This window comes from Crenobacter oryzisoli (genome assembly GCF_030385785.1).
GTDB lineage: Bacteria > Pseudomonadota > Gammaproteobacteria > Burkholderiales > Chromobacteriaceae > Crenobacter_A > Crenobacter_A oryzisoli.
The window spans coordinates 169776-215054 of the sequence record NZ_JAUEDK010000001.1 but is presented as its reverse complement, the minus strand read 5'-3'; the positions used below and the strand labels follow the sequence as shown (position 1 = coordinate 215054).

Annotated in this window: 44 protein-coding genes, 1 rRNA gene, 1 pseudogene and 2 riboswitches (1 of these 48 cut by a window edge); of the genes and pseudogenes, 19 read left to right on the top strand and 27 right to left on the bottom strand. The window is 63.9% G+C overall.

Going from position 1 to position 45279, the window contains the following annotated elements:
* The 3 genes from QU481_RS01035 to QU481_RS01025 all read right to left on the bottom strand — a co-directional run.
* Nucleotides 1-84: ribosomal RNA gene (locus QU481_RS01035) — 16S ribosomal RNA — on the bottom strand; the annotation flags it as partial.
* Between the two features lie 670 nt (nucleotides 85-754).
* On the bottom strand, nucleotides 755-1234 hold the full coding sequence (locus tag QU481_RS01030; RefSeq protein ID WP_289828005.1) for a transposase: 480 nt from the start codon (nucleotides 1232-1234) through the stop codon (nucleotides 755-757).
* The gene (locus QU481_RS01025) at nucleotides 1212-1517 is read right to left on the bottom strand and encodes a transposase (RefSeq protein WP_289828004.1); all 306 of its coding nucleotides are present in this window, start codon (nucleotides 1515-1517) and stop codon (nucleotides 1212-1214) included. Before QU481_RS01025 ends, QU481_RS01030 begins: the two co-directional genes overlap by 23 nt.
* A 182-nt stretch (nucleotides 1518-1699) precedes the next feature.
* Here QU481_RS01025 and QU481_RS01020 point away from each other — a divergent pair, with 182 nt between their 5' ends.
* Nucleotides 1700-2026 (top strand): cupin domain-containing protein, encoded by a 327-nt coding sequence (locus QU481_RS01020; RefSeq protein ID WP_289828003.1) that lies wholly within the window; start codon nucleotides 1700-1702, stop codon nucleotides 2024-2026.
* A 144-nt stretch (nucleotides 2027-2170) separates the two neighbouring features.
* Nucleotides 2171-2368: a ribbon-helix-helix protein, CopG family gene (locus QU481_RS01015; RefSeq protein WP_289828002.1), complete on the top strand. Its 198-nt coding sequence runs from the start codon at nucleotides 2171-2173 to the stop codon at nucleotides 2366-2368.
* 4 nt (nucleotides 2369-2372) lie between these two features.
* Here QU481_RS01015 and QU481_RS01010 read toward each other — a convergent pair whose 3' ends face one another.
* Nucleotides 2373-4106 carry a SulP family inorganic anion transporter gene (locus QU481_RS01010; RefSeq protein WP_289828001.1) on the bottom strand — a complete coding sequence of 578 codons (1734 nt, stop codon included), beginning with the start codon at nucleotides 4104-4106 and terminating at the stop codon, nucleotides 2373-2375.
* Between the two features lie 349 nt (nucleotides 4107-4455).
* Here QU481_RS01010 and QU481_RS01005 point away from each other — a divergent pair, with 349 nt between their 5' ends.
* Complete coding sequence (locus QU481_RS01005; protein WP_289828000.1) at nucleotides 4456-4797, top strand: zinc ribbon domain-containing protein YjdM; 342 nt, start codon at nucleotides 4456-4458, stop codon at nucleotides 4795-4797.
* A 354-nt stretch (nucleotides 4798-5151) separates the two neighbouring features.
* Here the strand turns inward: QU481_RS01005 and QU481_RS01000 are convergent, their stop codons facing one another.
* Together QU481_RS01000 and QU481_RS00995 are read right to left on the bottom strand one after the other, a co-directional pair.
* The gene (locus tag QU481_RS01000; protein ID WP_289827999.1) at nucleotides 5152-6084 is read right to left on the bottom strand and encodes an IS5 family transposase; all 933 of its coding nucleotides are present in this window, start codon (nucleotides 6082-6084) and stop codon (nucleotides 5152-5154) included.
* A 4-nt stretch (nucleotides 6085-6088) separates the two neighbouring features.
* On the bottom strand, nucleotides 6089-7081 hold the full coding sequence (locus tag QU481_RS00995) for a patatin-like phospholipase family protein (protein ID WP_289827998.1): 993 nt from the start codon (nucleotides 7079-7081) through the stop codon (nucleotides 6089-6091).
* Nucleotides 7082-7360: 279 nt separating this feature from the next.
* Nucleotides 7361-7470, top strand: a riboswitch (yybP-ykoY riboswitch).
* Nucleotides 7471-7566: 96 nt separating this feature from the next.
* On the opposite strand from QU481_RS00995, the gene QU481_RS00990 reads away from it, so the two are divergent.
* Together QU481_RS00990 and QU481_RS00985 are read left to right on the top strand one after the other, a co-directional pair.
* Entirely contained in the window at nucleotides 7567-8574 is a 1008-nt protein-coding gene (locus QU481_RS00990; protein ID WP_289827997.1) for a sodium:calcium antiporter, read from the top strand.
* A gap of 115 nt (nucleotides 8575-8689) precedes the next feature.
* Nucleotides 8690-9349 carry a methyltransferase family protein gene (locus QU481_RS00985; protein ID WP_289827996.1) on the top strand — a complete coding sequence of 220 codons (660 nt, stop codon included), beginning with the start codon at nucleotides 8690-8692 and terminating at the stop codon, nucleotides 9347-9349.
* A 287-nt stretch (nucleotides 9350-9636) separates the two neighbouring features.
* Here the strand turns inward: QU481_RS00985 and ppk2 are convergent, their stop codons facing one another.
* Nucleotides 9637-10551 (bottom strand): polyphosphate kinase 2, encoded by a 915-nt coding sequence (gene ppk2 / locus QU481_RS00980; RefSeq protein WP_289827995.1) that lies wholly within the window; start codon nucleotides 10549-10551, stop codon nucleotides 9637-9639.
* A gap of 297 nt (nucleotides 10552-10848) precedes the next feature.
* Here ppk2 and QU481_RS00975 point away from each other — a divergent pair, with 297 nt between their 5' ends.
* From QU481_RS00975 to QU481_RS00945, 7 genes are all read left to right on the top strand, one after another.
* On the top strand, nucleotides 10849-11799 hold the full coding sequence (locus QU481_RS00975; protein WP_289827994.1) for a Ppx/GppA family phosphatase: 951 nt from the start codon (nucleotides 10849-10851) through the stop codon (nucleotides 11797-11799).
* Between the two features lie 130 nt (nucleotides 11800-11929).
* Complete coding sequence (locus tag QU481_RS00970; protein WP_289827993.1) at nucleotides 11930-13441, top strand: CYTH and CHAD domain-containing protein; 1512 nt, start codon at nucleotides 11930-11932, stop codon at nucleotides 13439-13441.
* A gap of 203 nt (nucleotides 13442-13644) precedes the next feature.
* Nucleotides 13645-13872 (top strand): DUF3562 domain-containing protein, encoded by a 228-nt coding sequence (locus tag QU481_RS00965; RefSeq protein WP_289827992.1) that lies wholly within the window; start codon nucleotides 13645-13647, stop codon nucleotides 13870-13872.
* A gap of 397 nt (nucleotides 13873-14269) precedes the next feature.
* On the top strand, nucleotides 14270-14872 hold the full coding sequence (locus tag QU481_RS00960; protein ID WP_289827991.1) for a DUF1326 domain-containing protein: 603 nt from the start codon (nucleotides 14270-14272) through the stop codon (nucleotides 14870-14872).
* Nucleotides 14873-14910: 38 nt separating this feature from the next.
* The gene (locus QU481_RS00955) at nucleotides 14911-15702 is read left to right on the top strand and encodes a DUF2182 domain-containing protein (RefSeq protein ID WP_289827990.1); all 792 of its coding nucleotides are present in this window, start codon (nucleotides 14911-14913) and stop codon (nucleotides 15700-15702) included.
* A 228-nt stretch (nucleotides 15703-15930) separates the two neighbouring features.
* Nucleotides 15931-16632: a DMT family transporter gene (locus tag QU481_RS00950; protein WP_289827989.1), complete on the top strand. Its 702-nt coding sequence runs from the start codon at nucleotides 15931-15933 to the stop codon at nucleotides 16630-16632.
* Between the two features lie 61 nt (nucleotides 16633-16693).
* Nucleotides 16694-16807: riboswitch (Fluoride riboswitch) on the top strand.
* Nucleotides 16808-16886: 79 nt separating this feature from the next.
* Nucleotides 16887-18188 carry a voltage-gated chloride channel family protein gene (locus tag QU481_RS00945; RefSeq protein ID WP_289827988.1) on the top strand — a complete coding sequence of 434 codons (1302 nt, stop codon included), beginning with the start codon at nucleotides 16887-16889 and terminating at the stop codon, nucleotides 18186-18188.
* 44 nt (nucleotides 18189-18232) lie between these two features.
* On the opposite strand, the gene QU481_RS00940 is transcribed toward QU481_RS00945, so the two are convergent.
* From QU481_RS00940 to QU481_RS00905, 8 genes are all read right to left on the bottom strand, one after another.
* The gene (locus tag QU481_RS00940) at nucleotides 18233-18553 is read right to left on the bottom strand and encodes a non-heme iron oxygenase ferredoxin subunit (protein ID WP_289827987.1); all 321 of its coding nucleotides are present in this window, start codon (nucleotides 18551-18553) and stop codon (nucleotides 18233-18235) included.
* Entirely contained in the window at nucleotides 18553-18915 is a 363-nt protein-coding gene (locus tag QU481_RS00935) for an SUF system Fe-S cluster assembly protein (RefSeq protein ID WP_289827986.1), read from the bottom strand. Before QU481_RS00935 ends, QU481_RS00940 begins: the two co-directional genes overlap by 1 nt.
* A 5-nt stretch (nucleotides 18916-18920) precedes the next feature.
* Nucleotides 18921-19370, bottom strand: a complete 450-nt coding sequence (gene sufU / locus QU481_RS00930; RefSeq protein ID WP_289827985.1) for a Fe-S cluster assembly sulfur transfer protein SufU — start codon at nucleotides 19368-19370, stop codon at nucleotides 18921-18923.
* Nucleotides 19370-20626, bottom strand: coding sequence for a cysteine desulfurase (locus QU481_RS00925; protein ID WP_289827984.1), 1257 nt, complete (start codon nucleotides 20624-20626; stop codon nucleotides 19370-19372). The genes sufU and QU481_RS00925 overlap by 1 nt, the downstream gene beginning before the upstream one ends.
* Nucleotides 20623-21942 carry a Fe-S cluster assembly protein SufD gene (gene sufD / locus QU481_RS00920; protein WP_289827983.1) on the bottom strand — a complete coding sequence of 440 codons (1320 nt, stop codon included), beginning with the start codon at nucleotides 21940-21942 and terminating at the stop codon, nucleotides 20623-20625. Before sufD ends, QU481_RS00925 begins: the two co-directional genes overlap by 4 nt.
* Entirely contained in the window at nucleotides 21939-22709 is a 771-nt protein-coding gene (gene sufC, locus QU481_RS00915) for a Fe-S cluster assembly ATPase SufC (RefSeq protein ID WP_289827982.1), read from the bottom strand. Before sufC ends, sufD begins: the two co-directional genes overlap by 4 nt.
* 83 nt (nucleotides 22710-22792) lie before the next feature.
* On the bottom strand, nucleotides 22793-24238 hold the full coding sequence (gene sufB / locus QU481_RS00910; protein WP_289827981.1) for a Fe-S cluster assembly protein SufB: 1446 nt from the start codon (nucleotides 24236-24238) through the stop codon (nucleotides 22793-22795).
* A gap of 18 nt (nucleotides 24239-24256) precedes the next feature.
* Nucleotides 24257-24715 carry an SUF system Fe-S cluster assembly regulator gene (locus tag QU481_RS00905; RefSeq protein ID WP_289827980.1) on the bottom strand — a complete coding sequence of 153 codons (459 nt, stop codon included), beginning with the start codon at nucleotides 24713-24715 and terminating at the stop codon, nucleotides 24257-24259.
* Between the two features lie 250 nt (nucleotides 24716-24965).
* Here QU481_RS00905 and QU481_RS00900 point away from each other — a divergent pair, with 250 nt between their 5' ends.
* On the top strand, nucleotides 24966-25286 hold the full coding sequence (locus QU481_RS00900; RefSeq protein ID WP_289827979.1) for an antibiotic biosynthesis monooxygenase family protein: 321 nt from the start codon (nucleotides 24966-24968) through the stop codon (nucleotides 25284-25286).
* Nucleotides 25287-25465: 179 nt separating this feature from the next.
* A pseudogene (gene alkB / locus QU481_RS00895) lies at nucleotides 25466-26063 on the top strand (DNA oxidative demethylase AlkB).
* Nucleotides 26064-26070: 7 nt separating this feature from the next.
* On the opposite strand, the gene QU481_RS00890 reads toward alkB, so the two are convergent.
* Together QU481_RS00890 and QU481_RS00885 are read right to left on the bottom strand one after the other, a co-directional pair.
* Nucleotides 26071-28116 (bottom strand): 2Fe-2S iron-sulfur cluster-binding protein, encoded by a 2046-nt coding sequence (locus QU481_RS00890; protein ID WP_289827978.1) that lies wholly within the window; start codon nucleotides 28114-28116, stop codon nucleotides 26071-26073.
* A 74-nt stretch (nucleotides 28117-28190) separates the two neighbouring features.
* Entirely contained in the window at nucleotides 28191-28835 is a 645-nt protein-coding gene (locus QU481_RS00885; RefSeq protein ID WP_289827977.1) for a glutathione S-transferase family protein, read from the bottom strand.
* Nucleotides 28836-28948: 113 nt separating this feature from the next.
* On the opposite strand from QU481_RS00885, the gene QU481_RS00880 reads away from it, so the two are divergent.
* Nucleotides 28949-29842: a LysR family transcriptional regulator gene (locus QU481_RS00880; protein ID WP_289827976.1), complete on the top strand. Its 894-nt coding sequence runs from the start codon at nucleotides 28949-28951 to the stop codon at nucleotides 29840-29842.
* A gap of 84 nt (nucleotides 29843-29926) precedes the next feature.
* On the opposite strand, the gene QU481_RS00875 is transcribed toward QU481_RS00880, so the two are convergent.
* Nucleotides 29927-30106, bottom strand: coding sequence for a DUF1289 domain-containing protein (locus QU481_RS00875; RefSeq protein WP_289827975.1), 180 nt, complete (start codon nucleotides 30104-30106; stop codon nucleotides 29927-29929).
* Nucleotides 30097-30279 (bottom strand): hypothetical protein, encoded by a 183-nt coding sequence (locus QU481_RS00870; protein ID WP_289827974.1) that lies wholly within the window; start codon nucleotides 30277-30279, stop codon nucleotides 30097-30099. Before QU481_RS00870 ends, QU481_RS00875 begins: the two co-directional genes overlap by 10 nt.
* 173 nt (nucleotides 30280-30452) lie before the next feature.
* Here QU481_RS00870 and QU481_RS00865 point away from each other — a divergent pair, with 173 nt between their 5' ends.
* Nucleotides 30453-30728 carry a metal/formaldehyde-sensitive transcriptional repressor gene (locus QU481_RS00865; protein WP_289827973.1) on the top strand — a complete coding sequence of 92 codons (276 nt, stop codon included), beginning with the start codon at nucleotides 30453-30455 and terminating at the stop codon, nucleotides 30726-30728.
* Between the two features lie 131 nt (nucleotides 30729-30859).
* Here QU481_RS00865 and QU481_RS00860 read toward each other — a convergent pair whose 3' ends face one another.
* The gene (locus QU481_RS00860) at nucleotides 30860-31948 is read right to left on the bottom strand and encodes a L,D-transpeptidase (protein ID WP_289827972.1); all 1089 of its coding nucleotides are present in this window, start codon (nucleotides 31946-31948) and stop codon (nucleotides 30860-30862) included.
* A 15-nt stretch (nucleotides 31949-31963) separates the two neighbouring features.
* On the opposite strand from QU481_RS00860, the gene QU481_RS00855 reads away from it, so the two are divergent.
* A complete protein-coding gene (locus tag QU481_RS00855; protein WP_289827971.1) occupies nucleotides 31964-32518 on the top strand; it encodes a L,D-transpeptidase family protein in 555 nt (184 codons plus the stop codon).
* A gap of 49 nt (nucleotides 32519-32567) precedes the next feature.
* On the opposite strand, the gene QU481_RS00850 is transcribed toward QU481_RS00855, so the two are convergent.
* The gene (locus QU481_RS00850; RefSeq protein WP_289827970.1) at nucleotides 32568-32843 is read right to left on the bottom strand and encodes an Lpp/OprI family alanine-zipper lipoprotein; all 276 of its coding nucleotides are present in this window, start codon (nucleotides 32841-32843) and stop codon (nucleotides 32568-32570) included.
* Nucleotides 32844-33365: 522 nt separating this feature from the next.
* Here QU481_RS00850 and QU481_RS00845 point away from each other — a divergent pair.
* Entirely contained in the window at nucleotides 33366-33983 is a 618-nt protein-coding gene (locus tag QU481_RS00845; RefSeq protein ID WP_289827969.1) for a DUF938 domain-containing protein, read from the top strand.
* Nucleotides 33984-34021: 38 nt separating this feature from the next.
* Here QU481_RS00845 and QU481_RS00840 read toward each other — a convergent pair whose 3' ends face one another.
* The 4 genes from QU481_RS00840 to QU481_RS00825 all read right to left on the bottom strand — a co-directional run bounded on the left by QU481_RS00840 (nucleotide 34022) and on the right by QU481_RS00825 (nucleotide 39342).
* Nucleotides 34022-34810 (bottom strand): cysteine hydrolase family protein, encoded by a 789-nt coding sequence (locus QU481_RS00840; RefSeq protein WP_289827967.1) that lies wholly within the window; start codon nucleotides 34808-34810, stop codon nucleotides 34022-34024.
* A 154-nt stretch (nucleotides 34811-34964) separates the two neighbouring features.
* Nucleotides 34965-37214 carry a xanthine dehydrogenase family protein molybdopterin-binding subunit gene (locus tag QU481_RS00835; RefSeq protein ID WP_289827966.1) on the bottom strand — a complete coding sequence of 750 codons (2250 nt, stop codon included), beginning with the start codon at nucleotides 37212-37214 and terminating at the stop codon, nucleotides 34965-34967.
* 10 nt (nucleotides 37215-37224) lie between these two features.
* Nucleotides 37225-37683 (bottom strand): (2Fe-2S)-binding protein, encoded by a 459-nt coding sequence (locus QU481_RS00830; protein WP_289827965.1) that lies wholly within the window; start codon nucleotides 37681-37683, stop codon nucleotides 37225-37227.
* Nucleotides 37684-38241: 558 nt separating this feature from the next.
* On the bottom strand, nucleotides 38242-39342 hold the full coding sequence (locus QU481_RS00825) for an MBL fold metallo-hydrolase (protein WP_289827964.1): 1101 nt from the start codon (nucleotides 39340-39342) through the stop codon (nucleotides 38242-38244).
* Between the two features lie 297 nt (nucleotides 39343-39639).
* On the opposite strand from QU481_RS00825, the gene QU481_RS00820 reads away from it, so the two are divergent.
* Nucleotides 39640-41718, top strand: coding sequence for a methyl-accepting chemotaxis protein (locus QU481_RS00820; RefSeq protein WP_289827963.1), 2079 nt, complete (start codon nucleotides 39640-39642; stop codon nucleotides 41716-41718).
* Nucleotides 41719-41784: 66 nt separating this feature from the next.
* Here QU481_RS00820 and ydiJ read toward each other — a convergent pair whose 3' ends face one another.
* Complete coding sequence (ydiJ, locus tag QU481_RS00815) at nucleotides 41785-44826, bottom strand: D-2-hydroxyglutarate dehydrogenase YdiJ (protein ID WP_289827962.1); 3042 nt, start codon at nucleotides 44824-44826, stop codon at nucleotides 41785-41787.
* Between the two features lie 342 nt (nucleotides 44827-45168).
* Nucleotides 45169-45279: the 3' end of a DUF1338 domain-containing protein gene (locus QU481_RS00810; protein ID WP_289827961.1), read on the bottom strand. The gene runs 936 nt beyond the window's last position; only the last 111 of its 1047 coding nucleotides appear in the window; the start codon falls outside the window, past its right edge; the stop codon is at nucleotides 45169-45171.

Genomic DNA, 45279 nt, shown 5'->3' with positions numbered 1-45279 from the left:
CCGAAGTCCGTGCTGCCGTTCGACTTGCATGTGTAAAGCATTCCGCCAGCGTTCAATCTGAGCCAGGATCAAACTCTTCAGTTCAATCTTTCGCTAATTTCGTACTTGGCTGCAAGCTCAAAGAAACGAGTTCTTCAATCTTGCGGCATGAGCTCCTGATCAATCCAGGCTCTCACACCTATCGGTTGTTCGTGCTGTTAAAGAGCGGTTGTTGCTGACGGCGTCGCTTCGTGGCGTTGCTGGGTCAGCAGCAGAGGAGGCGAACTATACCCCCCGACCCCGGCGGCGTCAACACTTGCTTGCGGAAAAAAGGAGGAAACTGGACAAAGGCGATCAGGAAAGCAGGCAAATCATTGATAAATAATTAATTATGAATTTGAGCTATTTTACAAAACTGACCTGACTGCCGCCAATGGCGGCCTTTCCAGCCATGGTTCCATTCCCAATTCCGGTCGTTAACCCCGCTGCATCACCCCAAAAAACACCAAAGCCAGGCCGAACTGACGTTCGGCCTGGCTTAACCTTCCTCCATCCAGTGAGTGCCCGACCGGTGAACTCTGAGCTGTTATCTAGTTCGTTGTACTGTACTTGGCGGGCTCAGCCTACTGGATACCAGCCCCCCATTGGTTAGGCGGCGAAGTTCCTTAACAGCGCCCGGGCCAACCCCCATTACCCCTGCGGAATGCGAGCAAGCAAGTTTCCAAGTGCTTCCTTAAGCTCTGCTTCCAGCAGTGAGAAGCTGTCTGGTTAATGCCTACCGCAGTTTGGCAAGCGTTATTTTTAGCATGGCGACGCGCACGAAATTTTCGGCCGTCGCCGTCAGCACCTCGACATCTTTTGCCAGCCGGCGAAAGTGGCCCAGCCAGGCCAAGGTTCGTTCCACAATCCATCGTTTCGGCAGCACGGCAAAGCCATCCTTGATCCTGGTCGAGATGTGGCACTGGCGGTGCAGGACCTTTTGCACAAATTGCACCGTCGTGCCGCGATAGCCGGCATCGGCTGAGAATGCCCGTAGCGCCGGCCATTTTTCAACCGCTCGCGCCAACAGTGACGGGGTGGCCTTGGTGTCATGCTCGTTGGCGGCATGCACCTGAACGTGGAGCAGATTCCCCAGGACATCTACGACGATATGGCGCTTGCGCCCCTTGGTTTTCTTGCCACCGTCGATGCCTATCCTTTCGCTGGCAAGCACGGTCTTCACGCTTTGCGAATCAACGATGCCATAGCTTGGCATCGACTTTTTTTCTCTGGCGACGATGGGCGCGCGTCAGTTCGTCCAGTGCACGTTCCCAGACTCCTTGCTTGTTCCAGCGGCTGAAGTGGTCGTATACCGTCTGCCAAGGCGGGAAGTCTGTAGGCAACATCCGCCACTGGCAGCCACTTTTCGTCAGATAAAGCATCGCGTTCACCATCAGCCGCTTGTCGTGCTTGGGTGGCCGGCCGCGCCCATGTGCAGCCTCGAAATGATGTGCAATCAGGTGCCACTGTTGTTCAGTCAGATCGGTTGGATAAGCCAAGGGTTGTTACATGTCATGCAAAATGGCTTGATTTTCTCGCAATTTGGTTTTCAAGACAGCTTCTGATTTGAAGTGCTCCCTACTCCGTCCAATCGGGACTTTGCATCGGTGACGGTTATGGTGAGGAAAAGCGGTGCGCCTGCGGGTGGCAGTCGGGAAGATCAGACAGGGAGCCAGACATCATGCCCCATTCTAGTGAGCCTAAGTTCGTTTTTACCGATAGCCAGGCGATTCCCTGGCTGGACTCCAAGGTCGCCAGCGGGGTGCAGGTGAAGAACCTGGGCAAAGCAAATGGCCGGGCCATACAATTGGTGCGCTTTGCTCCGGGTGCCGTGTTTCCTTTCCACGAACATACAGGCCCCGAGTTCATCTTCTTGCTGGAAGGGGAAGCCTTTCAGCATGGGCAGCGGCTCACGGCCGGCTGGGCAGGCGTTGCGGAGCAAGGCACTGTCGATGACCAGTTTCACAGCGTTGCAGGCTGCCTTTTCCTGCTCTGCTATTCCGTTTGAAACTCGCCAACGCGGCCCTTGCTCGGCGAGCCCATCACGAAGTGCCAGCATGGCGACTGCATCCTGTGCAGCCAAAATGAGTGCTCCGCCCCCTCAATGCACATATAATGTGCATTGGATTAACACGCATCAGCCTCATTCGCCATGGAAAGCAAAACTGCCCGCCTTACCCTGCTGATCGATCCGGAGAAAAAGAAGGCCTTTGAGGCCTTGTGCGCGGCTCAGGACCTGACGCCATCCCAAGTGGTGCGCCAATTGATCCGGGAGTACCTGAAGCAGCATGGGGTGGAATACGCGACCAAGAGCAAACTCGGCACTTCGAAAGCAGGCCACACTAAGTAACCGCCTAATCATCATGGCCGTGGAAAAAGCGCTGGCTGGTCTTGAGCACGCTGTGTGCGTAGTCGCTTAAACGGTGTGGGTTGCTGCCTTGTTCATGGCTAGCCTGATCGGCCCGCTCGAGTACCGTCGGGAATTCATCCGCGTAGTCACCTTCCATTAGCAACGCCAGAACCCCTGCTTTGGCGAGCTTGCCACGAACCCGGTGGTTGGCCTCGCAAAGCATGACCCGCACCCCGCGCTTCCTCAGCTTGCCGATCACTTCCTCCAAGGTCTGCAGGCCGGTGATATCCATGAACGGCACCCGCCGCAACCGGAGAATCAGAATGTACGGATCGGTATGGGTTTGCAGCAAGGCGCGCTCAAAGTTTTCGACCGCGCCGAAAAAGAATGGTCCGGCGATTTCATAAACCAGCACTCCTTTAGGCAGAGCGGACAGCCCTTGATTAAAGAGCTCCAGTTTCAGCTCCTGCTCACTTAGCTGTTGCACTTCGACGGCCGTCGACATGCGACGCAGGAACTGCAGGATGGCGAGCGTCACGCCGATGTTAACGGCTAGCACCAAGTCGGTGAAAACGGTCAGCAAAAAGGTGATCAGCAGGATGGCCACATCGGCAAGAGGAGCACGACGGAGCATATGAGCGAAGTGCTTCAACTCGCTCATGTTGTAGGCGACCACAAACAGAATGGCCGACAGCGCGGACAGCGGAATGTTCGCCGCCAGCGGCGCTAGAAACAACACGATGACCACCAGCGTCAGCGTGTGGGTAATGCCTGCCAAAGGGCTGTTGCCACCGTTGCGGATGTTGGTGGCGGTGCGGGCGATCGCGCCCGTTGCGGCGAAGCCGCCGAACAGCGGCGTCGCCATATTGGCCAGGCCTTGCCCGATGAGCTCCTGGTTGGAATCGTGCTTGGTGCCGGTCATGCCGTCCGCGACGACGGCCGACAATAGCGACTCGATCGCACCTAGCATCGCAATCGCAAACGCCGGCCCGATCAGCTCGATCACTTGCGCCACGGTCACCGAGGGCAGCGCAAAACCGGGTAGGCCATGCGGAATGCCGCCAAAAGCGCTACCTATCGTGGCAACGCCCCGAAACTGAAAGAGGGCTTGCAGCACAGTAGCGACCACCATCGCCACCAATGGTCCGGGCACGCGCCGCAAGCCTCGGATGCGGGGCGTAAATACGACCAATAGCAGGCTGACTACCGCGAGGATGGTGGTGGCTGGATGCAGATGCGGAAGTGCCTGAATCAGGTGCCACAGCTTCTCATGGAAATGCGTGCCGGACACGGAGGGCAAACCGAAGAAGTCCTTCCATTGGCCGACGAAGATGATGACGCCGATGCCGGCGGTGAACCCGACGATGACCGGCGCGGGAATGAACTTGATCACGCCCCCCATCCTCGCCATTCCCATCAGGACGAGCATGAAACCGGCCATGAGCGTGGCCACCTGCAAGCCACCGATGCCGTACTTTGCCGTAATCCCCGACAAGATCGCGATGAAGGCTCCGGTAGGTCCAGCAATCTGTACTCTGCTGCCGCCCAGGGTGGATACCATGAAACCGCCTAGAATGGCGGTGTACAGGCCCTGTTCCGGTCGTGCCCCGGAAGCGATGGCAAAGGCCATCGAGAGTGGCAGGGCGACCACCCCGACGATAACCCCCGCCACGATGTTGGGTAGCAACGCCTGCTTCCCCAATAAGCCGGCACGCTTCGCTTCCAGAATCGTGATCACCGCCTTCCCCCTTCCATTCGGCCTCACCCCGCATTCTATGTGTATGTTATGATTTATCAATGCACACATGATTAACATGTAATGTTAACACATGGCAAAAGCGGCAGAACGACCGATGATGAAGAGGCGCGAACCAAGGTCCATCACTGGGTACGCACTAGCATCGAACGAAAATCGTCTCTCGTGTGGAAGGAGCGATCCGGGCTGGTCGCTACGAAGCGTTGGCCTCAGACTGCAGGCTGAGGAAGCTGCACGGCGATTCTCGCAACGAGTACGTTAGCACTGTTGAAAGTGCCTCCGGTAGTGCTGTCGCAGCACATAGAAATGTAATCATCAGGAGGAAGTAAACATGGGCGAATTGCCTAATTGCCCCCAATGTGGATCTGAATACACTTACGAAGACGGGGATCTTTATATTTGCCCGGAATGCTCTCACGAATGGGGAAAGCATGCTGCTGGTGAGGAAAGTGAGCAAAAGCGTGTCGTGCGAGATGCCTATGGCAATGTGCTTCAGGATGGCGATGCGGTCACCGTGATCAAAGACTTGAAGGTGAAGGGCTCTTCGCTAGTCGTGAAAGTGGGCACCAAAGTCAAGAACATCCGCATCGTCGAAGGCGATCATGATATCGACTGCAAAATCGACGGCATTGGTGCGATGCAGTTGAAGTCCGAGTTTGTAAAGAAAGCATAGAAATGCACTCCAATGGGGGTTTCCGCTGATTGGGCGGACAACTCCCGGCGGACGAACCGCCACCACGAAGCTTGCCCCGCAATCAGGTCCGACCTTATGCCGGGCCCCGGCTTGCCCCAGATGGCAGGCCCCTGCTCCGGACGTCGATCGCCCCCTCCGCCCGTTCGGTCATGCCGTGGCAAGGACTGTCACTGCCCTTCTCGGCCCGCCATTGATGTCTTCGTCATTAAAATAGCAAAACCGACGCGCCAGAGCCGGGATAAATCTGGTATGCCTCCCACGCATCATCTCCATCCCGACGGCTTTGTTGCACAAATCAGTGAAAGGCCGAGCTACCCCAATCCCCAGACGGATTTATCCCATGCGTACCGTTTGTGGCGTGCCCAGGGCTGTAAAGCGATTCAGAATCGCTGCACAGATTTGAAGCTCCGCTACCTGCCGGTCAAAGTCCCGCGACTTGACGCGGTCCGCCAGCAACTTGAAGCAGTGCATCTTCGTTTCGACCAAGCTGCGCCGATGGTAGCCACTCCACTTTTTCCAGAGCGTTCGCCCCAGATACTTCACCGAGCGTAGCGACTCATTGCGAGCCTGATTGCCCTGTGAATTCCCTTTCCAGAATTGGCCGTTTCGACGCGGGGGAATGATGGCAGCAGCCCCGCGCTCCGCAATCGCTGCGTGACATAGGCGTGTGTCGTACGCCCCATCCGTGGTAACCGTCACCAGCCCCTCTGCCTCTGGAATTTGTGATAGCAGCTCCGGCAACATCGTGGCATCGCCGGTGCGATTGTCGGTCACTTCCATTGCCCGGATTTCCAGCGTTTGCGCATCAATCCCCAGATGCAGCTTGCGCCATTGACGGCGGTAGTCAGCACCATGTTTTTTCACCTTCCACTCTCCTTCGCCCATCATCTTGATGCCGGTGCTGTCCACTAGGAGATGCAGGCAACCCTGCTTCTTCTGTACCGGGATGCGCACCTGCAGGTCTTTCTGGCGGCGGGAAAGCGTGCTGAAGTCGGGAACGGCCCAGTCAAGCCCAGCCAGGCGAAGCATGCTTTCGACCATGCCTGTGGCTTGCCGTAACGCCAGGCCAAAGAGACATTTGATGGTGAGACAGAACTGAATGGCAGCGTCGGAGAAAGTCGGCTGACGCCCTCGTTTGCCTGTGGCAGGCGCCAGCCAGTTCATGTCTTTGTCGAGCCAGAGGAGTAGCTGCCCTCGCTGCTTGAGGGACTGGTTGTAGGCATGCCAGTTGGTGGTCTGGTACTTGGGAGGGAGAGGCTTGCTCATGCCATCATTCTACCGGACGTACGCAAGCCCCGATTTGTGCAACAAAGCCCTTTTCTCGCCCAAGGTCGCGCAGGCTCTCGAGAAAAGGCAGATGCGCGACCAGTTTCGTTTCGCTCGCCAGCCGGCGCATGAAGTCCTGTGCGTCGACCACGTGGAATTTCGAGCGCGCGAGGCGCCGCTCCAGGCGACCGATCGGCAGCACTTGGCGTCGGGCGAAGGCCTGCAGTCGCGCGAAGGCACGCATTTCATGGAGGAAGCTCGAGCTGAAGGCGATCTCCAGTGCCCGGTCGCGGATCTCCTGCGCGCTGCGCGGGGTATTCTCGTGCTGCAGCGGCGTCAGCAACACCAGCATGATGTCGTCCGAACGGCATTCGTAGAACAACGGAAACACCGCCGGGTTAGCGGCATAGGCACCGTCCCAGTACGGCTCGCCGTCGATCTCGACCGCATGGTGCAGCGTCGGCAGACAGGCCGATGCAAGCAGGGCTTCGGCCGTGAGTTCATGGTGACGAAACAGGCGCAGCTTGCCGCTATTGGCCTGGGTGGCGGCGATGAACAACCGGACCGGGCTCTGCACGCGCAATCGCTCAAAATCGATCTGCTCGACGACGATATCGCGCAAGGGATTGTGGTCGAAAGGGTTGAGCTGGTAGGGCGAGAAATAGTGCGACCACTGCCGCATCAGTTTGAGCGCCGGCGCCAGCGTGACACTTTCGGCATCCCAGCCGAAGGCCAGATCGAAAGGCAGGCTGGCCGACACCGCGAGCCAGAATCGGGCCAGCGCCTCCCGGGCGCCGTCCCGGCCCCCCCGCTGCAGGCCGTCGGCCAAGAGCACGGCGTTCATCGCGCCGGCGCTGGTTCCGCTCACACCGTCGAACTCGACGCGACCATCCTCGAGCAAATGATCGAGCACGCCCCAGGTAAACGCCCCGTGGGCCCCGCCACCTTGCAAGGCGAGACTAACCGGACGTGTCTTACGCCAACCAAGCATCTTCATGGGCTTCTCCCTGTACCAGAAGCCGATCGTCGCCATCGTTCCGCACGCCCCCTTGATAGCGAGGGCGACTCGTCACACCTTGATACGGCATGACGATGTAGCAACGGACGATGGAGGGATCGGGATGGGCCGGTGTCTGCCTCCGTTACGCTCCCGTATGGATTCGGGCCGGATGTCTGCATCCTGTCCAGCCCAGTGTCCACAAAGCTAGGGCAGACCGTCAACCATTGTGGACCCCGATTGTGACGCGACGGCACACGAAATCCTGTTAGAATCACCTCCGTTGTCATTGGGGAGTAGCTATCCTTAACGCCCCGTTAAGGAGTTCACATCAACAAACTTGGCGGTCACAGACCCCATGGTGTGAACAGCCTCTGCTCACGCAGAGTAGCCCGGCGAGACCTTTGGCCACGATACGCTTACCCTGCCGGGCGAGCCGTGTCGTTGCGCCATCGGATCCTTGCTCGCCCGGCCATGTTACTTTCATGCTCCAAACACTCATCCTGTTCTTCTTGTCTGCGGGCGCCATCTACTGGGCCTGTGAGTACTTCGTCAACGGCATCGAATGGCTGGGCCGCCGCATGAACCTGGGGGCGACTGCCGTCGGGACGGTGCTCGCCGCCTTCGGCACGGCGTTGCCCGAAAGTGCGGTGACGTTCATGGCCGTGGTCTTCGGCGACACACCGGCGCACAAGGACCTGGGGGTCGGTGCCGCGATGGGGGGCCCGTTGGTCTTGGCCACCCTCGCCTACGCCGTGGTCGGCTTCGCCCTGCTGATGAACCGGCGACAGCTCAATCGCGCCAGTTTCGAGGTGAAGGTGGATCATCGCCGCCTGAGCCGCGATCAGGCGGCCTTTCTCGCCGTGTTCGTGCTCAAAGTGACGCTGGGCCTGGTGGCATTTGCGATCAAGCCCTGGCTGGGCGTGGTGTTCCTGGTGGCTTACGCCATGTATGTCTGGCGTGAGATTCAGGACGGCGACACGGCCCCCGAAGAGGAGGAGCTGGAGCCGCTGAAGATCCGTCCCGCACTGGAAGAGCCTTCGCTTGGGTGGGCGGCGCTGCAGTCACTGCTGGCGCTGGTCGTGATCGGTGTGGCGTCCCACACTTTCGTCGCGCAGCTCGAAGCGATCGGCACGGCGCTGGATTGGTCCCCGCACGTGGTGGCCCTGCTGCTGAGCCCCGTGGCCACCGAGCTGCCTGAAACCATGAACGCCTTGATCTGGGTGCGGCAGGGCAAGGAACGGCTGGCATTGGCCAATATTTCCGGGGCCATGATGATCCAGGCGACCATCCCGAGCGCGCTAGGCATCTTCTTCACGCCGTGGCGTTTCGACGGCCCGCTGCTGATCGCCGGGCTGGTGACTACCGTCGCGATCGTCTTCCTCTGGGCACTCTTTCGCCGTGGTTCCGTCGACGGCCGGGCGCTGGTGACGGTCAGCGCGCTCTACGGAGTGTTTGGGGCCTTTGTGCTGCAGCATTTCTACGCCAGCTGACGGCGGCCTCGGCAAAGCGGCACCATGGGAAACCGGCCCCGAGGGGCCGGCCAAAAGCAACCATGCAGCGGCGGTTCTACGCTGGTAGAGGAATCTCTCAGCCAGCGAGGCAGCCATGAATGTCACGCCCAGAATGGCGTTCTTTACACTGACGTCGACCCTTGCCTATCTCGGGCTTGCCGTCCTCGGAGAGGGTGGATTCGCGCCCTTCTTCTCCCACCCGGCCCTGCTTGTCATCGCCGTGGCGACCATGGTGATGACGGTGATCGCACTCTTCACCGAAGGAAACCTGAGCTCCGGCGTGCGGGAAGACAGGGCCAATCGGTGGGTTCTGCCGGTGATAGGAGTGATCGGCCTTGTGGGAGGTTATCTGCCGGCCTATACGGACCGACTGGGCATCTGGACACTCGACGGCGAGAACCTGCGCTGGTTTGGCGTCGTGCTCTTCATCGCCGGAGGAGCGCTGCGAATGTGGCCAGTCTTCGTGCTAGGCTACCGATTCAGCGGACTGGTCGCCATCCAGCCCGGCCATACACTGGTCACGACCGGGGTGTACAGAACCATCCGCAACCCCAGCTATCTGGGCCTGCTCATCAACTCGCTGGGCTGGGCCCTCGCCTTTCGTTCGGGCGTCGGCATGCTGCTGACGGCGCTGACCCTTCCCCCGCTCATCGCACGAATCCATTCAGAGGAAGCGCTGCTGCGCAGCCAGTTCGGCAGTGAATACGATGCCTACCGTTCGCGCACATGGCGGCTGATTCCCTGGGTCTACTGATGCGAGTGGAAGCTCAGGCAATCCGTCCCGGCCTATCCCCACTCTGTCCCCACGTACGCGCAATGATTCTGGACGGGCCATGAGGTTCGCCCCCTCCGAGAAAGCTGCATCGCCCCGACCGCTATCCCCGATATCGGCCATGTCGCTATCCTGCAGACCCCGACCGAAGCCATCGTCGGGCTGATACGCGGCAATCGATAGTGTCGGTCAAATAGACAGGGAGCCGGGGCCACACGGCAGCGCAACTGCCCAATCCATGGCGATACGGCGCTTCCCAAGGCAAGGTATCAATACACTTCGGGCACCATCATGGCGGAGGGCACCGGGTGGCGAATATAATTGGCGTGGCGGATGCGCTCGGGCAACACGATTTCCGGCCTGTCGACCTCTTGGTAGTCAAACTGACTGAGGAGATGGTGAATGCAGTTGAGGCGGGCTTTTTTCTTGTCGACCGCCTGCACCACCCACCAGGGCGCTTCGGCGATATGGGTGCGCTCCAGCATGATCTCCTTGGCTTTGGTGTAGGCCTCCCAGCGACGGCGTGACTCCAGGTCCATCGGACTGAGCTTCCACTGCTTCAGCGGATCGTGCATGCGGCTGAGGAAGCGCAGATGCTGCTCTTCGTCGCTGATGGAGAACCAGTATTTGATCAGCCTGATGCCCGAGCGCACGAGCATGCGCTCGAACTCCGGCACCGACCGGTAGAACTCCTCGACCTCGTCCTCCGAACAAAACCCCATTACGCTCTCGACCCCTGCGCGGTTGTACCAGCTGCGATCGAACAGCACGATCTCGCCGGCGGCAGGCAGATGCGGCACATAGCGCTGGAAATACCACTGGGTACGCTCGCGGTCGTTGGGCGCCGGCAAGGCAACCACCCGGCAGACGCGCGGGTTGAGTCGCTGGGTGATGCGCTTGATGACTCCACCCTTGCCTGCCGCATCGCGGCCTTCGAACAGAATCACGACCTTGCTCCGCTGGCTCACGACCCATTCCTGCAGCTTGACGAGTTCGCCCTGCAAATGGAACAAGGTCTTGAAGTATGAGATGCGCGCAGCGACCTCCTCCTCGCTTCTCGACATCCCTTCGGTCAGCACCTCGTCCATGCGACGATCTTCGATCTCCATCTCCAGCTCCTCGTCGTAGCCGTCAAGGAGGTCGCGCTCAATCCTTCTCATCAGTTCGTCGTGATCAGCAAACATAGCAATACCCGCTTCGGATCGGTAAGGGTGTTTTGACTATCTTCCCCGTCGACAATGACATCTTCATTGCGCCAGCTCAAACAAGCCTTGATGACAAAAGAATTCGGCTCAACCGAATTGTTGCCTCTCTCCCAAGATAGTTGACCTGTCGCCGCGCGCAGCAATGGCTTGTTTCGGCACGGTTTCCGTATTGTGACTGTCATCGCGGCGTAACAGAACGGAGGGCAAAATTCCGCATCGTCCTCGCCCATCGTGGCGATGTTGCTTACGACTCGTGAACGCAGGTGTCCTTAATACATGGCTTCTCCTTCCCCGTTTTATGCCGCAGTGGATCTCGGTTCGAACGCGTTTCGCATGATGATCGGCCAGCAGGTGGTGCAGGATAAGAAACCGGTCATCCAGAAGGTGGAAACCTTGCGCGAGCCGGTACGCTTGTCCGAGGGCCTACAGGGCATGGCGTTGGACACACCGGCACTAGAGCGCGGTTGGCGGGCACTGGAGCGTTTCGGTAAACGCTTGCGGGGGTTTGAAGCGGGCCGTGTCCGCGCGGTGGCAACCAACACGGTACGCGTGGCGGAGAACGCCGCCGAGTTTCTGGCCGAGGCCGAACAACGACTGGGCTTTCGCATCGACGTGATCTCCGGTCACGAGGAAGCGCGTCTGGTTTACGCCGGCATCGCGCACGCGATGCCCGACCCGAACACGACCCGACTGGTGGTCGACATCGGCGGCGGGTCGACCGAATTGATCGTCGGGCGCGGCGACACGCCCTTGCTGATGGAGAGCGTCCCGATCGGCAGCGGGGTATTCAGCAAACGCTATTTTGCCGACGGCCGTATCACCAGCCACGCCTTGCAACTGGCTGAGATGACCGCCTGTGACGAGATCGGCAAGGTGGCCCACCGCTATCGAGAGCATGCCTGGCAGCAGGCCATCGGCTCCTCCGGCACCGCACGGATGCTGGCCAAGGTGCTCAAGGCCAACGGTTTGCACGACAGTGCAGGCGGCATCACCTATCAAGGCTTGCTGCGTCTGTCGGTTCGCATGCTCGAGGCGGGACGGATTGAACAGTTGAAGCTGTCCGGCCTTCAAGCGGAACGTTCGAGCACCTTGCCGGGTGGCGTCGCGGTGATGCTCGCGGCGTTCAAAGTGCTGGGCATCGATGAGATGATGACATCCGAGCCTGGCCTGCGACTGGGCGTCCTGCACAGCCTCATGCATCAGAAAGTCGGCACGCTCCTGCAGTAAGGGAGCTGGGGCTTCGTCGTGCCGGTTTGGTTTCTCCTTGCCGTTCCCCGTCTCAGCTCTAAATGGCAGTGCAATTTTGCCTAAGATTCAAGACACCTACGTCTTGTAATCTGCCGGGAAGCCCTGCCCGATGACAATCGAAACCGAACTGAAGCTGCGCTTGCCACCGAGCAAGAATGCCGCGTTCCGCCGCCTGATGGCGACCCATGCCGCAGAGGGAAGCCAGGCCGAGAGCGAGCATCTGGTCAGCATCTACTACGATACCCCGGACCTGGCCTTGGCCCAGCGGGACATGGGGCTGAGGCTGCGCCAGGTCGGCGGGCAATGGATTCAGACGCTGAAAATGGCCGAACAGGCGGGAGCGGGCTTGCATCAACGACCGGAGCTGGAAGTGGTCGTGGCCGGGCCCAACCTGGAACTGGACAAGATAAACGGCCGGAAAGTCCAGCGCTTCCTGAGCCAGGACATCAACGCGGCAGAGCTGATGCCGCTGTTCACCACGGATATCAAGCGCACGCGCTGGATGGTGCAAGACACCCGTGGCAATACCATGGAAGTGTGCCTGGACCATGGGTCGGTGCACGGCCGCGAGCAGGCGCTGAAGCTCAACGAAGTAGAGATCGAGCTGAAACAGGGCGAGACCCAGGCGATATTCGAGTTGGCCCTCAAGCTGGTCAACAGCCTGTCCCTGATCCCCGACCCGCAAAGCAAGGCCGAACGTGGTTATTCCCTATATCGGGACACCCCGCTTCTTGCCCCCTGCAAGGCACAACTACCCGCACTGCACCGCAAGCTAAGCCCAGAGCAGGCTCTCCGCATGGTGGTGCAAGAAACACTGCGCCATCTGCAGGCGAATGTCCCCGGGATACTCGCGCATAACGACATGGAGTGCGTCCATCAGGCACGCGTGGCCCTGCGCCGACTGCGCTCAGCGCAAAAGGCGTTCGACTCGGTGCAACTGGATGAAGAGTGGGACGTCATCACGACCAAGGTTCACTGGTTGGCCACGCTGTTGGGCGAAGTCCGCGACCTGGACGTCTTTCTGGTGGAAACCCTGCCGGCGATCGAACCTGCCCTTGCCGGCCACACCGACTTTGCCCCGCTCAAGGCCGCGATGATAGAGCGGCGCGAGCGTTGCCGCCGCGAGGCCCACACCGCATTGACGTCGCCTCGCTATGGCGCGTTGTTGCTGCACTTGCTGGCTTGGCTGAATCGCCCCGCGGTCACTGCACCAGCCAAGCCGACCAAGCTGGACGACTTCGCCCACCGCTCCTTGAATCGACGCTGGCGACCGGTGGTTCGCCTGGCCCGACAGTGGGAGCAGCTCAACCAGGAACAACGCCACGATCTGCGCAAACGGGCCAAAAAGCTGCGTTACTCGGCGGAATTCTTTTCCCCGCTGTACCCGCGCAAGCCGGTGCGGCGCTATGTCGAGCGACTTCAGGCCCTGCAGCAGATTCTCGGCGAGATGAATGACGGTGTGGCAGCGCAGGCACTGCTGGCTGAGTTTGCCCGAGAGACCCCCGCGCTCGAGCATGCCGTCGGGCTGATTGCCGGTTGGCTTGCCCATGTTGCGCAGCAATCCGAAACGAAGCTGGCGAGCGCGCTGAAGAAACTCGAGCGCACGCCCGCATTCTGGTGAAACAGGCCCTGGCGATGCGTCCGGCAGGAGCCGCCAAAATGACTTTGAACAGGCGCTTAGAGACCGGCCGTCCATTGAATACAAAGGAATGCGATAGAACCTGAAGCTATGCTTTACCTCCAGGCAGGCTGACCTATCATCAACCGCAGCCATGGCGACACGACACTCGCCAATGGGCCACCTCATCCACCGGGAGTGCGCTGATGAATATACGGAATCGCCAGCATGAAGTGCACGAAATTGCCCTGCAAACTGGAACGCCCGAGGAAGAAGTCAGCCAGCTCTATGAGGAAGCGCTGAGCTATCTGGCGGCAGACGCAGTGGTAAAGGACTATCTGCTGCTGTTGGCGAGCAAGCATGTGCGCCAGACCCTGAAAAACCGCCACTGCCTCGCCAGGGTCAAGTTATCGTGGTGGTCGTCGGACGAGTGACGACCACCTTTGCCACCAAGCTGTATCCCCCCAAGGTAAGGAGCCTCTTGCGAGGCCTGCCGCTTCCGCGGCGGGGTCTGCCACAGGCTCTCTCGCCCCCTAACTACCGCCGGTCAACTAGCAAGGCAAAAGCGTTGCTTAGCCCCGGTAAGCGAACTAAAAATCGGCTACGAAGGCTGTGGTGCATTCGCATGAAATTGCACACCACGACTTCGATCTGCCCATCTGCCCTCTCCATGCCCTGACCGCACGCGCCTCTTAGGCAGGTCGACCGCATCCGGTTCAACAACATCTCGCCATACCGATCGGAACGGCAGAAAGCCGCTGTTCCATCGCCGCGCTGCCTGCGCCGTCAGCCCCCGCAGGCGTTGATCAACTCTGCCCAATGGAGGGACGAATGAGCTATCACCTGGAAGGTCGTTTGCTCGAGGTTTGCAACTGTCGCGTCCTGTGTCCTTGCTGGATCGGCGAGGACCCCGATTTCGGTACCTGCGACACCATCGTCGCGTGGCGCATCGATAAGGGCTCGGTCGATGGTCTCGACGTGGGCGGCAACACGATTGCCGCGGTGGCCCATGTCCCGGGCAACATCCTGGAGGGCAACTGGACGGCGGCGATCTTTGTCGACGACAAGGCCTCGAAGGCGCAGGAAGACGCCTTGCTTAAGGTCTATACCGGCCAGGCCGGCGGCCCGATCGCCGATCTTGCCAAGCTGATCGGCAAAGTGGTGTCGGTGGAGCGCGCACCGATCACCTTCGATGTGGAGGGCGGCAAGGGAACGCTCGCCATCGGAGCGGACTACTACGCGGAACTCGACCCCTACCTAGGCGCCACGGGCGGCACGACCACCCTGTCGGACACCATCTTCTCGACGGTGCCGGGTGCGCCGGTGTTCGTCGGCAAGGCGCCGGTCTACCGCTCGAAGAACGCCGCGATCGGCATCAATCTCGACATCAAGGACCATAACGCGCTGCAGAGCACCTTCGTGTTCGACGCCTGATCGGGGCACGGGTGGCGCCACGCCCCCCGCTTAAGTTCATGTTCAGCGCATCGCATCACCGGCGCGTGTTCCTGCCGCTGCTCGGGAGCCTGGTCGCGCTCGCTTGGGGCGCGCTATGGGCGTGGTCGCGCAGCCCCTACGGCCGCTATCTGGACCACGGCGACTGGACGGCCGCGGCGCCGGTGGCAGCGCTGTGCCGCGCAATCCCCGGCGGCTCGTTCGTCGTGCCGGCAACGCTCTACACCGTATCGTGGGTGCTGATGATCGCAGCGATGATGCTGCCGACCACGCTACCGCTGCTCGACGCCTTCGCCCGGCTCGTCGCCGGGCGAAGTGACCGGCTGCGCTTGCTGGCGCTGCTCGGCCTCGGCTACCTGGCCGCGTGGGGGGCTTTCGGGCTGCTGGCGCACGGTCTGCACGCACTCTTGCTGGGCTGGGTGGCGAGCGTGCCGGCGCTGGTATGGCATAGCTGGCTGATCGGAGCGGCAACGATCGCGGTCGCCGGCGCCTTCCAGTTCAGCAAGCTCAAATACCGCTGCCTGGAGAAGTGCCGCACGCCGTTGAGTTTCGTGATTGAGCACTGGCGTGGCCGCGCTCAGGGGCGCCAGGCGTTTGCGCTCGGCGCACACCACGGGCTGTTCTGCGTCGGGTGCTGCTGGGCGCTGATGCTGCTAATGTTCGCTGTGGGAGCCGGTAGCCTCGGCTGGATGCTGGTGCTCGCCGCGCTGATGGCGATCGAGAAGAACGTCCGCTGGGGACGGCGGCTGAGCGCGCCGCTCGGCGTGGCGCTGCTAGGCTGGGCCGCGCTGCTTGTGGTGAGTCATCTCTGAACCTGCCTGTAGGGGAGTGCCGCAATGCCTGAGGCGAAGAACGGTCTGCCCGCTCTGCATACCGTTTTGTTCACGGCCGCCGCGATGGTCGCTTTCGCGGCCAACTCGCTGCTGTGCCGGCTCGCGCTGCAACGCGCGACCATCGACGCGGCCAGCTTCTCGAGCATCCGGCTGATCTCGGGCGCCTTGATGTTGGCCCTCGTCGTACGCCTGCGGTCTGGCCGGGGTGTGCCCACACGCCCGGACTGGCTCGCGGCTGCCATGCTGTTCGCCTATGTCGGCTTCTTTTCCTTCGCCTACCTGACACTTAGCGCCGGCACCGGGGCACTGATCCTGTTCGGCGCCGTGCAGGTAACGATGTTCAGCGCCGGTCTACGCGCGGGCGAGGCGTTCCGGCCGATCGCCTGGCTCGGCCTTGCGCTGACCGTCGCCGGGTTTGTCTATCTGATCTCACCGGGGATCACCGCGCCGGCGCCGCTGGGTGCGGCGCTGATGGCGGCCGCCGGCGTGGCATGGGGCATCTACTCGCTGCGCGGTCGCGGTTCGGCCAGCCCCTTGACCGCCACGGCGGGCAACTTCCTGCGCGCCGCCCCGATGGCGCTCGCATTGAGCGCGCTGCTCTACGGCCGCTCTCACGCCACGCCGACCGGGATCCTACTGGCCGTCACGTCCGGCGCGCTAACCTCGGGGATAGGCTACGTCATCTGGTATGCCGCGCTGAACGGCCTGTCGGCGATGCGCGCGGCGACGGTGCAGCTGTCTGTCCCGCTGATCGCGGCGTTCGGTGGGGTGTTCCTCCTGTCCGAGTCGGTCACCCCCCGCCTCGCCACCGCTTCGGCCGCGATCCTCGGTGGTATCGCACTGGTGCTGACCAGCCGGGCACGGGGTGCCCACACAGCTCGCGGTTCGCGGCGGCGCACCGCGGAGTGAGCGCAGGTCGTCCTCTCTCGACAGGCCATTGCCCACCTCGTGGGGCCTCGATAGAATCCCTGTCTTAGCCGGAGATGGCATTCCTCCCGTAACCGCCCAAGAGCCTGTTCAAAGTCTTTTTGCGGCTGTAAAAAGGCTTTGAACAGGCTCTGAGGCTGATGATGCCTACAGTATTCCCTGGACCGGGAAGCTGTGGGCGCGCGTCCGCCCTTCCCCCTGTCCAGGTTTGTTAACCCTCCAACAAGTCTGGTTTCATGACATCAAGACACTATTCCGAGCAGGTCGCCCTGTTGCCTTACATCGGCAAATGGCTGCTGCTGTCCGGCCTGGTCGCCATACTTGCGGGCACCGCGTCCGCCTTTTTCCTGCTTGCGCTCGAGTGGGCGACCGGCTGGCGCGAGGCGCATCGCTGGATGCTCTGGCTGCTACCCGTGGCGGGTTTCGCGGTGGGTTGGACTTATTTGAAGCTCGGCCGCGATGTCGAAGCGGGCAACAACCTGCTGATCGACGAGATCCATTCCCCGCAGCAAGTGGTCAAGCTGCGCATGGCACCGCTGGTCCTGATCGGCACCATCGTCACGCACCTGTTCGGCGGCTCGGCGGGGCGAGAAGGGACGGCGGTACAGATGGGCGGCGCGTTGGCCGATCAGCTGAACCATCTGCTACCGCTTAGCAAGGAAGACCGCCGCATTCTGCTGATGAGCGGCATCAGCGCCGGGTTCTCGTCGGTGTTCGGCACGCCGCTGGCCGGCGCAATTTTCGGCCTTGAGGTGCTGGCCATCGGCCGACTGCGCTACGATGCCATCTGGCCATGCCTGTTCGCCGCCATCGTTGCCGACCAGGTGGGGCTGCTCTGGGGCATCCACCACACCCACTACGTGATCCCGTTCATTCCGCAGCCGACCCTCTGGGGGCTGCTGGCTTCGGTGCTGGCCGGCGTGGCATTCGGGCTGACCGGCAAGGCGTTCGCCGACACCGTCCACGCGGTCGCGGCCCTGTTCAAGCGCCGGGTGGGCTACCCGCCGCTGCGGCCGTTGATCGGCGGGACGATCGTCGCGGCAGCGGCGTTGCTGCTCGGGGGCGACCGGTTTATCGGGCTGGGGATCCCGACCATCGTGTCGGCGTTTCAGCAGCCGCTGCCCACCTACGATTTCGCCGGCAAGCTGCTGTTCACCGTGGCAACGCTGGGGTCTGGCTTCAAGGGCGGGGAGGTGACCCCGCTGTTCTACATCGGTGCGACACTGGGTAATGCACTGGCGCCGCTGCTGCACCTGCCGTTCCCGCTGCTGGCCGGCATGGGCTTCGTGGCGGTGTTCGCCGGGGCGGCCAATACCCCGCTCGCCTCCACCGTGATGGCGGTCGAGCTGTTCGGCCCTGAAGTCGGCGTCTATGCGGCACTCGCCTGCGTGGTCAGCTACCTGTGTTCGGGCCATACCGGCATCTACCGGGCGCAGCGGATCGGCCAGGGCAAGCGCCCGGGCCTGCCCGAGGACATCCGGCTGTCGGAGCTGCCGCTGCGGCGTGATACGGCTGGCGAAACCGACTCGAACCGTTAACAGAGATTAACGGCCTGGACGGTGCCCGCTCTAGGGGAAAGGCATCAGTCGAAGCGGTCGTCCTTCACCTGCACCATGCCGTCCTCGACCCGCACCGGGAAGGTCGCCACCGGCTCGTAAGCCGGCGGCGACAGCGCCTCGCCGGTGAGCAGCGAGAACAACGAGCCGTGCCGCGGACAGGTGATAGTGTCGCCGACGAACTCGCCTCCGGAGAGCGGCTCGGCCTCGTGCGTGCACATGTCTTCGATCGCATGGTAGCGACCGGCGACGTTGAACACGGCGATCGGCACGCCGTCGACATCCACGGTACGACAGCTGCCGGGCAGGAAGTCGTCGGCTCGGGCGACGTCGACCCAGTCGGCCATCACAACAGCCCCAGTTGCAGGCGCGCCGCCTCGCTCATCATGTCGCGGGACCAGAGCGGCTCCCACACCAACTCGACCTCGACCTCGTGCACGCCGGGCAGCGCATCGACGGTTCGGCCGACCTGCTCGGGAAAGGTCTGCGCCACCGGGCAGCCGGGGGCGGTCAGTGTCATGCGGATATGCACTTTTCCCTCCGCCTCGTCGACGTCGAGTGCATAGATGAGGCCAAGGTCGTAGATATTGACCGGAATTTCCGGGTCGTACACCGTCCGCAGCGCCTCGACCACCCTTGCCTTCAGCCCGGTGGCATCGGACGCCGTGCCGGCCTCTTCGGCATGGTGCAGCCAATCGAAAACACCCATCGCGTTCACTCCGTCGAAACCGGCCGGCCGTCGTCGTGCAGCGCCGCCTGCAGCGTATGCCACGCCAGCGTGGCGCACTTCACCCGGGTCGGGAATTCGCGCACGCCCGCCAGCACCTCGAGCTTGCCCAGCGCAACCGCCGGCGCCGTGTCGGGGCCGCCCGTCACCAGCGCGCGAAAGCCGGCGAACAGCGCTTCGGCCTGCGCCTCGGTCTTGCCCTTCAGCGCATCGGTCATCAGCGATGCCGACGCGGTGGAAATGGCGCAGCCCACGCCCTCGAAGCGGGCGTCCTCGATCACGCCATCCACGACTCTGAGCCATAGCGTCAGCCGGTCGCCGCACAGCGGATTGACGCCCTCTGCGTGACGGTTGGCACCATCCAGTGGCCCGAAATTATGCGGATGGCGGTAGTGGTCGACGATGAGTTCCTGATAGAGCTCGCGCAAATCGGACATCAGCCGAATACCTCCTGTGCCCTATGGACAGCACGCAGCAGCGCGTCCACCTCGTCGACCGTGTTGTAGAGCGCGAACGAGGCGCGCACCGTGGCGGGCACACCAAAACGCGCCATCACCGGCATAGCGCAGTGATGGCCGGTGCGCACCGCCACCCCCTCGCTGTCGAGGATGGTGCCGACGTCGTGCGGATGCACGCCGTCTACGGTGAACGACAGGATGCTCGCCTTGTCGCGAGCCGTGCCGATCAGACGCAGGCCGGCAACCCCGGCCGCCTGCTCGGTGGCGTACGCCAGCAGCGCCTGTTCGTGGGCGGCGATGGCGGGCAAGCCCACTCCCGCCACATAGTCGATCGCCGCAGCCAGCGCGATGGCGCCGGCGATATGCGGCGTGCCGGCTTCAAACTTGTACGGCAGGTCGTTATAGCTGGTCTTGGCGAATGTGACCTCGCGGATCATGTCGCCCCCCCCCTGGTACGGCGGCATTGCATCCAGCAGCGCGGCCTTGCCGTAGAGCACGCCGATGCCGGTGGGGCCGTACAGCTTGTGCCCCGAAAACGCGTAGAAGTCGCAATCGAGCGCCTGCACGTCGACCGGCAGGTGAGCGACCGCCTGGGCCCCATCGACCAGCACCACCGCCCCGGCCGCGTGGGCGAGCGCGATCAACTCCGGCAATGAGTTGATGGTGCCGAGCGCATTCGAGAGCTGCGTCACCGCGACGAGGCGAGTTGCCGGCCCCAACAGGCGCTCGAACGCATCGACGCGCAAGGCGCCGGTATCGTCGATCGGCGCGACGCGCAGCACCGCGCCGCTGCGTTCGCACAGCAGCTGCCACGGCACGATGTTGGAATGGTGCTCCATCTCGGTGATCAGGATCTCGTCGCCGGGCCGGAATCGCTGGCCGTAGCTCGCTGCCACCAGGTTGATCGCCTCGGTGGTGCCGCGCACAAACACGATTTCCTCGCGCCGCGCGGCGTTGACGAAGCGCTGCACGGTGTCGCGCGCCGCCTCGAAGGCGTCGGTCGCCCGCTGGCTCAGGGTGTGCACGCCGCGGTGTACGTTAGCGTTCATCTCGGCGTAGTAGCGTGCCTCGCACTCGATCACGCTGCGCGGCTTCTGCGTGGTGGCGGCGTTGTCGAGGTAGACCAGCGGCTTGCCGTGCACGGTCTGGCTCAGCAGGGGAAAGTCCTGCCGCAGCCGATCCACGTTCAATGGCAGGCCGGCGCGCACGCTCGATCCGTTCACCGGTGCGTTCATAACAACTCCTTCACCCGCTCGGGCAGCTGTCCCATCAGCAGCGTTTCCAGCAGCGCCCGCAACGGTTCGATGTCCACCCGCTCGACCACTTCCTCGGCGAAGGCGAAGGTAAGCAGCGCGCGCGCCGAGGCGTCGTCCACGCCGCGAGAGCGCAGGTAGAACACCTGTTCCGGGTCGAGCTGCCCGACCGTGGCGCCGTGGCTGCATTTGACGTCGTCGGCGTAGATCTCCAGTTGCGGCTTGCTGTCGACCTCGGCGTTGTCCGACAGCAGCAGGTTGCGGTTGGCCTGGTAGGCGTCGCTGTGCTGGGCATCGGCGTGCACGATGACCTTGCCGTTGAACACCGCACGGGATGCGCCGGCGAGCACGCCCTTGTAAAGCTCGCGGCTGGTGCAAAGCGGCCGGGCATGGTCGATGCGGGTGTGGTGATCGACGTGCTGGCGGCCGTCGATCATGTACAAGCCGTCGAGCGTGCACGCGGCGCGCTCGGCGTTGAGGCCGACACCGATGTCGACGCGCACGAGGCCGCCACCCAGCGCGAACGAGCGTGACGTGAAGCGCCCGCCGCCCTGCAGGTCGGCCTGGACTGCGGCGATGTGGAAGGCCTTGCGGCTCTCCTGTTGCAGCTTGTGGTGCACGACCTCCGCGTCGTGCCCGACCACGATCCCGGTGACCGCGTTGCTGAAGTACGCGCCCTCGCCCGCCGCGACATGGTGTTCGATCAGGCTGATGCGGCTGCCGGCGCCGGCGACCACGAGGTTGCGCGTATGCATGGCCAGGTCCGGCCCGGTCGAGATGAACAGCAGTTCGACCGGTGCATCGAGCACCGCGCCATCGGCGAACTCGACGTAGGCGCCGTCGGTCATGAAGGCAGCGTTCAGCGCGGCAAAACCGGACGCATACGCAGCCGGCACCGTTCCCATCAGCGCTTCCACTCGTTCCGGAGCGCGCTCCAGCTGCTCGGCGAGGCCGGTCAGCGTGACGCCCCCCGGCAGGTCGCCGACGCTGCTTAGGCTCGGCCGGTAGTGGCCATTCACGAACACCAGCCGCAGCATACCGGGCAAGCTCCAGCCGTCGATCTGCTCTGCGGTGACGCCATCCCTGTCCGGCGCTGCCAGCGCGAATCGGCTCTTTTCTATCATCGCGACGTTGGTGTATTTCCATTCTTCCTGGCGCAGCGTCGGGAAGCCGGTATCGGCGAAATACGCCAGCGCCGACTCGCGCGCGCGCCGTAGCCACGGCAGGCGCCGGCCGGGCAGCCAGGCATCGACGCGGGCGAATTCGTCGCGGTAGAAGTCGGCAGCGGTCGCGCTCATGCCCCCCCCTTCCTCCGGTTAGCCGCCTCGGCCTCGACCCAGCCGTAGCCGCGCATTTCCAGCTCCTGCGCCAGCTCTCGCCCGCCCGACAGCGCGATGCGTCCCTGCGCGAGCACATGCACCCGGTCCGGCACAACGTAGTCGAGCAGCCGCTGGTAATGGGTCACCAGCAAGATCGCGCGCTCGGGGCTGCGCATCGCGTTGATGCCTCCGGCCACCACCTTCAGCGCATCGATATCGAGGCCCGAGTCGGTCTCGTCGAGGATGGCGAGCTTGGGCTCCAGCACCACCATCTGCAGAATCTCGTTGCGCTTCTTCTCGCCGCCCGAGAAGCCCTCGTTGACCGAGCGGTAGAGCAGGTCCTGGGACATGCCCATCAGCTGCAGCTTGTCCTTCACCAGCGCGAGAAAGTCCACCGCGTCGAGCTCCGGTTCGCCGCGGTGCTTGCGCTGCGCGTTGACCGCCGCCTTCAGCAAATAGATGTTCGCGACGCCGGGGATTTCCACCGGGTACTGGAAGGCGAGGAAGATCCCCTCCCGCGCGCGCTCCTCGGGGGACAGTGCAAGCAGGTCCCGCCCCCGGTAGCGCACCTCGCCGGACGTCACCGTATAGTGGTCGTGCCCTGCCAGCACATGGGCGAGCGTGCTCTTTCCCGAGCCGTTCGGCCCCATGATCGCGTGCACCTCGCCTGCGCCTATCGCTAGGTCGATGCCGCGCAGGATGGGCTTGTCGTCGACACTGACGTGCAACTTGCTGATCTCAAGCATCCTCTGCCCTCTGTCCGTGGCGGTGAAAGCAATCGTCGCGAGCGGACCAAGATTGGCGCCGCGTAGTCGATTGATTCACGCCCTTACCCTATGCTGCCCTCCAGGCTCACACCCAACAGCTTCTGAGCCTCCACCGCGAACTCCATCGGCAGCTCCTTGAACACCTCCTTGCAGAAGCCGTTGACGATCATCGACACTGCATCCTCCGGCGCAATGCCGCGGCTCTGGCAGTAGAACAACTGGTCCTCGCCAATGCGCGACGTGGACGCCTCATGCTCGACGCGGGCGGTCGGGTTCTTCACCTCGATGTACGGGAAGGTGTGCGCCCCGCAGCGGTCCCCCAGCAGCAGCGAGTCGCACTGCGAGTAGTTGCGCGCGCCGACGGCGCTCTTGGCCACCTTCACCAGCCCCCGGTAGGCGTTCTGGCCATGGCCGGCCGAGATGCCCTTGGAGAGGATGGTGCTACGGGTGTTCTTGCCGAGGTGGACCATCTTGGTGCCGGTGTCGGCCTGCTGGTAATGGTTGGTCAGCGCCACCGAATAGAACTCGCCGACCGCGTTGTCCCCCTGCAGGATCACGCTGGGGTATTTCCAGGTGATCGCCGAGCCGGTCTCTACCTGGGTCCAGGAAATCTTCGAATTGTCGCCGCGGCAGTCGCCGCGCTTGGTGACGAAGTTGTAGATGCCGCCGCGTCCCTCCTTGTCGCCGGGGTACCAGTTCTGCACCGTGGCGTACTTGATTTGGGCATCTTCCAGCGCGATCAGCTCGACCACCGCGGCGTGCAGCTGGTTCTCGTCGCGCATTGGCGCGGTACAGCCTTCCAGATAGCTGACGTAGGCCCCCTTGTCGGCGATGATCAGGGTGCGCTCAAACTGGCCGGTGTTACGTGCGTTAATGCGGAAGTAGGTCGACAGCTCCATCGGGCAACGTACGCCCGGCGGGATGTAGCAGAACGAGCCGTCACTGAACACCGCCGAGTTGAGCGAAGCGAAGAAGTTGTCGGTGTAGGGCACCACCGAGCCCAGATACTGCCGCACCAGCTCGGGGTATTCCCGCACCGCCTCGGAGAACGAGCAGAAAACGATACCGAGGCCGGCCAGTTTTTCCTTGAAGGTAGTCGCCACCGACACGCTGTCGAACACCGCGTCCACCGCCACACCGGCAAGCAGCGCCCGCTCCTCGAGCGGCACGCCAAGCTTCTCGTAGGTACGGCGCAGTTCGGGGTCCACATCGTCCAGGCTCTGCGGGCCGTCTTTGCGCGACTTCGGCGCGGCGTAGTAGCTGATGTCCTGATAGTCGATCGGCGGGTGGTGCACCGTGGCCCAGTGCGGCTCGCTCATCGTCAGCCAGTGACGATACGCCGCCAGCCGCCATTCCAGCATGAAGTCCGGTTCGCCCTTCTTGGCCGAGATCTGGCGGATCACGTCCTCGGAGAGCCCGCGCGGGACGGAGTCCGTCTCCACCTCGGTATAGAAACCGTGCTTGTAGTCCTGGCTAATCAGTTCGTCGAGTTTGAGTGTGGAGCTCATCGCTGCCCCCCTTTCGCCTCAGCCCGGCATCCGCTCCGGACGGGCCCGGAGCGCGCCGACATTGGCAGGTTGGAACACCGGCTGCGCCATGTCCGCCACCGTGAGGTCGTTCAGCGCGAGGCGGATGACCTGATTGACGCGCTGCCAGTTGGCCCGTAGCAAGCACGAACCTTCCTGCGCGCACAGCCCGGCGACGGCGCTGCACTCGGTCATGCCGAATGGCCCTTCCAGTGCGTCGATGACCTCGGCGATCGAAATCTCGGCCGGCGGGCGGGCCAGCAGATAGCCGCCGCGCGCACCGCGCACCGACTGCAGCAGGCTTGCCCGTGCCAGCGTCTTCAGGATCTTGCTCGCAGTGGGAGTCGCAACGCCGATCGCGACAGCCAGCTCGGCGGCGCTGCAGACGCGCTCCGGCTCCCGCGCCATATGCGTCATGATCACGGTACCGTAGTCGGTCAGCTTGCTCAGTCTCAACATCGCCGCAGCCTTTCACATGGAGCCGCTAACAAAAATCCTGCTGCAGCGTTGCGCCTCCTTGCCGTATTACTTGTACTGTCTTCGTCGGCGCGACTTGTAGCAGACGTTGCACTGAATTTGTTAGCGACTTTTCTATTGATATAGAACCAATTTAGTCCCGTTCGTTCACGCGCGACAGGACGAATCGCGATCCGTCCGATGGGCGATGAGGGCATATGCTTGAAGCGGGGCGATAACGGGAGAACGGGTCATGAAGTTCATCTTCGAAGTGCGGATGAAGCCCGGCTATACGGTGGAGGAGTACGCCGAGGCGTGGATTCGTGCGAGCGAGATCATCCAGCGCACGCCAGGCGCACGCGGCACCTATCTGCACCGTAAGATCGGCGAGTCCGACACCCTGCTCGCGATCGCGACGTGGGAGTCGAAGGCACACCGGGACGCGAAGGACGACCGCCGCGACGAGACCGTGCGCGCGATCCTCGAGAAGCACGCGAAGAACTGCATCATCACCGTCATCGGCGAATTCGAGGAGCCGGAATGGGCAGTGCTGCCGGAACAGGGAGCGAGCTGAGCGGTGCGGCCCCGACTTCTGCGGCAATGCAGTGCAGACGATTACCCTGGCCCGCATCGGGCCCTGCAAGGGCAAACCTGTCTCCCCGCAACAGGTGGCGGGTTCGTACGGTCAGGTAATGGCTTGGCCATCTGCGCCCGGCATTGCCTTCCAGCACGCGCGCGGAGGACGGCGGCGATATGACTGAAGACCTGTTCGAAGAGCAACGCCAGACCTGGCAGGAAGCGCTCTGTCCCGGCGCGCTCGTGTTGCGCGGCTACGCCCTGCCACAGGAAGCCGCACTGATCGCCGCGCTCAACGCGGTGATAATGGCAGTGCCATTCCGCCACATGGTCACACCGGGCGGCTACCGCATGTCGGTGGCGACGACGAGCTGCGGCAGCTACGGATGGGTGAGCGATCACACAGGCTACCACTACGACAGGCAGGACCCGGCGACTGGCCGGCCCTGGCCGCCCCTGCCCACGGTCTTCCTACAGCTGGCGCAGGATGCGGCGAGGAGCGCCGGGAGCGCGGCTCTCGCTGCACCAGGACAGGGACGAGCGTGACTTCGGCGCGCCCATCGTGTCGGTCTCGCTCGGCCTGCCGGCCGTTTTCCTGTTCGGAGGCCCGCGCCGCACCGACAAGACGGTGCGCGTGCCGCTGGAGCACGGCGACGTGGTCGTGTGGGGCGGACCTGCGCGGCTTTACTACCACGGCGTGCTGCCGCTGAAGGACGGCTGCCACCCGCTATTGGGCGAGCAGCGCATCAATCTGACCTTCCGCAAGGCGGGTTGAGGTCAGCCTACAAGTCGAGCACCAGCTTGCTGCCAGGACGCGCGCAGCAGATCAGCGCCTCGCCCGCTGCCGGCGGCGTCAGTGGAGGTGCCGGGTAGACCACTCCGCCTTCCACGATGCGGGTGGCACAGCTGCCGCACAGGCCGCTGCGGCAACTGTAGACCGGACTCAGCCCGGCCTGTTCGGCCAGATCGAGCAGGCTACCTTGCCGCCATGTCTCCGTCTTGCCGGCCCTGGCGAAGTGCACCGTTTGCGGCTCATGGTTGGCCAAATCCGACCCCGCCCCACCGGCAGACGCGGGAGCGTCGTCGAGGGTGCCGCCCGGCCCGAAGAACTCGTAGTGGATGCGTTCCTTGGCGACTCCCAGCCCTCGCAGTATCCAGAAGGCGTTGCGCATGAAGCCGGTCGGGCCACACAGGTAGACATCGTAATCGTCGAGCGGCAACAGGCTGCGCAGCAAGTCGGCGTCGATCCGGCCCACGCTGTCCTGCGTCACGCCGAGCTCATCGTCGCCACCCGGCTGGGAATAGCGCACGTGCACGCGCAGCTTGTCGTGCCGCTCGGCCAGCTCGCGCAGCCATGGTCCAAACGCGTGGTCGCGGCCGTTGCGCGCGGCATGGATGAACCAGGCCGGCCGCTGCCGGTGCCCGACACCGTCGTCGGGAAACAGCGCACCGACCATCGCCAGCATCGGCGTGATGCCGACGCCAGCTGACAACAGCACGACGGGGCGGGTGCCGGCCGCATCGAGCATGAAGTGGCCACGCGGCGCCAGTGCCTTGATCAGACTGCCCACGCCGACATGGTCGTGCAGATAATCGGACACGACGCCGGCGCGTTTGACCGAGATGCGGTAATCGCGCCCGTTTGCCGCCTGGGACAGTGTATAGGTGCGCATCAGTGTTCCTACCCCCGGCACCCGTACGCGGATGGGCAGGAACTGGCCGGGCTGGTGACGCGCCAGGCCCAGCGCATCGGCGGGCTCGAGGTAGAACGACTTGATCGTCTCGCTTTCCCGCTCCACGCGCGTGATGCGGAACGACCGGTACGAATCGGCCGGCCGCGCCATCGCTGCCGAAGCCTCCGCCGCCGGCCAGTCGCCGGTGCCGGCAAGGATCGGTGAGGCTTCTTCCAGCTGCCAGCGCAGCGGCAAGCGGCCCGCCAGGCGCAGCACCCGTTCGATACGGAAGCGCACCAGCCGCTCGGCGCCGGCGAAGCCGCGCAACTCGTCGCCGTCCCAGACGATCTCGCCTCGGCCGGCGACGTAGAGCAGCTCGCCCGTTTCGAAATCGGGGAACAGCAGGCCGGCGCGCGGGTTGGCCTGCAGATTGCCCAGGGTATTGAAGTAAAAATTGCCGACGAAGTCGGGCCAGGTCAGCGTAGACGCATCGTCGACGCGCACGAAACCCGGCTTGCCGCCACGGTGCGACACGTCGGCGCCGTAGGCGGCACCGTCGCCCGGCGCCGCGTAATGGGTGGCGATGAAGAAGGTGTCGGCCGCCGCAATGCGGGCGATCGCCGCCGCATCGAGCTCGGTCAGCGATTCTGGTTGCGGCAGCAATGCGCCGGTCTCCGTCACGGTGCGGTAGCTGCGCTTCTGGATGTATTGCGGGCAGTTGCCAAAGCTCTGCTCAACCTCCACGGCAAAGCCGTTTTCATCCACGGAAGTCACCTTGCCGTTCACCCGGTTGCGCCGTCGCGTGTGCAACTCGATGCCCAGCAGACCCAGCGCCGCGCCGGAGCGAATCGCACCGGAGAGCGGGTCACCATCCACCGGCATCGCCATGACCGACAGGGTGCGCGGATCGGACGAGTGGGCGAAGCCGGGTTGCCCGAACAGCAGCGACGCCCATGGCTGGCCGGCCTCGTCGACCGCGCCGATGACAACGAAGGGCAGCTGCGCGAAAAAAGCCCGGTGCTGTTCTGGCATCAAGCCACGCACCGCCTGCCGGCCGATCGCCTCGACCTTGTCGCGCACGCCGACACGGCGTTGCACTTCCTGTTCGCCGGGGTGGAAGGGGGAGCCATCGTGAGGCCAGCCGGGCAGTGCCATGTCGATCTCCTTGTCGCCGCCAACCGCACCGGGGCTGGCGCGCTAGCGGCGCTTTCAGTGCAAGATGAAACCGCTCAGGCCGCAAGGCCCACCGGGGTGCTCGCCATCGCGACGAAGCCGGGCAACGCCTCGATGTGCGCGAGCCATGCGCGCAGCCTCGGATAACCGTCGAGCGACACGCCGCCTTCCGGCGCATGGGCGATGTAGCTGTAGCAGGCGATATCGGCCAGCGTCGGCACCAAGCCGGCGAGGTAGGCCGATTCGGTCAGCTCCTGTTCCATCACCGCGAACAAGGCGTGGCTCTTGGCGATCAGCGCGTCGGCGTCGAGCTTGGCGCCGAACACGTTGACGAGGCGTGCGGCGGCCGGTCCGGAGGCGATCTGCCCTGCTGCGACCGACAGCCAGCGCTGCACTCGCGCGGCGGCAAGCGGATCGCGCGGCAGCCAGTGGCCGTCGTCGTAGCGGCCTGCAAGGTAGACGAGGATGGCGTTGGAGTCGGCGATGACCGTGCCGGCGTCGTCGATCACCGGCACCTGGCCCAACGGGTTCAGGCGCAGGAAGGCATCGCTCTTGTGCGCCTTGCCGGCCAGGTCGACGTCGATCAGTTCGTACGGCAGGCCGAGCAGCGACAGGAACAGCTCGACACGGTGGCTATGGCCGGACAGACGGTGGCGGTACAGCTTGATCGGTTGGGCGAGACGGTGGGCGGTGGTGTGCATGGTCGACTCCTCAGGTAAGCGTTGCGATGGAGTCATTATCGATAGTGCCGAAATACGGATAAATGGCTGTTCCCGCATTTGACTACTCCGATTAGTGGAGCAATGATCGGCAGATGGACAAGCTACGCGCCATGCAGACCTTTGTCGCCATCGTCGACGAGGGTAGCCTGACCGCCGCCGCCCGGGTGCTCGATTCGTCGCTGCCGGCGGTGGTACGCACCCTCGCCGCGCTGGAGGAGACGCTGAAGGTGCGTCTGCTCAACCGCACCACGCGGCGTCTGTCGCTGACCATAGAGGGGCAAGCATATCTGGATAGCTGCCGCCACATCCTCGGAGCCGTCGATGAGGCCGAGCAGCGCCTGACCGAGCAGCACGGCGAGCCGAGCGGCAAGCTGGTCGTCACCGCGCCGGTGCTGTTCGGACAGATGTACGTGGCGCCTGCCGTCACCCGTTTCCTGCAGCGCTACCCCGGTGTGAGCTGCCGCCTGATCCAACTCGACCGCGTGGTGAACCTGCTAGAGGAAGGCATCGACGTCGGCATCCGCATCTCGCCGCTCGAGGACTCGACTCTGGTCGCGCAGACCGTCGGCGAGATCCACCGCGTCGTCGTCGCGAGCCCCGCCTTTCTCGGTGGCCACGGCTCGGTGCAGCACCCGCGCGAGCTGCTGTCGGCCAACTGCCTGCGCTCCGCCGGCACCGGGCGGACCAGTTGGACCTTCTACGAGAACGGTCGCGAAATCGGCCTGGCGGTGTCGGGCAATCTGGAGCTGAACCACAGCCTGACCGCGGTCGAGGCGTGCGTGGCTGGGGTCGGCTACGGCCAGTTTCTGTCGTATCAGGTGGCGCCGTATCTGGCCGACGGGCGCCTGGTGCGGGTGCTGGAGGCGTTCCAGCCCCCACCCCGCCCGGTCAGCATCGTCTATCCGCACGCCAAGCTGCTGCCGTTGCGCACCCGGCTGTTCATCGACTGGATGAAGCGCGAACTGGGTACGACGCTGGGCGGCTAAGCGCCTTCAGCACCGGTTCACACCCCAGCGAGAAAGGTCGAGGGTGCGAACAGCCCCTGATGACCACAGACCATGAACAGGCTCTCAGCCGGCCTTGTCCAACTTGGTCTGACGACGGGCTCTGTCCTGCAGGATCTGGTGCCGGCGATGATCTTTTAGCTTCTTCCACTCCCGGCATTCCTCGCGGGTGCGCAGGCAGCCGACACAGAAACCGGTCTTGCCGTCGAACCGGCACAGCTCGATACACGGGGACTTCACCGCCATGCGCTCGCCTCCGACGTCGCGTGCACTTCGACCGCGCTATGCGACAGGTAGTCGAAGCGCCGCAACAGCGCGATCGCCGCCCTGGTCTTGCGCTTATTGTTGCGCTCGTGGCCGACGCCGAGAAAGGCGTGGTCGTGGGCGCCCCCGAAAGGGGTCTCGTAGAATTCGCTCATTGCAGGTTCGACCGGAGTGGTTCTGTCCCTCGTGATGGTATTGCCGCTTGCCCCGGCGGCAGAAGTCCCGATTCGGTAGAATGGGTGCGCAGCTCAGACGGCTTTCAGCCGCCGGGCTTGAATATACCATACCCCACTATACTAATAATCAGACACCCACCAGGAAGCACGCCATGCCGCATACCGTCAAAGGCAAGAAACAGCTACTCACCCGTGTTCGTCGCATCAAAGGACAGGCGGAAGGATTGGAACGGGCGCTGGAAGCGGAGACCGACTGTTCGGCCATCCTGCAGCAGATCGCCGCGATTCGCGGCGCAGTGAACGGCCTGATGACCGAGGTGCTGGAAGGGCATCTGCGCGAGCATCTGGGCTCGGACGCCACCGACCCGCAGCAACGCGACGACGACCTGGAACAGGTGGTCGGAGTGCTGCGCTCTTATCTGAAATAACGGCCTTGGCACCGGGCGGTGGATCACTCCATCTTTGGCTCCGGTACGCAAGGCCCTAGTCTGTTGTTCAGGACTAACAATGCCCCTCACCCGGCCACTCAGGAATACAGGGCGGTCCGCTCCCTACGCACTCAAGGCTGCTCGGCCACCGGGGCTGACGCCTCAGCCGGTACCGGCACCCCTGGGACCTTCGCATTGTTGGCGTCCATCCCATACGGCGGGTGGTCGTAAGCCTCTATCTTGAGGGTCCGCAGCCAGTAAGGTAGATCCAGTTGATTGGGCGACAGCGCCACCGGTGTGGACTGAGGTGTCTTGCTCAGCCTGGCGACGCGAGCTGGATCCGCCTCGACCGGTGCGACAGCGGCCTGGGCATCCTGGTTCTCCAATGCTTTCAGCGCTACCTTGGCTCTGTCGGCGAGATGGCGTTTGTCCTGATATTCCTTCACCGGTTCGAACGTAGCCATCACCCAGCGCCCCTGATCGTTGCCGACCAGCACCGGCTCGTTGATAATCCGCACCGGCGTGCCCTTGTTGATCATTGGGAAGATCTGCGCCGCATCCTCGGGATACAGATGGATGCAACCATGACTGGTACGCATCCCGACACCCCACGGCTTGTTGGTAGCGTGGATGAAGATGCCCGGGAAGCCGGTCTGCATCGCCAGCATCCCCATTGGATTATCCGGCCCCGGCGGAACGTATTCGGGCAACTCGACCCCCTCTTCCTTCAGGTGCTCGGCGCGGATGCTGGACGGCACCAGCCAGCCTGGGTCACGGTACTTGGCGATGATCTTGGTAGGGCCCAGCGGGGTCGACCACCCCTCTCGCGCTATACTGACCGGGTAAGTGATGACCTGCTTCGGCTGGCCTTTGACCTCAGGGGGGAAGTAATACAGCCGACGCTGCGGGATATTGACCACCACTCCCTTCCACGGCTTGGGTGGCAGGATAAACTGGCTGGGTACGACCACGTGCTTCGCCCCTAACCACATCGATGCGTGAGGATTGGCGGACGCCATTTCCTCGTAGCCCACGTCGAAATGACGCGCGATGTCGAGCAGCGTATTGTCCGGGGTTGGGCTGACCACCACCACCTTGCCGACCACGGTGGAACCGTCGGTCGGAAGATTGAAGGTGGTGGCTCGCGCATTGACTGCAGCGAGGGTGGCAACAGCGACTAAGCAGGCGCTGCGCCAAGAGACTTTTCCAAAAGTAATCATGGATTAACAATGCTGATGCATAAGAATATTCGACTTGCGGCGTTACTGCTTTGGCTGGCTCTCGGAGCTCCGGCATGGGCAGGCCAAGCGCGCTGGGTATTGGTTGACACGGAGACCCGAACGCTGACGGTACTATCTGAGACCGACCAAACGCTGGATAGGTTCAACAATATCTCGGTAGGCCGCGGCGGCGTTGCCCCTTTGCACTACCATGGAGAAGAAACGACACCTCTGGGCGATTACCGCATCATACGGATCCGCCCATCGGACCGATTCAACACCTTCTTCGAGCTTGACTATCCGACGCCCGAGCACGCCGAAATGGCGGTCGAGGGTGGCCAGCTCGATGCCGACAGCTACGATGCCATCGTCGCGGCAAGGCTTGCCCATCACCTCCCTCCGCAGGACACCGTGCTCGGCGGCCGCATCGGCATCCACGGCGTCGGCCGTGGGGATGGGGAGGTGCACTCGGAATACGACTGGACCGAGGGCTGCATCGCGCTCACTAACTCGCAACTGCGACGCTTCGCTCACTGGGCCAAAGTTGGCATGCGGGTGGTCATCCGCTGAACGTTGCGCTCCTCGCTACACGTTAGGCGGCGCCACCCGGCACTGGGCCTCACTTCATCATGGATTTCTTGAACATCCGGTTGAGTTTTTCGTTGGTGTCATTGGCGGTCTGATTGGCCTGGTTCGCGGCGTTCAGCGCCTGGTCGGCCTTCTGATTTGCCGCCGCCGCAGCCTGATTGGCCTGGTCAGCAGTTTGCTGCGCCTGCACCGCCTGTGCACGCACTTTGTCCAAGTCACTGTTGGTGGCGCAGCCGCCCAGTAGCAGCAAAGAGGCACACGCAGCCGAGGCAAGCATCAGGGGACGAACAGGAAGAGATCGAAGCATGGCATTTCTCCAATGAAAAGTGAGACTTGCGCAAATGCACACGACACTGCCCGGCCCGGCGACCCGAACCTGGTCCGTCAACGTGTGCTTCCCGATCATAGAGTCCGCCAAAGCCTGCCCTTTCAGGACGGGCTACAACGGCCTCTATCACACGGTTCTCAAAATCCTCGAACAAAATGCTGCGCGACTAAACTGCCAAATGGCGTGCAGCGCTCACTCCACCGGTCACTCCGTGAGCGCCGGAGAGGCTCTTGTAACCACAAGCGCAGCAAACTCGGCAACTTAGCGTGCCAAAATTCGTTTTATAGGGCTTTTGTAGCGTAGTCGATCATTGAGGCGAGTGGTAGGAGAACTGCACCTTTGCGTGGGGTCGATCTTCGAATTGTCACAGTTTAATAAAACTGTTTTAGCTATTTTCATGTAAACGCCTATTTATACTTTTGTCATTTTACACGAATTCTAAAGACTGCCCCCTCTGCTAGGCGGCGGTTGGTTGCAACGGTAAAAGACAAGGAGAGCAGGATGACAAGCAACGGACTACGCTCGGATCGGCGCCAGATCGTCCCGGCCGCTGAGCGCAACCGCGACGTGATCCTCGCCGTGCTGCGGCGCGTCTTGCCGGACAGCGGCGTGGTACTGGAAGTCGCCAGTGGCACCGGTCAGCACGCGGCTTATTTCGCCGCCGCCTTGCCGCAGCTTACTTGGCAACCGAGCGATCCGGATGCCGCCGCCTGCGATTCGATTGCGGCGTGGGCCGATACCGCCGGCCTTTGCAACCTGAGGGTGCCTCTGGCGCTGGACGTGCGCCGCGAGCCCTGGGGCATCGACACGGCCGCCGCCATCGTCTGCATCAACATGATCCATATCGCGCCGTGGGCGGCGGCCGAGGCGCTGTTCGCCGGGGCGGGTCGGCTGCTGGCCGACGGCGGCGTGCTCTATCTGTACGGTCCCTATCGGCGCGGCGGCCAACACACGGCACCGAGCAACGCGGCCTTCGACGCGCAACTGCGCCACAGCAACCCCGAATGGGGCGTACGCGACCTGGAGGCGGTCGTCATGTTGGCCGAAGCGGCCGGCTTCACCCTGGCCGAGGTCGTGGGAATGCCGGCGAACAATTTGAGCCTGGTGTTCCGCAAATAGCGGCAGGTCGCAGCCGCAAAAAGATCCTGAACAGACTCTCAGCCAAACGCGTTGGCGCAGCGCGCCAAGCGCCCGCCCTGCTGCCGGAATTCGGCGACGAAGCCCTCGCCAAGCGCCTCGAAGCCAGGCACCGGGCTCGCGGCATCGTCTAGCAGCACCAGCTTGCGGGTGAAGTCGGCGCCGAGGTGATGCATCAGGCTGCGGACCGAGCTGGCGACGCAGTGCGACAGCGCCTCGCCGGCGACAAGCACCCGGTCTGCCTCGATGAGATGGGCGACGCGGCGGGGCTCGAACTGGGTATCGGGGTCTGCTGCGTCCGGGCGATCGGCCTCGAAGGCGGAGAAATGCTCGGTATCGGGATTGAGGCCCTTGAATAGCGGCGTGATTGTCCGATGATGCTGCCGTTCCCAACGCTGCAGCGCCTGATGAAGCGGCGCGTAGATATTGTGCCCCCAGCTGCCGATCAGACAGTGCTCGGGCCAGATGTACAGGCCCACATCGGCCAGATAGTCGAGCGTGTGCGCCCGCTTGGCCGGGTCGACCGGTTGCCAGCGCCCGGCCTCGACATCGGCCCGCGAGATCGGCGTGTGCGCGGGCTGCCCGCCCTCGGCATTGCGCCAATAGCTGCCATGCGCGATGTCGTAGCTGTGATGGCTGTCCAGCGTGACCGTGATGCCGGCAAGCCGCTCGCCATGTCGGTCGATCAGTTCGGCGATGCGCTGCAGGTCGGCGCTCGCCCCTGTCACCGGCAGCGCCGCGCCGGCGATATCGCAAAAGTCGTTCTGCGGATCGATGATCAGCAGGTGCACATTGTCGCTTCTTGCCAAAGCCGGTTCCTCGCCAGGGAAGGGATACCACATAAACGGCATCGCGACCGGCCGCGCGATTCACTCTCTGTCCGCGGTCGGCACAGTCGATGCCCTGCCTTGATGGTACACGCCACGTTCCCGCTCGGCGCGACCGGGTTCCCAACGGAAGCGCCTACGCCGTCTTGAGCTGATCGCCGAACGGCAGCTTACGGATGCGTCGGCCGGTCGCCGCGAACAGGGCGTTCGCAACCGCCGGTGCGATCGGCGGCACGCCCGGTTCGCCCACCCCGGTCGGCTTCTCGGCCGACCGCACGATGTGCACCTCGACCGCCGGCATCTCGTTGATGCGCAGCACCGGGTAGTCGTGGAAGTTCGACTGCTCGACCACGCCGTCCTTCAGCGTGATCGCGCCGTGCAATGCGGCGGCGAGGCCGAAGCCGATGCCGCCCTCCATCTGCGCCTTGACCACGTCTGGGTTGATCGCCAGCCCGCAGTCGACCGCGCACACCACCCGGTCGACCTTGAAGCTGCCATCGGGCTTCACCGTCACCTCGGCCACCTGCGCGACATAGCTATTGAACGACTCGTGCACCGCGATACCGCGGCCGCGCTTCTCGCCGGCCGCGCCGGGCGCAAGCTTCGTGCCCCAGCCGGCCTTCTCGGCAGCCAACTGCAGCACGCCCCAGTGGCGTGGATGCTTGGCGAGCAAGGCGCGGCGGAACTCGACCGGGTCCTTGCCGGCGGCGACCGCCGCCTCGTCGATCATCGTCTCGGTCGAAAACGCGGTGTGCGTGTGTCCCACCGAGCGGAACCACAGCACCGGCACGGTGATATTGCGCGGCGTGGAAAGCTCGATCCGCCGGTTCGGAATGTCGTAGGGCTCGGCCGCGCCCTCTACCGATGTGGCGTCGATGCCGCTCTTCACCCCAAAGCCCTCCAACGGGGTGCCCGCCAGGATGGACTGGCCGACCAGGTGCTGGTGCCAGCCGACCAGATTGCCGGCAGAGTCGAGCGCGAGCCGCGCACGGTGGAAGAACAGAGGTCGGTAGTAGCCGCCGCGGGTGTCCTCCTCGCGCGTCCACACCAGCTTGATCGGCGCGTGCACGCCCTGCTTGCCGGCCGCCTGCGCGATCGCCACCGCCTCGGACAGGTAGTCCGAGAATGGCGATGCGCGCCGGCCAAAGCTGCCGCCGGCGTAGAGCTGGGTGATGCTGACCTTCTCCGGTGCCAGACCCAGCTGGTGGGCGATGGTGGCCTGGTCGACGGTCTGGAACTGCTCGCCGTTCCAGACCTCGCAGCGCCCGCCCTGCAGGCGGACCAAGCAGTTCATCGGCTCCATCGCCGCGTGCGCGAGATAGGGGAACTGATAATCGGCCTCGATCAGCTTGGCCGGCTGCGCGAACGCCGCATCGATGTCGCCGGCCTGGTGCGCGATCAGTCCCGGCTTGGCGGCTGCCTGGCGGTATTGCGCCAGGATCTTGTCGCTGCCGAGCTTGAACGCGTGGCTGTCGTCCCACTGCACATCAAGCGCGTCGCGCCCCTTCTTCGCCACCCAGGTGTTCTTCGCGAGCACCGCCACACCGGCGAAGGTATGCGCGGTGCCACTGTACGGCACCACCGCGACCACGCCGGGGATCGCCTTCGCCTTGCTCGCATCGACGCTCTTTACCGTCCCGCCGAAGCGCGGCGGGTGCGCGACCACCGCGACCAGCATGCCGGGCAGCTTGACGTCCTGCGTGAACACCGCGCGGCCGTCGGTCTTGTCGGTGTTATCCTTGCGCGGCAAGCCCGCTTTGCCGATCAGCGTGAAGTCTTTCGGGTCCTTCAATCTCACCTCTTGTGGCACCGGCAGCTTGGCCGCGGCCACCGCCAGCTGACCGAATCGCGCCTGACGTCCCGACGCGGGATGATGCACGACACCGTTGCTGACGGTGAGGCTGTCCGGCGATACCTTCCACTGCCGCGCGGCCGCCGACACCAGCATCGCCCGCGCCGTCGCGCCGGCCTTGCGCATCTGCTCGAACGAGTTGGCCATCGCAGTACTGCCGCCGGTACCCTGCACGCCGAGGAACAGGTTCTTGTAGCGCTTGACGTCGGCCGGCGCCCCTTCCACCCTCACGCGGCTCCAGTCGGCGTCAAGCTCCTCGGCGAGCAAGGTCGCCAGGCCGGTGTAGCTGCCCTGCCCCATCTCGATATGCTTGGCGATGACGGTGACCGTATCGTCCGTGCCGATGCGCACGAAGGCGTTCGGCTCGAAACCCGCATGACCGGGCCGGGTCGCGGCGCTGGCCCGGCCCATCATCAACGGGGCGAGGTAGACGCCGAGCGCCAGACCGCCCAGCCCCTGCACGAAGCGGCGTCGGCTGACATTCACGATCCCGGACGGCTCGTTCTCGATTGCGGATGAGTAGTCGTCTGCCATGGCTTTGCTCCTAGGTCAGCGCGCGGGCGGCTTCGTGGATGGCGGCGCGGATGCGCACATAGGTGCCACAACGGCAGATGTTGCCGCTCATCGCCGCATCGATATCGGCATCGCTCGGGTTCTTGTTGGCGGCCAGCAGCGCCGTCGCCGTCATGATCTGCCCCGACTGGCAATAACCGCACTGCACCACCTGCAGCTTGCGCCAGGCATCCTGGACGGCCCGGCCGACCCGCTCGGCATCCACCCCCTCGATCGTCGTGATCTTCTTGCCGCCAGCCGCGCTGACCGGCGTGACGCAGGAGCGCACCGCCTGTCCGTCCAGGTGCACGGTACAGGCGCCGCACAGCGCCATGCCGCAGCCGTACTTGGTGCCGGTCATCGCCAGCTCATCGCGCAGATACCACAGGAGCGGCATGGCCGGGTCGCCGTCGAACGAGTGCGCCTTACCGTTGATAGTGAACTTGACCATCGGAATCGTCCTTCTGCTGTGGGAGCCCACCTGATGTGACTGAGGTCGGAGCGAGAGGCTGCGATGCGGGCGCCGTCACTCCCCCGGACACGGCGCACCGACCGCGACCCAGGCTTTACCGTCTGCTCCTTCGTCAACGGCGGCAGTGTGCGCTTGGCTCCCGGGCTCCACCCCCACGCGACGAGTTTATCCTCGCCGAAGTGATGGACAAGGTCCTGCAGGCTCCGCCCGCCGTTGCGTTTCGGGTTCCTCAAGCCAATGCACAGTCGCGCGGCGACAAGCCCGCGAACACCATCTTCATATCTGCAGGAGCAGCGGCCAGGGTAGTCCCCCGTGCCCCCCCATAGACGGCGAGCTGATCATTCCCTCCGCGAAAGGTGCGAGGGAACTGCACCGTTGTCGCTCTGGCGATGCCGGTGGCGCCACACGGCGGGCAGGAAGGGCCGCGACGGGAGAATGCCATCGGTATCACGCGACCGCGATGGCCCGCTCTGGTTTTCTAGAAGGGGTTCGGCCGTTTTGCAAACCGGCCGCAAAACTCGCGCGACAGCCCCAGCGCTAGTCCTTTGTCGGCAGCACTAGGAACTCGGCAGCCTGCAGCGCGGATTCCTGCCAATGCCCTGTCGCCGCGCTGCGCCACCACGGCTCGGGAGGTGCACTCAGGGCGGGTTCGACCGGTTCTCCGAGGCACGGCATCAGAAGCCGCTCCGGTTCGGGTGCTTGCGCCAGCAACACTTCGACCGGTTGCTGCCACGGATGCATCGCCAGGTTGAACGTGCCCCAGTGCACCGGCAGCAGCCGGCCGCTGCCCAGCTGTTGCCAGGCGAGCAGCGCATTGTCCGGCCCCAGGTGCACATTGCCCCACGACGGGTGATAGGCGCCGACCTCGAGCATCACCAGGTCGAACGGCCCGAGCCGCTGGCCGATCTCGGCGAAGGCCGGGGACAGGCCTGTGTCGCCACTGAAGAACACCGCGTGGCGCTCGCCGTGCAGCGCGAACGAAGACCACAGCGTGCCGTTGCGGTCGTGCAGACTGCGCCCCGAGAAGTGGTGGGACGGCGCGGCGGTGAACCGCAGTCCGCCAGGCAGCGAGGTCTGCTCCCACCAGTCGAGTTCGGTGATGCGCTTGCCCGGCACGCCCCAGGCTTCCAGGTGCATTCCCACTCCCAGCGAGGTGATGAACGGCACGGGCAGTTTGGCCAGCGCACGAATGCTCGGGTAGTCGAGATGGTCGTAGTGGTCGTGCGAGATCAGCACCGCGTCGAGCGGTGGCAAGGCGGCGATGTCTACCGGCACCGGCTGGAAGCGCTTGGGGCCCATGAACGAGAACGGCGACGCGCGCGGCCCCCACACCGGGTCGGTCAGCACTCGCCAGCCGTCGATCTCCAAGAGCACGGTGGAATGGCCAAGCCAGGTGACACGCAGGCCAGTGTCGGGCGGCTGCGCCCAGCCTTCGCGCGGGTCGACTGATGGCAGCGGCCGCGCAGGCACCCTGCCCTCGCCGCCGAATAGGAAATCGCGCAGCGTCGGTCGCGGCTCGTCGCTATGGCGCACTGCACTGGACGGATAGGTGTTGACGAAACCGCCGTCGGCGTACTGGCCGGACGCCTGCATGCGTTCGAGCCGTAGCCCTTCTGCCAGTCTGGCAAACAAAGCCATCTTCCACCTCCCTCTGGTTGCCGTCCCCGGCGCCGGCCTGAAGCGCCGCCCTCCGTCTTCGTTCTGCACCGTCAGCATGCGCCATGATGGCGCTACTTTCCAATGCGCCAACACGGTAGGCGACCGGAGTCCGACATCTTGCGGCAACCTATCCATCTTAAAGACACGTGGAATTGGGCGCCTTTTGTCAGACAACATGCCATATACATTGCACATGTGGTAAATGTGCATGACAAAACCAGTGCGAATAACGCATCCAGTTTCAACAAGCACAGCACAGACTGTCAGAGGGAAGATATGGATCAACAAAAACAATGGGGACATCTGCGCACCAAGATCGTGCTGGTCGCTGCCGCGGCGGTATTCGTCGGCTTCGCAGTGATGGTCGGCCTGATCGTCAAGATGAGCTACAGCCGTACCGAGCAGGCCGGCTATCAACTGGCCCGACAGCAGGCCGACGGCTATGCCCGCCAGGTACAGAACAAGCTCGACACCACCTTGCAGCTGCCGCGCCACCTCGCACAGGCGGTACTGGCGCAGAAGGCCGGCGGCAAGGTGGATCGCGCCGTCGTCGACAAGCAGCTGCTCGGCCTGCTCAATGATTCACCTGGCATCACCGGCTTGTGGATGCTGTGGGAGCCGAATGCCTTCGACGGCAACGACAACACCTACCGCTTCGACTGGCCAAAGCAGGACCCAACCGGCCGCTACACGCCGTACATCACCCGTGGCAAGGACGGCAAGGCCACCATCGACATCATGATGTCGTCCGACCGGGTGAAGGACTTCCCCAAATACAAGGACCACCCGGAGAGCTATCAGCCGGACTACGAGAAACCCGGCTGGGGCGACTACTACTACACCCCGAAGCAGCGCCAGCGCGACACCATCACCGAGCCCTTCCCCTACGAGGTGAACGGACAAAAGGAGCTGGAGAGCTCGCTGGTCTATGCCATCAAGGACGCCGGCGGCCGCTTCCTCGGCGTCGCGGCCGCCGATCTGCTGCTCGGCGATCTGCAAAAGGAGCTGGGCAGCCAGCATCCCTACGATACCGGCTACATCCAGCTGGTCTCGGAAGGCGGCCTGTTCGTGGTCAACCCTGACACGCAAAAGCTCGGCAAGCCGGTGGAGCACGACGGTGAGCTGGCCCGGGCACTCGCCAAGACTCGCCAGGGCGACGAGCTGACCTTCGAGTCGGACGGGTTCACCCACTTTCTGCACCCGATCAAGGTGGCCGACACCGGCCAGGTGTGGACGCTGGGCGTGAGCGTGCCCACCGCCGCGATCACCGCGCCGGCCGTTGCCCTGCGCAATACCGCGATCGCCATCGGTGTGGTGGCGTTGCTGGCCATCCTCGCCGTGCTGTACGCGGTCGTCAGCTACCTGATACGTCCGCTGACGACGCTGGCCGAAACGATGGAAACGCTCGCCTCGGGCCAGGGCGACCTGACCGCCCGTATCGAGGTAGCGAACCGCGACGAGATCGGCCGCACCGCCGACGCGTTCAACCGCTTTATCGCCAGCCTGCGCGAGATGTTCATCGAGGTGCGCAGCCAGAGCCAGGCGGTGTCGCGCTCGGCCACGCAGCTGGCCGCCTCGGCCGAGGCGGTCCAGTCCTCGTCGCGACAGCAATCCGAGGCGGCCAGCGCCACCGCCGCCGGCGTCGAGCAGGTCACCGTCAGCGTGCAGCACATCGCCGACACCGCGCAGCAGGCCGAAGCAATGGCACGCCAGACCGGCGAGCTGACCGAGGGCAGCGTGAGCACCGTTGCCCGGGTCAGCGCCGACATCGCCCACTTCACCCAGACCATGCACGCACTGAGCGAACGCATGACCGGCCTCGGCCAGCGCTCCGAGGAGGTGAGTTCCATCCTTAAGGTGATTAAGGACATCGCCGACCAGACCAATCTGTTGGCGCTCAATGCCGCGATCGAGGCCGCGCGCGCCGGTGAGCAGGGCCGTGGCTTCGCGGTGGTAGCCGACGAGGTGCGCCAGCTGGCTGCCCGCACTTCCGAGGCCACCCTCGACATCGGCCGTATCGTCACCGCGATCCGCTCCGAGACCCGCGAAGCGGTCGACGAGGTGGAGCGCACCCGCGGGCTGGTAGTGGAGAGTGTCGATGTCACCGAGGCCGCCGACCAGAGCATGCGTCAGGTCAGCGAGCGCACCGACGAGCTGATGACCCGCATGATCGACATCGCTGCATCGACCCGCGAACAGTCGGCGGCCAGCATCGACATCGCGCAGAATGTCGAGCGGATCAGCACGATGGCGCAGGCCAACAGCGAGGTGATCGGAGAGGTGGCTGAGTCGGTGTCACAGCTGCGCGAGCTGTCCGACCGGCTCGAGGGGCTGGTCGGCAGCTTCCGGCTCTAGGATGCGGGGAAGCAAAAAAACGCCGGGGACTTCCCCGGCGTTTTTATTGCCTCTGCACAAGCGGGCTCAGGCCGAGCGCAGCTCCTGCAGCAGCGCCTGTACCGGGTGAGCCAGCTTCACTCCGTCGATCAGCTCGACCTGGCAGCGGCAGGAATACCCCGTCGCCAGCAGTCGGCCTTGGCCGCGATCGGCCTCCACCTGCTTGGCCCAGCTCATCCCGTACAGGGTCTTGGACAGTTCGCGCTTGTCGGTCTCGTGGCCGAAGGTGCCGGCCATGCCGCAGCAGCCGGTGTTCTTGTTGCTCAGCGACAGGCCGAGCGCCGCGAACACTTTCTGCCAGTCGCCGGTGGCGGCCGGCGCATTGGTCTTCTCGGTACAGTGCGGCAGCAGCGTGTAACCGCTGCCCATGCCGACTGCCCGTTTTGGCAGGTCGGCCAGCCGGCTCGCCAGCCACTCCTGCAGCAGCTGCACCTTCGGCGCCGCGTCCTTGCCCAGCGCCTTGGCGTACTCGGCGCGGTAGGTGAGCGTCATCGACGGGTCGAGCCCGACCAGCGGCACGCCGCTGGCGGCGAGCGTGCGCAGCCGTTCGGCATTGCTGCCCGCCACCTTGCGGAACGCGCCGAGGAAGCCATGCACGTGCAGCGGCTTGCCGTTGGCGGCGAACGGCGCGAGCAGTGGCGTGAAACCGAGCGTACGCAACAGTTCGAACAGGTCGAGCAGCAGCTCAGTCTCGAAATAGCTGGTGAAAGCGTCCTGCACCACGATCACCGCGCGCGCGCGCTCCGCTTCGGCCAAGCGCTGCAGCCGCGCCGGCGTCGCCAGCGCGAAACCGCGCCGGGCCAGCTCGGCGACCGGGTCGATGCCGGATAGCAGCGGGCTCTCCACCAGCCCGATACGACGCATCAGCGCCCGGCCCGCACCGCTGCCAAGCACCGCGTTGTAGAGGCCCGGCAGTTTCGCGACCAGCGGCAGCGTGCTCTCCAGCGAGCCGATCAGGTAGTCCTTCAGCGGGCGCAGGTAGCGACCGTAGTACAGCTCCAGGAACTTGGCGCGGAATTCCGGCACGTCGACCTTCACCGGGCACTGGCCTACGCAGGACTTGCAGGCGAGGCAACCCTGCATCGCCTCCATCACCTCGTGCGAGAAATCGGCCTCGCCACGGCGCTTCGCCAGCGTATTGCGCAGTCGACCGAACAGGCCGGCCAAGCTGCCGGTGGCGCGCAGCCGGGTACTTTCCGCCAAGGGATCGACGCCGGCGAGCGACAGCTGGCGCAGCCATTCGCGCAGCAGCGACGCGCGCCCCTTCGGCGAATGGCGTCGCTCGCGCGTGCCCTTCCACGATGGGCACATCGCGTCGTCCGGGTCGAAGTTGTAGCAAGCGCCGTTGCCGTTGCAATGCAGCCCCTCGTCGAAGCCCTGGCGCACCGAGATCGGGATCACCCGGTCGTGCTGGCCACGCGTCGGCACCGCGTCGATCTTCAAGAGCTCGCCGCCCGGCGGGGTGGCGATCTTGCCGGGGTTGAGCTGGTTATGCGGGTCGAACGCCGCCTTGATGTCCTGCAGGCGCGAGTAGAGCGGGCCGAAGAAGGCCGGCGCGTACTCGGAGCGCACGCCCTTGCCGTGCTCGCCCCACAGCAGGCCGTGGTACTTCTGCGTCAGCGCGACCACGCCGTCGGTGATCGCGCGCACCAGTTTTTCCTGCTCCGGGTCCTTCATGTCGATCACCGGACGCACGTGCAGCACGCCTGCATCGACATGGCCGAACATGCCGTAGGCGACACCGTGGCTGTCGAGCAGCGTGCGGAATTCGGCGATATAGTCGGCGAGGTTTTCCGGCGGCACCGCGGTGTCCTCCACAAACGGAATCGGTCGCTTGTCACCCTGTAGGTTACCCAAGAGGCCGACCGACTTCTTGCGCATGCCCCAGATGCGGTTCACCGCTGCCGCGCCGCGCGCCACGGTGTGGCCGCAACGCCCGTTGGCCGAACCCTCTACCGTCAGCTTGTCCGCCACCACGGCGAGCTGGCGCTCCAGATCGTCCTCGCTGTCGGCCAGGAACTCGACCAGGTTGATGCCCTGCGCCGGCTCCGCGTCGTCGGGGAAGAACTCGCGCACACCGTGCCAGATGATGTCCTGGCGCGCGAGATTGAGCACTTTCGAATCGACCGTCTCGATCGACGCGGCGTTCAGCGCCATCAGCGCCGGCGCGTCGCGCAGCGCGGCATCGAAACTGGTGTAGCGCACATTGACCAGGGCGCTGCAGCGCGGAATCGGCAGCACGTTGAGCTTGGCCTCGTAAACGAGGCCAAGCGTGCCCTCGGCGCCGCACAGGATGTTGTTGAGGTTGAAGCGCCCCTGCTCATCACGGATGTGCGCAAGGTCGTAGCCAGTCAGGCAGCGGTTGAGCTTCGGAAATTTCTCCGCGATCAGCGCGGCGTCGTCGCGGAAGATCGCATCGAGCAGCCGGTGCACCGAGCCGACCCGGTCGTCGCGCTGCTTGATCGCGGTCAGCTCCGTTTCGACCAAGGGCTGCGAGTGCCACAGCGTGCCGTCGAGCAGCACGGTGGAAAGCTCCAGCACATGGTCGCGGGTCTTGCCGTACAGGCAGGAGCCCTGACCGCTGGCATCGGTGTTGATCATGCCGCCGATCGTCGCGCGGTTCGACGTCGACAGCTCCGGCGCGAAGAACAGCCCGTAGGGCTTTAGTGCGGCATTGAGCTGGTCCTTCACCACCCCGGACTCGACGCGCACCCAGCGCTCCTCGGCGTTGATCTCGAGGATGCGGTTCATGTGCCGCGACACGTCGACGATCACCCCGTCAGACAACGACTGACCATTGGTGCCGGTGCCGCCGCCGCGCGGCGCCAGCTTCAGCGACTGGAAACGCGGCTCGCCGGACAGCTTGGCGATGCGCACCAGGTCATCGGCATGCTTCGGAAACGTGATCAGCTGCGGCCACACCTGATAGATCGAGTTGTCGGTAGACAGCACGGTGCGGTCGGCGTAGCTCGCACTCAGCTCGCCCTCGAAACCGCGCAGGCGTAGTTCGGCGGCGAAGTCGTGGTAGAGCGAATCGGAGACGGGGCGGTCGGTCAGGCGTGGAATCATGCGAGGCTCGAAACAGTGGCGTTGACGTCAGACTAGCGCGTCAGATGGAAAAAAGGGCCCGCGCATCAGCACGGGCACCAAACGTTGCCACTCAAGGAAGGAACAACTGCGTTACTCGGTAAAGTCATTTAGAACCTGTTCACGATCTGCTGCGTTCTATCTTCTAGGACTTGGGTGATCCTGCGTTGAAATGACGCTCAACATGCTCATGTACTCCCTGTACATTCCGCTTTTTTTTGTCATTTCGCCTTGGCGGACCCTTCGTTCGCGAGATCGTGGACAGGTTCTTAGACCGGCTCGGCGAGTTGGATCGAGCCACTCAAGCGAGCCGGTCGGTGATGCTTAGCAAGCGGCCGCGGTCATTTTGAAGATGCCCTGCGCGTTCGAGCTGTCGAAGCGCAGGTCGAGCTTCTGCTCGCCGGTGGCCGAGTCGGCGATCAGGTCGCGGGTGAT

Excerpts from the sequence above, each read along its gene's own strand:
- QU481_RS00820 (WP_289827963.1), top strand. The coding sequence starts at position 39,640 with ATGGATCAACAAAAACAATGGGGACATCTGCGCACCAAGATCGTGCTG.
- QU481_RS00845 (WP_289827969.1), top strand. The coding sequence starts at position 33,366 with ATGACAAGCAACGGACTACGCTCGGATCGGCGCCAGATCGTCCCGGCC.
- QU481_RS00900 (WP_289827979.1), top strand. The coding sequence starts at position 24,966 with ATGAAGTTCATCTTCGAAGTGCGGATGAAGCCCGGCTATACGGTGGAG.
- QU481_RS00860 (WP_289827972.1), bottom strand. The coding sequence starts at position 31,948 with ATGATTACTTTTGGAAAAGTCTCTTGGCGCAGCGCCTGCTTAGTCGCT.
- QU481_RS01005 (WP_289828000.1), top strand. The coding sequence starts at position 4,456 with ATGGGCGAATTGCCTAATTGCCCCCAATGTGGATCTGAATACACTTAC.
- QU481_RS00985 (WP_289827996.1), top strand. The coding sequence starts at position 8,690 with ATGAATGTCACGCCCAGAATGGCGTTCTTTACACTGACGTCGACCCTT.
- sufU (WP_289827985.1), bottom strand. The coding sequence starts at position 19,370 with ATGTCCGATTTGCGCGAGCTCTATCAGGAACTCATCGTCGACCACTAC.
- sufC (WP_289827982.1), bottom strand. The coding sequence starts at position 22,709 with ATGCTTGAGATCAGCAAGTTGCACGTCAGTGTCGACGACAAGCCCATC.
- QU481_RS00940 (WP_289827987.1), bottom strand. The coding sequence starts at position 18,553 with ATGGCCGACTGGGTCGACGTCGCCCGAGCCGACGACTTCCTGCCCGGC.
- QU481_RS00870 (WP_289827974.1), bottom strand. The coding sequence starts at position 30,279 with ATGAGCGAATTCTACGAGACCCCTTTCGGGGGCGCCCACGACCACGCC.
- QU481_RS01030 (WP_289828005.1), bottom strand. The coding sequence starts at position 1,234 with ATGCCAAGCTATGGCATCGTTGATTCGCAAAGCGTGAAGACCGTGCTT.
- QU481_RS00885 (WP_289827977.1), bottom strand. The coding sequence starts at position 28,835 with ATGCACACCACCGCCCACCGTCTCGCCCAACCGATCAAGCTGTACCGC.
- QU481_RS00995 (WP_289827998.1), bottom strand. The coding sequence starts at position 7,081 with ATGAAGATGCTTGGTTGGCGTAAGACACGTCCGGTTAGTCTCGCCTTG.
- QU481_RS00925 (WP_289827984.1), bottom strand. The coding sequence starts at position 20,626 with ATGAACGCACCGGTGAACGGATCGAGCGTGCGCGCCGGCCTGCCATTG.
- QU481_RS00855 (WP_289827971.1), top strand. The coding sequence starts at position 31,964 with ATGCATAAGAATATTCGACTTGCGGCGTTACTGCTTTGGCTGGCTCTC.
- ydiJ (WP_289827962.1), bottom strand. The coding sequence starts at position 44,826 with ATGATTCCACGCCTGACCGACCGCCCCGTCTCCGATTCGCTCTACCAC.
- sufD (WP_289827983.1), bottom strand. The coding sequence starts at position 21,942 with ATGAGCGCGACCGCTGCCGACTTCTACCGCGACGAATTCGCCCGCGTC.
- QU481_RS00825 (WP_289827964.1), bottom strand. The coding sequence starts at position 39,342 with ATGGCTTTGTTTGCCAGACTGGCAGAAGGGCTACGGCTCGAACGCATG.
- QU481_RS00945 (WP_289827988.1), top strand. The coding sequence starts at position 16,887 with ATGACATCAAGACACTATTCCGAGCAGGTCGCCCTGTTGCCTTACATC.
- QU481_RS01015 (WP_289828002.1), top strand. The coding sequence starts at position 2,171 with ATGGAAAGCAAAACTGCCCGCCTTACCCTGCTGATCGATCCGGAGAAA.
- QU481_RS00865 (WP_289827973.1), top strand. The coding sequence starts at position 30,453 with ATGCCGCATACCGTCAAAGGCAAGAAACAGCTACTCACCCGTGTTCGT.
- QU481_RS00990 (WP_289827997.1), top strand. The coding sequence starts at position 7,567 with ATGCTCCAAACACTCATCCTGTTCTTCTTGTCTGCGGGCGCCATCTAC.
- QU481_RS00830 (WP_289827965.1), bottom strand. The coding sequence starts at position 37,683 with ATGGTCAAGTTCACTATCAACGGTAAGGCGCACTCGTTCGACGGCGAC.
- sufB (WP_289827981.1), bottom strand. The coding sequence starts at position 24,238 with ATGAGCTCCACACTCAAACTCGACGAACTGATTAGCCAGGACTACAAG.
- QU481_RS00975 (WP_289827994.1), top strand. The coding sequence starts at position 10,849 with ATGGCTTCTCCTTCCCCGTTTTATGCCGCAGTGGATCTCGGTTCGAAC.
- QU481_RS01020 (WP_289828003.1), top strand. The coding sequence starts at position 1,700 with ATGCCCCATTCTAGTGAGCCTAAGTTCGTTTTTACCGATAGCCAGGCG.
- QU481_RS00970 (WP_289827993.1), top strand. The coding sequence starts at position 11,930 with ATGACAATCGAAACCGAACTGAAGCTGCGCTTGCCACCGAGCAAGAAT.
- QU481_RS00835 (WP_289827966.1), bottom strand. The coding sequence starts at position 37,214 with ATGGCAGACGACTACTCATCCGCAATCGAGAACGAGCCGTCCGGGATC.
- QU481_RS00890 (WP_289827978.1), bottom strand. The coding sequence starts at position 28,116 with ATGGCACTGCCCGGCTGGCCTCACGATGGCTCCCCCTTCCACCCCGGC.
- QU481_RS00850 (WP_289827970.1), bottom strand. The coding sequence starts at position 32,843 with ATGCTTCGATCTCTTCCTGTTCGTCCCCTGATGCTTGCCTCGGCTGCG.
- QU481_RS00960 (WP_289827991.1), top strand. The coding sequence starts at position 14,270 with ATGAGCTATCACCTGGAAGGTCGTTTGCTCGAGGTTTGCAACTGTCGC.
- QU481_RS00955 (WP_289827990.1), top strand. The coding sequence starts at position 14,911 with ATGTTCAGCGCATCGCATCACCGGCGCGTGTTCCTGCCGCTGCTCGGG.
- QU481_RS00905 (WP_289827980.1), bottom strand. The coding sequence starts at position 24,715 with ATGTTGAGACTGAGCAAGCTGACCGACTACGGTACCGTGATCATGACG.
- QU481_RS00965 (WP_289827992.1), top strand. The coding sequence starts at position 13,645 with ATGAATATACGGAATCGCCAGCATGAAGTGCACGAAATTGCCCTGCAA.
- QU481_RS01000 (WP_289827999.1), bottom strand. The coding sequence starts at position 6,084 with ATGAGCAAGCCTCTCCCTCCCAAGTACCAGACCACCAACTGGCATGCC.
- ppk2 (WP_289827995.1), bottom strand. The coding sequence starts at position 10,551 with ATGTTTGCTGATCACGACGAACTGATGAGAAGGATTGAGCGCGACCTC.
- QU481_RS00875 (WP_289827975.1), bottom strand. The coding sequence starts at position 30,106 with ATGGCGGTGAAGTCCCCGTGTATCGAGCTGTGCCGGTTCGACGGCAAG.
- QU481_RS00935 (WP_289827986.1), bottom strand. The coding sequence starts at position 18,915 with ATGGGTGTTTTCGATTGGCTGCACCATGCCGAAGAGGCCGGCACGGCG.
- QU481_RS00880 (WP_289827976.1), top strand. The coding sequence starts at position 28,949 with ATGGACAAGCTACGCGCCATGCAGACCTTTGTCGCCATCGTCGACGAG.